The organism is Paenibacillus sp. sgz302164 (assembly GCF_056120505.1).
The window spans coordinates 1-57,671 of record NZ_JBVYOL010000031.1; the positions used below are offsets into that span (position 1 = coordinate 1).

44 protein-coding genes and 1 pseudogene (1 of these 45 running past the window's edge) are annotated in these 57,671 nt (G+C 52.5%); 8 read left to right on the plus strand and 37 right to left on the minus strand.

Features of this window, described 5'->3' with window-relative positions; genetic code table 11:
* The 9 genes from AC0LWT_RS33305 to AC0LWT_RS33345 form a co-directional block, all read right to left on the minus strand.
* Positions 1-1,465 (minus strand): S8 family peptidase (locus AC0LWT_RS33305; RefSeq protein ID WP_474685677.1); only part of this gene is annotated, 1,465 nt, incomplete at its 3' end.
* 497 nt (positions 1,466-1,962) lie between these two features.
* Positions 1,963-3,174 carry a response regulator transcription factor gene (locus AC0LWT_RS33310; protein WP_474685785.1) on the minus strand — a complete coding sequence of 404 codons (1,212 nt, stop codon included), beginning with the start codon at positions 3,172-3,174 and terminating at the stop codon, positions 1,963-1,965.
* A 2-nt stretch (positions 3,175-3,176) separates the two neighbouring features.
* The gene (locus AC0LWT_RS33315) at positions 3,177-5,078 is read right to left on the minus strand and encodes a cache domain-containing sensor histidine kinase (protein WP_474685679.1); all 1,902 of its coding nucleotides are present in this window, start codon (positions 5,076-5,078) and stop codon (positions 3,177-3,179) included.
* Complete coding sequence (locus AC0LWT_RS33320) at positions 5,068-6,084, minus strand: substrate-binding domain-containing protein (RefSeq protein ID WP_474685787.1); 1,017 nt, start codon at positions 6,082-6,084, stop codon at positions 5,068-5,070. The genes AC0LWT_RS33315 and AC0LWT_RS33320 overlap by 11 nt, the downstream gene beginning before the upstream one ends.
* A gap of 81 nt (positions 6,085-6,165) precedes the next feature.
* Positions 6,166-7,329, minus strand: coding sequence for a multiple monosaccharide ABC transporter permease (mmsB, locus tag AC0LWT_RS33325; protein WP_474685681.1), 1,164 nt, complete (start codon positions 7,327-7,329; stop codon positions 6,166-6,168).
* Positions 7,329-8,870, minus strand: a complete 1,542-nt coding sequence (gene mmsA / locus AC0LWT_RS33330; RefSeq protein ID WP_474685683.1) for a multiple monosaccharide ABC transporter ATP-binding protein — start codon at positions 8,868-8,870, stop codon at positions 7,329-7,331. The genes mmsB and mmsA overlap by 1 nt, the downstream gene beginning before the upstream one ends.
* Before the next feature lie 226 nt (positions 8,871-9,096).
* A complete protein-coding gene (chvE, locus tag AC0LWT_RS33335) occupies positions 9,097-10,251 on the minus strand; it encodes a multiple monosaccharide ABC transporter substrate-binding protein (protein WP_474685685.1) in 1,155 nt (384 codons plus the stop codon).
* Between the two features lie 453 nt (positions 10,252-10,704).
* Positions 10,705-13,293, minus strand: a complete 2,589-nt coding sequence (locus AC0LWT_RS33340; RefSeq protein ID WP_474685687.1) for an Ig-like domain-containing protein — start codon at positions 13,291-13,293, stop codon at positions 10,705-10,707.
* A gap of 151 nt (positions 13,294-13,444) precedes the next feature.
* The gene (locus tag AC0LWT_RS33345; protein ID WP_474685689.1) at positions 13,445-14,833 is read right to left on the minus strand and encodes a mandelate racemase/muconate lactonizing enzyme family protein; all 1,389 of its coding nucleotides are present in this window, start codon (positions 14,831-14,833) and stop codon (positions 13,445-13,447) included.
* A 197-nt stretch (positions 14,834-15,030) separates the two neighbouring features.
* On the opposite strand from AC0LWT_RS33345, the gene AC0LWT_RS33350 reads away from it, so the two are divergent.
* Positions 15,031-15,201 (plus strand): hypothetical protein, encoded by a 171-nt coding sequence (locus AC0LWT_RS33350; protein ID WP_474685691.1) that lies wholly within the window; start codon positions 15,031-15,033, stop codon positions 15,199-15,201.
* 104 nt (positions 15,202-15,305) lie between these two features.
* On the opposite strand, the gene AC0LWT_RS33355 is transcribed toward AC0LWT_RS33350, so the two are convergent.
* The 5 genes from AC0LWT_RS33355 to AC0LWT_RS33375 form a co-directional block, all read right to left on the minus strand.
* Positions 15,306-15,776, minus strand: a complete 471-nt coding sequence (locus AC0LWT_RS33355) for a DUF6884 domain-containing protein (protein ID WP_474685693.1) — start codon at positions 15,774-15,776, stop codon at positions 15,306-15,308.
* A 20-nt stretch (positions 15,777-15,796) separates the two neighbouring features.
* Positions 15,797-16,501 carry a response regulator gene (locus AC0LWT_RS33360; protein ID WP_474685695.1) on the minus strand — a complete coding sequence of 235 codons (705 nt, stop codon included), beginning with the start codon at positions 16,499-16,501 and terminating at the stop codon, positions 15,797-15,799.
* Complete coding sequence (locus tag AC0LWT_RS33365) at positions 16,470-18,614, minus strand: sensor histidine kinase (protein WP_474685697.1); 2,145 nt, start codon at positions 18,612-18,614, stop codon at positions 16,470-16,472. Before AC0LWT_RS33365 ends, AC0LWT_RS33360 begins: the two co-directional genes overlap by 32 nt.
* 300 nt (positions 18,615-18,914) lie before the next feature.
* Positions 18,915-19,430, minus strand: coding sequence for a hypothetical protein (locus tag AC0LWT_RS33370; protein WP_474685699.1), 516 nt, complete (start codon positions 19,428-19,430; stop codon positions 18,915-18,917).
* Between the two features lie 26 nt (positions 19,431-19,456).
* Positions 19,457-20,059 (minus strand): hypothetical protein, encoded by a 603-nt coding sequence (locus AC0LWT_RS33375; protein WP_474685701.1) that lies wholly within the window; start codon positions 20,057-20,059, stop codon positions 19,457-19,459.
* A gap of 258 nt (positions 20,060-20,317) precedes the next feature.
* Between AC0LWT_RS33375 and hprK the strand changes: the two genes are divergently transcribed.
* Complete coding sequence (gene hprK, locus AC0LWT_RS33380) at positions 20,318-21,232, plus strand: HPr(Ser) kinase/phosphatase (protein ID WP_474685789.1); 915 nt, start codon at positions 20,318-20,320, stop codon at positions 21,230-21,232.
* A gap of 262 nt (positions 21,233-21,494) precedes the next feature.
* On the opposite strand, the gene AC0LWT_RS33385 is transcribed toward hprK, so the two are convergent.
* Positions 21,495-23,246 carry a methyl-accepting chemotaxis protein gene (locus tag AC0LWT_RS33385; protein ID WP_474685703.1) on the minus strand — a complete coding sequence of 584 codons (1,752 nt, stop codon included), beginning with the start codon at positions 23,244-23,246 and terminating at the stop codon, positions 21,495-21,497.
* A 149-nt stretch (positions 23,247-23,395) separates the two neighbouring features.
* Positions 23,396-23,770: a winged helix-turn-helix transcriptional regulator gene (locus AC0LWT_RS33390; protein ID WP_474685705.1), complete on the minus strand. Its 375-nt coding sequence runs from the start codon at positions 23,768-23,770 to the stop codon at positions 23,396-23,398.
* Between the two features lie 118 nt (positions 23,771-23,888).
* Between AC0LWT_RS33390 and AC0LWT_RS33395 the strand changes: the two genes are divergently transcribed.
* Positions 23,889-24,938 carry a zinc-binding alcohol dehydrogenase family protein gene (locus AC0LWT_RS33395; RefSeq protein ID WP_474685707.1) on the plus strand — a complete coding sequence of 350 codons (1,050 nt, stop codon included), beginning with the start codon at positions 23,889-23,891 and terminating at the stop codon, positions 24,936-24,938.
* A gap of 100 nt (positions 24,939-25,038) precedes the next feature.
* On the opposite strand, the gene AC0LWT_RS33400 is transcribed toward AC0LWT_RS33395, so the two are convergent.
* The 13 genes from AC0LWT_RS33400 to AC0LWT_RS33460 all read right to left on the minus strand — a co-directional run bounded on the left by AC0LWT_RS33400 (position 25,039) and on the right by AC0LWT_RS33460 (position 48,496).
* On the minus strand, positions 25,039-26,541 hold the full coding sequence (locus tag AC0LWT_RS33400) for a response regulator transcription factor (protein WP_474685709.1): 1,503 nt from the start codon (positions 26,539-26,541) through the stop codon (positions 25,039-25,041).
* Positions 26,542-26,580: 39 nt separating this feature from the next.
* On the minus strand, positions 26,581-28,362 hold the full coding sequence (locus AC0LWT_RS33405; RefSeq protein ID WP_474685711.1) for a sensor histidine kinase: 1,782 nt from the start codon (positions 28,360-28,362) through the stop codon (positions 26,581-26,583).
* 4 nt (positions 28,363-28,366) lie between these two features.
* The gene (locus AC0LWT_RS33410) at positions 28,367-29,980 is read right to left on the minus strand and encodes a type 2 periplasmic-binding domain-containing protein (RefSeq protein ID WP_474685713.1); all 1,614 of its coding nucleotides are present in this window, start codon (positions 29,978-29,980) and stop codon (positions 28,367-28,369) included.
* A 1,117-nt stretch (positions 29,981-31,097) separates the two neighbouring features.
* Entirely contained in the window at positions 31,098-34,466 is a 3,369-nt protein-coding gene (locus AC0LWT_RS33415) for a X2-like carbohydrate binding domain-containing protein (protein ID WP_474685715.1), read from the minus strand.
* Between the two features lie 225 nt (positions 34,467-34,691).
* On the minus strand, positions 34,692-36,482 hold the full coding sequence (locus AC0LWT_RS33420) for a type 2 periplasmic-binding domain-containing protein (RefSeq protein ID WP_474685717.1): 1,791 nt from the start codon (positions 36,480-36,482) through the stop codon (positions 34,692-34,694).
* Positions 36,483-36,565: 83 nt separating this feature from the next.
* Entirely contained in the window at positions 36,566-37,465 is a 900-nt protein-coding gene (locus tag AC0LWT_RS33425) for a carbohydrate ABC transporter permease (RefSeq protein WP_474685719.1), read from the minus strand.
* Between the two features lie 18 nt (positions 37,466-37,483).
* Positions 37,484-38,443, minus strand: a complete 960-nt coding sequence (locus tag AC0LWT_RS33430) for an ABC transporter permease (protein ID WP_474685721.1) — start codon at positions 38,441-38,443, stop codon at positions 37,484-37,486.
* Between the two features lie 184 nt (positions 38,444-38,627).
* A complete protein-coding gene (locus AC0LWT_RS33435) occupies positions 38,628-39,833 on the minus strand; it encodes a VWA domain-containing protein (protein WP_474685723.1) in 1,206 nt (401 codons plus the stop codon).
* A gap of 3 nt (positions 39,834-39,836) precedes the next feature.
* Positions 39,837-42,203, minus strand: coding sequence for a DUF5682 family protein (locus AC0LWT_RS33440; RefSeq protein ID WP_474685725.1), 2,367 nt, complete (start codon positions 42,201-42,203; stop codon positions 39,837-39,839).
* On the minus strand, positions 42,161-43,252 hold the full coding sequence (locus tag AC0LWT_RS33445; RefSeq protein ID WP_474685727.1) for an ATP-binding protein: 1,092 nt from the start codon (positions 43,250-43,252) through the stop codon (positions 42,161-42,163). Before AC0LWT_RS33445 ends, AC0LWT_RS33440 begins: the two co-directional genes overlap by 43 nt.
* Positions 43,228-45,057 (minus strand): HEAT repeat domain-containing protein, encoded by a 1,830-nt coding sequence (locus tag AC0LWT_RS33450; RefSeq protein ID WP_474685729.1) that lies wholly within the window; start codon positions 45,055-45,057, stop codon positions 43,228-43,230. The genes AC0LWT_RS33445 and AC0LWT_RS33450 overlap by 25 nt, the downstream gene beginning before the upstream one ends.
* Before the next feature lie 30 nt (positions 45,058-45,087).
* On the minus strand, positions 45,088-46,539 hold the full coding sequence (locus AC0LWT_RS33455; protein ID WP_474685731.1) for an SWIM zinc finger family protein: 1,452 nt from the start codon (positions 46,537-46,539) through the stop codon (positions 45,088-45,090).
* A 106-nt stretch (positions 46,540-46,645) separates the two neighbouring features.
* Positions 46,646-48,496 (minus strand): WG repeat-containing protein, encoded by a 1,851-nt coding sequence (locus AC0LWT_RS33460; protein WP_474685733.1) that lies wholly within the window; start codon positions 48,494-48,496, stop codon positions 46,646-46,648.
* A 579-nt stretch (positions 48,497-49,075) separates the two neighbouring features.
* Between AC0LWT_RS33460 and AC0LWT_RS33465 the strand changes: the two genes are divergently transcribed.
* The 3 genes and pseudogenes from AC0LWT_RS33465 to AC0LWT_RS33475 form a co-directional block, all read left to right on the plus strand.
* The gene (locus AC0LWT_RS33465) at positions 49,076-49,528 is read left to right on the plus strand and encodes a GNAT family N-acetyltransferase (RefSeq protein WP_474685735.1); all 453 of its coding nucleotides are present in this window, start codon (positions 49,076-49,078) and stop codon (positions 49,526-49,528) included.
* 25 nt (positions 49,529-49,553) lie between these two features.
* Complete coding sequence (locus AC0LWT_RS33470; protein WP_474685737.1) at positions 49,554-50,264, plus strand: MOSC domain-containing protein; 711 nt, start codon at positions 49,554-49,556, stop codon at positions 50,262-50,264.
* A gap of 39 nt (positions 50,265-50,303) precedes the next feature.
* A pseudogene (locus AC0LWT_RS33475) lies at positions 50,304-50,497 on the plus strand (IS701 family transposase); the annotation flags it as partial.
* A gap of 284 nt (positions 50,498-50,781) precedes the next feature.
* Here AC0LWT_RS33475 and AC0LWT_RS33480 read toward each other — a convergent pair.
* The 3 genes from AC0LWT_RS33480 to AC0LWT_RS33490 all read right to left on the minus strand — a co-directional run bounded on the left by AC0LWT_RS33480 (position 50,782) and on the right by AC0LWT_RS33490 (position 52,049).
* Positions 50,782-51,177, minus strand: a complete 396-nt coding sequence (locus AC0LWT_RS33480; protein WP_474685739.1) for a type II toxin-antitoxin system VapC family toxin — start codon at positions 51,175-51,177, stop codon at positions 50,782-50,784.
* A complete protein-coding gene (locus AC0LWT_RS33485) occupies positions 51,174-51,407 on the minus strand; it encodes a hypothetical protein (RefSeq protein WP_474685741.1) in 234 nt (77 codons plus the stop codon). The genes AC0LWT_RS33480 and AC0LWT_RS33485 overlap by 4 nt, the downstream gene beginning before the upstream one ends.
* 105 nt (positions 51,408-51,512) lie before the next feature.
* On the minus strand, positions 51,513-52,049 hold the full coding sequence (locus tag AC0LWT_RS33490; protein ID WP_474685743.1) for a hypothetical protein: 537 nt from the start codon (positions 52,047-52,049) through the stop codon (positions 51,513-51,515).
* A gap of 140 nt (positions 52,050-52,189) precedes the next feature.
* Here AC0LWT_RS33490 and AC0LWT_RS33495 point away from each other — a divergent pair, with 140 nt between their 5' ends.
* Complete coding sequence (locus AC0LWT_RS33495; RefSeq protein WP_474685745.1) at positions 52,190-52,954, plus strand: hypothetical protein; 765 nt, start codon at positions 52,190-52,192, stop codon at positions 52,952-52,954.
* 34 nt (positions 52,955-52,988) lie between these two features.
* Here AC0LWT_RS33495 and AC0LWT_RS33500 read toward each other — a convergent pair whose 3' ends face one another.
* The 5 genes from AC0LWT_RS33500 to AC0LWT_RS33520 all read right to left on the minus strand — a co-directional run bounded on the left by AC0LWT_RS33500 (position 52,989) and on the right by AC0LWT_RS33520 (position 57,376).
* Complete coding sequence (locus AC0LWT_RS33500) at positions 52,989-53,651, minus strand: CPBP family intramembrane glutamic endopeptidase (RefSeq protein ID WP_474685747.1); 663 nt, start codon at positions 53,649-53,651, stop codon at positions 52,989-52,991.
* 146 nt (positions 53,652-53,797) lie between these two features.
* Positions 53,798-54,850 carry a rod shape-determining protein gene (mreB, locus tag AC0LWT_RS33505; RefSeq protein ID WP_474685749.1) on the minus strand — a complete coding sequence of 351 codons (1,053 nt, stop codon included), beginning with the start codon at positions 54,848-54,850 and terminating at the stop codon, positions 53,798-53,800.
* Between the two features lie 186 nt (positions 54,851-55,036).
* The gene (locus AC0LWT_RS33510; protein WP_474685751.1) at positions 55,037-56,077 is read right to left on the minus strand and encodes a hypothetical protein; all 1,041 of its coding nucleotides are present in this window, start codon (positions 56,075-56,077) and stop codon (positions 55,037-55,039) included.
* Between the two features lie 109 nt (positions 56,078-56,186).
* A complete protein-coding gene (locus AC0LWT_RS33515) occupies positions 56,187-56,702 on the minus strand; it encodes an SRPBCC domain-containing protein (protein WP_474685753.1) in 516 nt (171 codons plus the stop codon).
* A 104-nt stretch (positions 56,703-56,806) separates the two neighbouring features.
* Positions 56,807-57,376 carry a TetR/AcrR family transcriptional regulator gene (locus tag AC0LWT_RS33520; protein ID WP_474685755.1) on the minus strand — a complete coding sequence of 190 codons (570 nt, stop codon included), beginning with the start codon at positions 57,374-57,376 and terminating at the stop codon, positions 56,807-56,809.
* Between the two features lie 158 nt (positions 57,377-57,534).
* On the opposite strand from AC0LWT_RS33520, the gene AC0LWT_RS33525 reads away from it, so the two are divergent.
* On the plus strand, positions 57,535-57,671 hold the 5' end (the start) of the coding sequence (locus AC0LWT_RS33525; protein WP_474685757.1) for an SDR family NAD(P)-dependent oxidoreductase. Its footprint extends 544 nt past the window's final position; 137 of the gene's 681 nt are visible here — the first part of the coding sequence; its start codon is at positions 57,535-57,537; its stop codon lies off the right edge, out of view.

Here is a 57,671-nt window from a genome sequence, read left to right on the forward strand (position 1 = left end):
CAACTGTTCGAGAGACATTGTTTTCGGTATTATAATCGTAATCAGTATATTTTTTCTTTACTGTATTATCGCTATATAGTACATAATATTCCGGGTATCCTCCTTCGTTTTGATTATAGCTGATAGACTTTGCATTTTGTAAATTTGGCCATACTCCGGTAACATCAACTGTTCGAGAGACATTGTTTTCGGTATTATAATCGTAATCAGTATATTTTTTTACTATTAATGGTGATAGTGATGCATTGTAAAGATATACATTTCCATAGACACTATCGTATACTCCCTTTGTCACAGATGGATTCTGCGTTAAACTTTCTGGAATAGATGAGGTTCCATTGTTTGCTGGATTAACTAAACCATAACCGGTTAAAAAGTCTTTTCCAGAAGGCCCCAAATCAATTGTGTTTTTATCTAGTTTCTCACGTAGTGTAGAACTAACTAGTTTTGGATCATTTTCTTTCAACAACGCCGCTTCCCCCGTCACAAAAGCCGCAGCCATCGACGTACCGCTAAGCGATGTGTATCCATTATTCAGATACGTACTCGTGATTCCGACTCCTGGCGCAACAACTTCCAACTCGCTGCCCGTCGATGAAAACGGCGCACGCTGGTTGTTCTGATCGACGGCCCCGACCGATATTACCGAGCTGTATTTGGCCGGGTACTGAATCGTATCTCCCGATCCTTCCGCATTCCCCGCGTTGCCTGCCGATGCCACCACCAGCAATCCGCTGGAGTATGCTTTATCAACCGCATTGTGTAACGCCGGTGAATCAATGCTTGTCGCAAAGCTGAGATTGACGATATCCATTTTATTGTCAATGGCCCAATCGATACCGGCGATCACATCCGATAAATAACCCGCTCCGCGTGAATTCAGCACCTTTACGGCGTATAGCGATGCATCCGGCGCCATGCCGACGACTCCGACATCGTTGTTTTTCGCGCCGATAATACCCGCTACATGCGTACCATGCCCGAAATCGTCGTCATACGAGGTTGTATAATCAACGAATGACGCCCCGCCTGCAACTGTTAAATCCTCATGATTCAACGAAATGCCGGAATCGAGCACGGCTACCTTAACGCCTTTTCCGGTAAAACCGTTGTTCCACGCATAAGTCGCTTGAGTCGCGGTAATCCCCCAATCCGCGATTTGAGCCGTTGATTGCAGCAAAATATCCGGCTCCACCGATGCGACGGACGGGTCTTTTTTCAGGTTCTCGACCTCTGCCGCATCCAGCGTAACAGCCGCGGTCGGAACGCGTTTATGTTCTCTTTTCAGCTTGCCTTTTGATTTTTGAATGACCTTGGCATCTACTTTACTTTTGAATGTTACGACATAGCGCTTCTCCCCACCGGGTTTTTGTGGCGCAGCCTCAATGCTTCCCATCGGCACCAGAACAACGGATACAATGAGGGCAAGGCAAAACATTGAAAGTTTTTTTAGCACTTTGAACACGATCCCTTCTTCGAATGATTTCCAATTTCCAACCCAGGAACGATTCAGTTCCAGAAAATACTCCTTTCTATGACAAAAATACCCACAGCAACAAGAATACTACTTTCAAGCTGGATTGGCTTTATCGAAAAATGTCGATTAGTAGGAACGTTTGTCGCATTCGATAAAATAAAATCAAAAAAGCACAGCCTATGAGCTGTGCTTTTTCCATGCTGCCTGCGAAAGTCCGGGGTCTCGACTTGGCAGGTCGGGCCGATGGGGAAAACCTGCGAAAGTGCAGGAATTTTCCGCGAAAATGGCTCATTTTGCCGAAAAGCCTGCAAATGTACAGGAATTTTCGGCGAAAGGGGACCTGAGCCCCTTCGCGCAGCGAAAAGCCTGCACAATTGCAGGAATTGCGCAAGGCAGGCGCATGAAGGGGCAAAAGCCTGCACTTTTGCAGGCTTTCTTCGCGCCAAGCCAGGCACGGCCCCTCTGGCGGCTGTGCCTCCCCCATTTTAAACCCCCGCCCCCTCCTTGCGGTATTGATTGGGCGGGAGGCCGACGACTTTTTTGAACGCCGTGCTGAAATAGTGCTGGGACTCGTAGCCGACTTGCTCGGCGATAGCAACGATAGGCTTGTCCGTCGCAGTGAGCAGGTGGATGGCGTGCTTGATGCGCGTCTGAGTGAGCAGGCTGATGAACGAGATCCCGGTCTCCTGCTTGAAGACGCGGCTCAAGTACACCGGCGATACCTTCAAATCGCTCGCCACTCCTTCGAGGGTCAGGTCGGGATTGGCGAACTGCCTGCCGATGATCTCTTTGGCCGAGCGGACGAACGGGGATAGCCGGGTTTCCTTGTAGGCCTCGGCCCTCGCCTGCTGGTAGGCGGCAGCGAGCGAGGTCACATCGCCGGTTACGGGAAGGAAGGCCGAGACGGTGCTTATTTTCAAATATGCGAAAACGGCCTGATCGATTTGCAGCGTGACGCTCTCCGGGGCCTTTTGCCACAGCAGCACGACCGGCATCCCCATGTGATCGCGGAATTTTACCATCCCGTCGTACGGCTGCAAGATCTCCTCGACGATATTTTCAATCGCGAACAGGTACAGCTGGCGGTCCTTTTCGGACAGCAGTTCCTTGCCTCTGGAAACGCCCGGCCAGCGGATGACGCCGATCATCGCCGGAGCGGCCGCCGGCATGTTCAGGAAAGTCAGTTGCTCCACGATTTCGCCCTCGCTGAGCTCGCCTTCGATCCACTCCAGGCAAAACCGCTCGCGGAGCAGCGAAAAGTTGCGCTCAATCTGTTTGGAGGCCATCAGCAGATGTTCCTCGTTTTTGAGCGACGTTTCCAGCCGTTTCGCCGCTTTATCCAGCACTTCGCAGAGCTGCTGCGGGTTGACGGGCTTCAGAATGTAATCGTCGACGTTAAGCCGGATCGCTTCCTGCGCGTAGGCGAATTCGTCGTGCCCGGTGATAATGATGATTTTGCACGCGGGAAGCTGCTCCTTGATATGGCCGATTAAGGTCATGCCGTTCATAATGGGCATATTCAGATCGACCAGCAAAATGTCCGCCCGATGCGCCAAAGCGAGCTCCAGCGCCTCTTCCCCGTCCTCCGCCTCGGCGGCAACCTCCAGGCCCAGCCGCTGCCAGTCGACGCAGTCGCGAATGCCCTCCCGGATGTTCGGTTCGTCGTCCGCAATGAGAACTTTCCATGCTCGCTGCATGCTCACATCGCCTCCCTCCTTCGAATGACGGGATGAATGATCGTCACTTTCGTTCCCTGCCCGCGCTCGCTCGTCATGTGAACGCCGTAGGCTTCACCGTATGCGAGCCGGAGCCGCTCCTGCACGTTGAGCAGCCCGTATCCCTCGCCGGACGCCGATGAAAGCCCAATTCCCCTGGCGGCGTTCGATGGGGACTCAAATCCCCCGGGGGCGCCCGGCGAGGGCTCACCTGTCTCGCTAGCCGAGCTAGCCAGCGATCGGCGCAATCTGACAAGCGTCTCCTCCGGCATGCCGGCGCCGTTGTCGGCAATTTCCATCACCACCCGCTCGTCTTCCAGGTAAGCGCGGATCGCAATGCTGCCGGGGCCCCGCCGCTCCTTGATGCCGTGATAGATGGCGTTCTCCACGATCGGCTGCAAAATCACTTTCAGCACATACAAGTTGTCAAGCCTCGGGTCAATATCGATGCTGTAGTTCAGCTTATCCCGGTATCTCGTCTTTTGAATCGTCAGATAGCTCTGGATGTGCGCGATCTCCTCGGCCAGCGGGATCATTTCATTGCCTTTGCTGAGGCCGATGCGGAAAAGCCGGGACAGCGATTCCACGACTTCCGTCACCTCGTGCGCACCGCTTTTGCGCGAGAGCCACTGGATCGTATCCAGCGTGTTGTACAAAAAATGCGGCTTAATATGCGCCTGCAAGCTGCGCAGCTCAGCCTCCCGCTTTTTCCGCTGTTCCTCTTCCACAATGCCGATGAGCTTCGTAATTTGCAAAAGCATCGCATTAAAGCTGCGGCCCAGCATGCCGACCTCGTCCTGGCGCCCGTCTTTGAAGCGGATCGACAAATTCCCGTCCTCCGCCCTCCGCATGAAAGACATCAGCTGCCAAATCGGCTTCGATATGGTGTACGACAAGTAGGAGGAAGCGGCGATGCCCAGCAGACAGGCGACAAAGATGAAAATGATCAGATACAGCCGGATTTCCCGCACTTCCATAACGGTTTCTTTCGTTGAAAATACGCCGACGGTCGTCCAGTTCGTAAAAGGAGATTTGCGGAAAATAAACTGCACCCGCTGCCCGTCGATCACCTTGGAAAATACACCGGACGGATTGTCCTGCGTCCATTTCAGATCGATCCGGCCGACGATCGGGTGCGGCGGCGTGTAGATGCTGTCGCCCTGATCGTCGATCACCGTCAGGTAACCCGACTTGCCGAGGTGGACGTCCTTGACCGTCTCGGCAATAACGCGCAGCTTCAGGTCGATCAGCACGACGCCCTGGACATTTTGCGTTTCCGGGTCCACGATCGCCCTGACGACTGAGACAACATCTTCGTCTTTGTAGTTGACATGCGTTGTAACGTTCCGGCCGGCCGGATGGCCGAGCAGCTTGAAAATCCCTTTTTCCTCAACGGCTTCCTTGTACCACTGCTCCTCCGTCAAACTGCGGCTTGTACGCGCATACATTTCATTGCTGATGTATTCGCCGTTCGCGTTCACCACCAAAACACCCGCGACTTCGGTATATAACGTCGTAAAGCCCTGCAAAAACTTCCGCATATCGTACATTTCCGATTCGGGCTGCTTGACACTGCTGTACAAAAACCGCTTGATTTGCGGGTTGAACGAAATGAAATAGGTCATATTTTGCAAATTGCCAGCGTAAAACTCCAGCGACTTGTTAACATTACCAATCAGTTGGGAGGTGTGGTCGTTCACCTGCTTTTCGATAATCGTATCGGTCGCCCAGTCGATCAGCACCCCCAGGCAAATGGCGGGCAGCATGCTGATCAGCAAAAAATGCATGATCAATTTATACCGGATCGGCCAGTTATTCAGCTGGAACCAGCGCACCGTTTGCAACCGCTTTACATTGGTTCGGGACTGTCCGCCGTTATTTCGCATAGTAGTTGTCCACGTTCTGCTGCGTAACGATCGAAATGCCGGTGTCGACGTAGGTCGGCACTAGCGGAACGCCCGAATGCTGCCAGTCGGCGATCGGCTGCACGATCTCGTGCTTCAGGTGGAAAAGCTGCATAAGCGACCAGTAGCCCATGTTCCACGTTCCCTGCGCCAGCGTCGCCGAGATGACGCCGTTTTTGACCATATCCAGCGTCCCCTTGTCGGTGTCGAAGCTGATGATTTTCACCTGTGGCAGCCGGTTCGCGCTGCGGACGGCAGCGCCGACGCCTACGCCGCCGTTGGCTTCCGTGGCGAATATCCCGGCCAAATCGGGATATTCGCCGAGCAGTTCCCGGGCCGCGCCGCCGGAAACCAACTGATCGCCTTTGCCGTCCTCCACGGCAACGATCTGCATGCCCGGATACTCGGTACGAATCGTATCCTGAAAACCTCGCGTCCGCTCCTGATGATTGAGCTGGCCGGGCAGCGTGATGACGGCGGCTTTGCCGCTGCCGCCTGTCAACGCCGCCATTTGATGCGCCGCCTTGACGCCCGCGTCATAATTGTCCGTGCCCAAAAAAGAGTAAGCTTTGCTCTTTGGAGCCCCCGAATCGAACAGCACGACCGGAATGCCGGCCTCCACCGCTTTATTGATCGAGACGATGAGCTCGTCGGGATTGATCGCGGATACGGCGATGCCTGCGGGCTTTTTGGCAATCACCTGCTCCAGCACCGTTCTTTCTTCATTGACGTCGTACTGCGTAGCACCACGGTACTCGACGGATACGTTCAGCACGTTCGCCGCGTCCTCAAAGCCCTTCAGACAGCTTTTCCAGTAATCGATGCCGGACTGGAAATTGACCATGACGTATTTTTCCCCGATATCGCCGTGCAGCCCGCTGTACATCGAATCCGCCGACCGCCGCGAAGCCTCGCGAAAATCGTACACATACAAAAACAGCAAAAACGTTGCAATGAGCGCAGCATAGATCATCAAGAGCTTTTTCAACGTATCCACCTCGCTTGATCCTTCTATGCCTCAATTATAGCAAGCGGTACCATCGCCCGCAGGCTAATTTTGCGCAGACGGTCAAGCGGTTTTCGACTTGTTGTAAATATCAAAGCCTACGGCAAGCAAAAGGACGAGCCCTTTGATGCCCTGCTGCCAGTCAATGCCCAGGCCGACAAGCGACATGCCGTTGTTCATGACGCCCATAACCAGGCCGCCGATGATCGCTCCGATGACGCTGCCGATCCCTCCGGTCGCCGAAGCGCCGCCGATGAAGCAGGCCGCAATGGCATCCAGCTCGAAGTTGACGCCCGCTTTTGGCGTGGCCGCATTCAGCCTTGCCGCAAAAACAAGCCCTGACAGCGCCGCCAGCACGCCCATGTTAACGAATACCCAGAACGTGACTTGCTTCGTTTTCACGCCGGACAGCTTCGCCGCCTTCTCGCTGCCTCCCAGCGCATAAATGTGCCGGCCCATCACCATGCGGTTCATCACAAACGTATATATGACGACGAGGACAAAAAGCAGAACAAGAATGTTCGGAATGCCTTCGTACGTAGCCAGCACATAAGTAAACACGTTGATGACGGCGACGATCGCAATCAGTTTCGCAGCGAACAGCCCTCCGTGCATAACTTCAAAGCTGTATTTGATTTGCGTCCGGCGAGCCTTCCATTCCTTCCACACAAAAACAAGCGACAGCACAGCGCCGATGATCAGCGTCAGCACGTGAATTGTGCTCGTGCCGGGAAGATCGGGCAGGAAGCCGGAGCTGATTTTTTGAAAAGCTTGCGGAAACGGCGCAATGGACTGCCCCTTCAGGACGATCATCGTCAAGCCGCGGAACAGCAGCATGCCTGCCAGCGTTACGATGAACGATGGAATTTTCACGTAGGCGACCCAAAAACCTTGCCAGGCCCCCACCAGCGCCCCGATCAAGAGCGAAATGACGAGTGCCAGCACGAACGGCATTTTCATCTCCACCATCATAATGGCCGAAACCGCTCCGACAAAAGCGGCGACCGAGCCTACCGAAAGGTCGATATTGCCCGTTATGATCACGAGCAGCATCCCGATGGCCAGCACCAAAATATAGCTGTTCTGCAAAATCAGATTCGTAACATTTAACGGCTTTAACAAAATGCCGTCCGTTAAAATTTGAAACAATAAGGTGATTAAAAGTAAAGCAAGTATCATCCCGTACTGCCGGATGTTGCTTTTGAACAATTTGCCCAGCGTTTGCATTACGCTTCTCCTCCCGCTCCGGTCATATATCGCATCAATTTCTCCTGTGTCGCCTCTTCCCTGGGCAGTTCGCCGGTCAAACGCCCTTCGCTCATCACATAAATGCGGTCGCACATCCCAAGAATTTCCGGCAGTTCGGAGGAAATGAGCAGAATGCCCTTGCCTTCCATCGCCAGCTGATTGATGATCGTGTAAATTTCATATTTGGCTCCGACGTCGATCCCGCGCGTAGGCTCATCGAGAATGAGCAGATCCGGACCGGCCAAAATCCATTTGCCCAGGACGACCTTCTGCTGGTTCCCGCCGCTCAGATTCACCGTCTTTTGCGTGATGCTTGGCGTCTTGATGTTCATAAGCGAACGGTATTTCTCCGCTTCCACGATTTCCCGGTTTTCGTCCACGACCAGCCTTTTGGACAGCTGCTTCAAGCTGGCGAGCGAAATGTTGCGTTTAATGTCCTCGATCAAAATTAATCCGTAATTTTTCCGGTCTTCCGTCACATAGGCGATTCCGTGCCCGATCGCTTGATTAATGGTGTTAACGGTTATTTTTTGCCCATCCTTGTAAATGTGCCCGCTGATCTTCTTGCCGTACGACTTGCCGAAAATGCTCATCGCCAGCTCCGTGCGCCCTGCGCCCATCAATCCCGCAATGCCGACAATTTCGCCGCGCCGGATATGCAGATTGATGCGGTCAAGCACCTTGCGGTCTTCCTGCGACGGATGATACACATTCCAATCCTTCACTTCAAAAAAAGGCTCTCCGATTCTCGGCTCCCGCACGGGATAACGGTGCGTCAAATCGCGCCCCACCATGCCCTTGATGATGCGGTCCTCCGTCACCTCGCTGCTCCTTGCGTCCAGCGTCTCTATCGTTTGCCCGTCCCGCAAAATGGTGATCGAATCGGCCACCTTGGAGATTTCATTCAGCTTGTGTGAAATGAGTATCGACGCGATGCCCTGCTTCTTGAACTCCAGCAGCAGGTTCAGCAGATTGTCGCTGTCCTCTTCATTGAGCGCAGCCGTCGGCTCATCCAGGATGAGCAGCTTCACTTTTTTCGACAGCGCCTTGGCGATCTCGACCAGTTGCTGCTTGCCCACACCGATGCTCGAAATGAGCGTATTCGGCGATTCGTTCAGACCGACTTTGTCCAGCAGTTCCCGCGTTCGGACGATCGTTTCGTTCCAGTCGACAATGCCGCGCCGGCTCTGCTCATTGCCGAGAAAAATATTTTCCGCTATAGATAAATAGGGAATCAGCGCCAATTCCTGATGAATGATGACAATCCCTAGTTGTTCGCTTTGTTTGATGTCCTTGCATGCCACGAGCTTGCCGTCGAACCGAATATCCCCGCTATAGGAGCTGTGCGGATACACGCCGCTGAGTACTTTCATCAGCGTCGATTTGCCGGCGCCGTTCTCTCCCAGCAGGGCGTGAATTTCACCGTGCCTGACCTGCAAATTGACATTCTCCAGCGCCTTCACGCCGGGAAACGTCTTCGTTATGTTTTGCATCTCCAAAATCGAATCCGTCCTGCTCATGCTTTTCACCAAACTTTCTTCGTGTGACATAGTTCCGCGGGACCGTCTCGGCCCGGGCCAAAAGGGCGCGAAGATCGAGTGCGGGTGACGGGGGCCCGGTCAGAGCGTGTGCCGCCGCAAAGGGCGCGGGGGCGCAGGCTCACGCTGCGGGACGGGCGAGCCCCTTGAACGGACACGACGGCAACCTTTAGCTGGCGGCCGCCGCATCCTGTCAAGACGCTGCCCCTTATTTTTGCAGCTGCTCTTTTTTGTAGTAGCCGCTGCCGACGAGAATGGACTCGTAGTTGGACTTATCCACAGATACTGGCTCCAAAAGGTATGCAGGTACGACTTTCACGCCGTTGTTATACGTTTTGGTATCGTTGACTTCGGCTTCTTTTCCTTGAAGCACAGCATCCGCCATAGCTACCGCTTTTTTCGCGAGCTCGCGCGTATCTTTGAACACGGTTTGTGTTTGCTCGCCGGCGATGATCGATTTCACGGAAGCGAGCTCCGCGTCCTGGCCGGAAATGACCGGCATCGGTTTATCGGCACCGCCGTAGCCGACGCCTTTCAGGGAAGAAATAATGCCGATGCTGATGCCATCGTAAGGGGACAGGACAGCGTGCACTTTTTCGGACGAATAGTTTTTGCTGAGCAGGTTATCCATTCGCGATTGAGCGACGGAACCGTCCCAACGAAGCGTAGCCACCTGCTCCATCGACGTTTGCTTGCTGCGTACAACGAGCTTGCCGCTGTCCATGTATGGCTTCAGCACGGACATCGCCCCGTCGAAAAAGAAGTATGCGTTGTTATCGTCGGGCGATCCCCCGAACAACTCGATGTTGAACGGACCTTTACCGTCTTTGAGGCCGAGCTTTTGCTCAATGTAGGAAGCTTGCAACACTCCTACTTTGAAGTTGTCGAAAGTCGCGTAATAGCTGACGAATTCGCTCTTTTTGATCAGGCGGTCGTATGCGATCACCTTGATTTTGGCGGCGTTCGCTTTTTTCAGCACGTCCGTCAGCGATTCGCCGTCGATCGGCGCGATGACGAGAATGTTCACGCCTTTGGTGATCATGTTCTCGATCTGCGACACCTGGTTTTCCACGATGTCCTCCGCGTACTGCAAATCGGCTTTGTAGCCGAGCTTTTCGACTTCCTTCACCATATTCGCACCGTCGCTCACCCAGCGCTCCGACGATTTCGTCGGCATCGAAATGCCCACCTTGCCCTCCGCTTTAGCCGCGGTCTTCGTTTCGGCCGCCGCCTTCGTGGACTCGGGCGCTGCCGTCGCCTTCCCGGCATCCCCGCTGCCGCCGCTGCTGCCACTTCCATTGCCGCAGGCTGCCATCACAAGCACCACCGCTAACATGATGAATACGGATACAATCTTCTTCACTTCAACTACCCCTCTCCATTTTGGTGTAGTTCGAGTATAAAACGGAAACCCACGGCCGTCTTTTCACGGAAACTACTGTTTTTTATAAAAAATAAACATAAGTTCACGGCAGCGCAAAAAGACGCGCCAGTGAGCATGGCGTGCAGAAAACCTGCAAAAGTACATCTTTTTGCTCGTTGATGCGCCTGCATTGGGGAATTCCTGCAAATGTGCAGGTTTTTTACCGAACACATGGATTCTGATCCATTTTCAGTGAAAATTCCTGCACTTTTGCAGGTTTTTCGCCAAAATGGACCATTTCCACAGAGAAAACCTGCACTTTCGCAGGTTTTTCCTCCAATAAACCACCTCATCCCCCTCGGCTGCGCCGCCCCATAAAACCACCTTCCCCCGACTCGATGCAGCGACAAAAAAAGGCTTCCCAGCCCATTCAGGGCCAAGAAGCCTTATCTTTTATTTCGTGACGGTCACGAGAACCGTCGTTTTCATATTGGAGTAAGTCACGGTAATTTTTGCCGTGCCTTTACCAGTAGCTTTGATCACCCCGTCCTTGACATCGGCGACCATAATGTTGGATGAGGTCCATAAAGCAGGCTTGGTAACATCATCCTCGGAGCTGTCGTTGTACGTAGCCAAGGCGCTTACCTGATAGGTTTTACCTTCCTGAAGCTCGACTTTGACGACATCCGTTTTTAAATATTTCAGCACGTCGTTCTCAACGGGAACCGTGATCGTCCTGCCGCCGAAGGTAGCGGTCAGCAGCGTTTTACCGGAACCGATGGCCGACACCAATCCGTTTTTCACATCGGCAACTTTATAATTTTGCGATTTCCAGCTTGCGGAATTGGTCACATCTTTCTGCGTTCCGTCCGACAGAGTTGCCGTCAGTTTAAGCTGCACCTGCCCGCCGCGTTTTAGGGCAACGAAGCGCTGATCCGCCTCCAAATTTGAAATGACGCCGATTTCGACCGGAATGCTGACGCTTTTGCCCCCGAAGGTAGCTGTAATCGTCACTTTGCCTCTGGCAACGGGCGTTACTTTCCCTTTGGACACTTGCGCGACTGCGCTGTTGCTCGTTTTCCAATCGGCTTCGCTAGTCACATCTCGATCGGCCCCGACCAGATCCGTTGCTGTCAGTACGATCGATCTTGTTTCATTGAGATCCATCACAATGTTCATCGGATTTGCCGCAAGCGCGCTAGCCATATCCACTTGAACCGTAATTGTAACGGTCTTGCTGTCCAGTTGACCCGTGATCGTCGTTTCGCCCGAAGCGATCGCTTTGATGGTACCGGATGAAACGGTAGCTATATTAGCGTTCGAAGTTGACCAGATTGCATCCGAAGTTACGGTTTTTGTTGTTTCGTCCGTGTAGGTGGCAGTCAATTTAACCGAGGCCGTGTTGCCTTTTTTCAAAATCAGTTTCTCTTGGTCGGCCACCAGCGTTTTCAACACTCCGACAGATACTTGAACAGTTGCGGTCCGGCTGCCGTATTTGGCCGTTACCGTGGCCGAGCCTGTAGCAAGCCCCGTGATGTACCCGCCGCTAACTTCCGCAATCGTGTCGGAACTGGAGGTCCAGTCCGCTTTTGAAGTGACGTCTTCTTCTCTTCCGTCTTTGTACACAGCGGTCAAAGTAATTTGTTCGAAACCGCCCGCCTGGAGGTTGACGATTTTTTTGCTCGGCTTGATTTGATTCGGGATGTCCACTTCCACTTTCGTGGTTGTCGTCTTACCGCTGTATGTAGCCGTCACTTTGGCCGATCCGGCTTTGTACGCGGTGATTTTCCCTTTGTTGACATAAGCGACGGAATCGTTGTCCACCGTCCACGCAGCATCGTTCGTTACATCCTTGGTCGTTCCGTCGGCAAAAGTTGCGGTCAAAGTCAACTGCTGCGTTTTGCCCGCCTGCATGGACACCTGATCCTGGTTCACTTCCAGTCTGCGAGGAACTTCGACGTCAACGTTGGCCGTTACACTTTTGTCCCCGTATTTGGCGGTGATCACCGCTTCGCCTATGCTATTTGCGCTAAGAATACCTTTGGTCACATACACGTTGCTGTTGCTCGAAGTCCATTCCGCGATATCCGTTACGTCTTTTATCGTGCCGTCCGCATAAGTTGCGGTCAATTTAAGCTTCCCTGTCGTACCTTTCTTGAGCAGCAAGTCCTGTTTGTCCAAATCCAGCTTCAGCGTAGCATCGACATCGACCTTGATTGTCGTCGACTTCGTGCCGTAGCTGGCCGTAATCGTCGCCGTACCGGCTCCATAGCCGGTAATCGTGCCTTTGAGGGCGTCGGCAACCGATTCTTTGTCGGAGGTCCACTCGGCGTCAGCCGATACGTCGGCAACCGTGCCGTCCGGATAAGTCGCCATCAGCTTGATTTTCTGGGTGCCGTTCAAAAGCAGGGACACGTTCGATTTTTCCGCATCGACGCGCTTTACGATCTCAACGTCAACCGGCAGGGTCAACGTCTGGTTCGCATATTTAATCGTAACCAGCGTCGAGCCCGGGCTTTGCCCTTTCACCAGACCGTTCGTCACGGTGACAATCGAACTTTCGCTAATCGAATAGTCGGCTTTGCTCGTCACATCTTCCGTTGTGCCGTCGTCGTAATACGCCGTAATCAGCAGCTGTTCGCTTTTGCCGAGCCGCAAATCCAGCGATTGCTTGTCTTTGGTGAGCGATTTTACTTTTTTCGTAACCGTAACGTTGACGATTTCCGTTTTGCCCAAATATGTCGCGGTAATGACGGCCTTTCCTTCGCTCTTGGCGGTCACTACGCCGGCGTATACGGTAGCAATGTCCGAAGAGCCGGAATTCCAGTCCGTTTTGACCGTTGCCGTTTCCGTCGTTCCACTGGTATACACCGCAGTCGCTGTGAGAGTCGCAGTATCTCCGACCTGCAGCGTCAGTTCGTTTTTGCTGAGCACCAGTTTGGAAATACTATCCGCGGCTTCTGCAGTCCATGTTAACCACGAATTGCTTGCCACCATGAAAATAAGTGCGATCAATAACCATCTGCTGAGTCTGAGCCTCATCCTACGCGTACCTCCAAGTTAACATCATAAAAATGGTATATCTTTACATGGTATATCGGCATGAGGCTTCCAAAAGTGAATAGCAAAAAAAGGCCGCCTGCAAGACGGCCCGTCTCGTTCCGATTCCTTCGCATCGTCCCCGCGGAGCCCGTCAGCTCCACAAACGGTCGTTCCCCCAGTAGTGGTCCCAATCCGGGGTCGGCTCCCAGAGGCCCGGGATGCGCGGGTGCAGATGCTCGCGGATGACCTCGTCATTGAGCGATTCAATGCCGAGCCCCGGGCTGTCCGGCACGACGATGTAGCCCTGGTTCACTATCGGCTTGGGCATCCCGTTCACAAGGTCGTCCCACCAGGGCACGTCGACGGAGTGATATTCGAGCGCGAGGAAATTTTCCGTCGCCGCTACGCTGTGGACGGCGGCCATGCAGGCGATAGGGCTTTCGGCCATATGCACGGCCATCGCCACGCCGTACTCCTGCGCCATATCGCCGATCTTTTTGTTCTCAAGGATGCCGCCGGACGTAAGCAGGTCGGGATGAATGACGGAAACTCCGCCCGCTTCCAGCAGCGGCCTGAAATTCTCTTTCAAAAAAATATCCTCGCCCGTGCAAATCGGGATGCGGCTCTCGCGCGCCAGCCGCACGTACTGATCCGTATACTGCCACGGAATCATATCCTCGAGCCAGGCGAGATTGTACTTCTCGATCCGGCGGGCGAGCTTGATGCAGTCCTCCACGCCGATGTGGCCGAAATGATCGATCGCCAGCGGCACTTCGTACCCGATAACGGCTCTGACTTCGGCCACGTACTGCTCCAGCAGCTCCAGTCCTTTCTCCGTGACGTGGATGCCCGTAAACGGATGCGCGACGTTGAACGCATCGTAATTCCGGCTGCGCAGCCTGCGGTACTCGTCATCCGCCTCGCCGCCGGCTTTTCTGGCGGCGTAATAAGCCCGCGCCGCTTCCTGCATCTCCTGCAAATAGCCCAGCGGAGCGCTGAGCGTCCCTGGCTCGTGGATGATCTGGCCGATGCCGAGGTCCATTTTCAGGAACGTAAAGCCCCGCTCCATCCGCAGCTTCAGCGCTTGGCCCATTGCCGTTCCGCTGTCTTTGGCGCCTGCGTCCGTGTCGCAGTACATACGGATGCGGTCGCGGAATTTGCCGCCCAGCATCTGGTACACGGGGATGCCGTAAGCTTTGCCGGCGATATCCCACAGCGCAATTTCCAGGCCGCTCACGCCTCCGCCCTGCCGGGCATGGCCGCCGAACTGCTTGATGCGCCGGAACAGCTTGTCGATCTGGCACGGGTTCTCGCCGAGCAGCCTGCTTTTGAGCATCTGGGCATACACTTTGTCCGCGCCGTCGCGCACCTCTCCGAAACCGACAATTCCCTGATTGGTGTACACCTTGATCAGACTGCAGTGCATGGGCGCATCTGTGATATCGGCGAAGCGAATATCGGTAATGCGCAGCTGCGAAGGCGCCGAGTGTGTATTTACATGCGCAAGAGTTTGTTCATAAGTTTCCGTATGCCGCTGCATCGCGTTCCGCTCCTTTGTTAGCGGGTCAGGCCTCCAAAGCCCTTCCCTTTCTCACTAACTACGATAACGGAAAGCGCTCCGCTTTTCAGCGCGGTAAACTTATCATTTTGTTGGATTTTTTCTGCAATTCGTCACATATGCATCCTATCCCGCATATACATAATTTGTTTGAAACTATGCGATTGAGGTGGTTTAACATGTTGGCAACACGGGGAATCGAAGAGAAGCAGGAAGTCATGGACACACTGTGCGAAATGGGTTTGGATCAAATCGCAAGATGGATCAAAGTTTTGCCCGAAGACAAGTGGGAAAACATGTTCGTTTCGACCTGGCCGACGCTGGCAAAAAAATGCGGCGTTCACAAATAGCTTTCTCTACATATCTGGAGAATGCCCAACGCTCTGCGCACCGCGCGGGGCGTTATTTGTGCCGTACGGCCGGGGCGGGGCGCACGGCAAAAACGCAAGACAAGCTACAACTCCCGCCCGGCCGCAATGGCCTGATCGAGCTTTTGCAGCATATGGCCGATACCTTTGCTGCCGAGGAGCGGATAGGTGACCGTTGTGTTCGTTCCGAACACTTCCGGAATGATTTTTGTGAACTTTTTGCCGCCCAGCATCACAATTTCACCACACTGATCTAGCCCCTTCTCCACCGCCTGGGACCGCAGCTCAGCCATAGTAATAAGATCGGGACTTTTCGTGCCGAACGCCGTGTCATAATTGGAGGGAACCCGGTCCTCCGGAAAAAGAAAGCCGTGCTTCGCCGAAAGAATGACCCACTGCGGGAAAAACAGCTTGGCGTACGCCTGGCACTTCTTGTGCAAAGCCCCGATGTACACTTGTTCCGCAGGGTAGGGGCCTGTACCGGCGCCATCCTTATCCCATATTTTTTTGGCTCCGCAAAGCATGATGCATAGCCTCCCGCCAGTCCGGCGCTCCATTCGCCCATCTCCCGTTCCGATTAAGGATTTGCCCATACGAATTTGTAGCCGAAGCCCCGTACGGTCACAATGTACCGGGGATCCGCCGGGTCCCGCTCGATTTTTTTGCGGAGCATCCGAATGTGAACCATGACCGTCCGCAAATCGCTGGCTTTGTCCCAGCCCCAAATCTGCCCGTACAAATGCTCGACGCTGAACACCTGATTGGGCCGGTTGGCCAAAAACAACAGCAGCTGCCGCTCCTTGGCGAACAGGGTGATGCGCTGCCGGTCCACGTAAATGTCGTAATTGTCCGGATCGATCCGCAGCCATTGGTCCTGCCAGGCCAGCCTCGTTCTTTGACCGGATTCCTGCATCCCGGCGCGGAATCGCCGCAGCTGCGCCTTCACGCGGGCGACGACGACATTCGGCTCGAACGGCTTGGTGATGTAGTCGTCGGCTCCGAGCTCAAGCCCGTCCACGACATCCTGCGGATCCTGCTTGCAGCTGATGAAAATGATCGGCAGGCTGGATTGCTTGCGAATGCGCTGCGCCAACTCGGTTCCAAGCAGGTCGGGCAGCAAAATGTCCGTCAGCAGCAGATCGTACGATTTCTCATGAAACAGCCGCAAAGCTGATGCGCCGTCGCCCGCAACATCCACGGCAAGGCCGTTTTTGTGCAAATACATCGTTACGATTTCCCGAATATCGGCGTCATCCTCCACGAACAGAACCTGATCTCCCATCTCCTGCGCCTCCTCTCAACGTGTCAGCCTGCGCTTGATCCATCCACTGCACCGGAAGCGTGAAATAAAAGATGCTCCCGCCTTCCGGCGCATGTGCCAGCCCCATTTGGCCGTTATGATATAAAATAATTTCCTTGCTGATGGAAAGCCCCAGGCCGCTCCCCCGCGATCCCGCCGTCTTCCCTTCGTTCACGCGGTAAAACCGGTCGAATACAAGATCCTGCGCTTCCGCAGGAATACCCGGCCCGGTATCGATCACCCGCACTGTGACCTCCCCTTCCGGCCGGCCGGCATAATGAGCCTCGACTTCAAAAGTGATCCGCCCTCCGGCCGGCGTATACTTGCGCGCGTTGGACAGGAGATTGGCGATCACCTGCTCGATACGGATCGGATCGGCGGCGATGACAGCCGCAAGCCCCTGATCGGCCGCTTCGCCGGATTCCCGGAACTCCCCGTGCACCGCATGATCCGGCAGCTCCGATTCATACAGATGATACAGCTTGCGCAAAAAGGGCACCGCCTCCATCTGCTGGAAATCGAAGCGGACTTGCCGCGTTTCCAGCTTCATCAATTCCGTGACGTTATGGATCAGCCGTTCCATGAGATACGTCCGCTCGTAAATGCGCCGGATATATTTTAAATAATCGTCCGTAATCACACCGTCCAGCATGGCGCTGGAGTACCCCCTGATGGTCGTAAGCGGCGTCCCCAGCTCATGAGAGATGTCAGATAGCAGACGCTGCCTGAATTTGGCCATGCGGGAAAGCTCTTCGTTCGCCTCTTCGAGGTGGCGGTTCGTCAGCTGCAAATCCAATGTCCGCGCTTCCACCGTCCGCTCCAGCGATTCGTTGATCGATTGCAGCTGTACGGTCAACGATTCCGCATGACGGTACGTTCTTGAAAATTTGGACGAAATATTGAGCGATTGCGTAAACAGGAAGAGCGAAATTCCGTACGGTGTAAAATCTCCGATCGCCGTCACCTGATTGAAAAACAAAATATCAAGGCCGGCGGACAGGCCGAATGCGGCAAATCCGACCAAATTATACGCGGAGCCTTCTTTCTTTTGCATAAAAGCCCGCACGTATATGACCAATGTATAAACGAGGATGGGCACCGCCACCAACAAATGATACGGCAGCATCAGCAGCGTATAAACTCGGGCCGGTGTCAACAAAACAAGGGCGATGAACAACCCCTGCACGACATACGAGGCCGTTACCGCAAACGAACGCTTGCCTCTCTCATATTCGTTGTGGATAAATAAGACGAGCATCAGCAGCCCGCAAAATGCGGAAATATATTCGGCTTTCACGGCGGTCTCCCAGCCGATGCCGGGGAACAGGTAAAGCCCCGTCGCTTCGCCCAGCAGCACGATTCTGGCCGATACGGCAAAGCACAGCCCGGCAAAGTAGAGCGGCGACCAATCCTTTTTGCGGAACAAGTATAGGCTGACATGGTAAAGGCCCATCACGAGGAGGCCGCCCACAACGAACAGTTCCGAAGAAAACCGGGTGGTGCGCTCGCGGCCGATAGAGTCCGCATTGCCGAGACGGATCGATTCCCAAATGCCTCCCTTGCGCTGAACAAAGTTGGACACCTGGATCACCAGCTCGTTATCGCCGGGTTTCGGTTGAAAATAGACGACTTTCGGGTAATTGACGGGCACCATCGATTCCCGAGACGTTCCGACGACACCGTTGCCCGTTTCTTCATGCCCGTTGATCCACAGCCGGTAGGCGGTTGCAACGCCGCGCACGTACAGCCCCATCGATGGTTGCTCCCCGGACTCCGGCATTTTGACGATCAGCCTGTAAGTCGCATAGCCTTGATTGGGCAAAACCTTGCCCCCGATCCGGTAAGCCCCCCATTGGGACGGAACATGGGCGTACACGGGCTGCGGGCGGTCGCCGCTTTGCAAATCTTTGGGGCTCAAAAGCCGTTCCCAATAAAACTTCCAGTCGCCTTCAAGCGCCATATTGCTCATGCGAGCGACGTCTGTGCCGGACAGGTCCACCATGCCGGGCGACCGGACGGGCTCATCCTTGGCGCTTGCCGGACACGCAAACAGGAACAGTCCAAGCGCAACCGTCAGCAAAAAGAATCCTCTCATCGTTCAATCTCCACATGCCGTTTCTTTATCTTTTTAGCTTAGCATCCCTCGCGAACCCGAACAAGAAAAAACGACAAAAACCGAGCAAAATTCACAAAAAGAAACCGCGATCTGCGCAAAATCATCGCCCGACCGTTCCCTGATCCGTTTAGCCCGGCCTGCGCGGAAAGCTGCGGAAGTCGGACTGTGGAAAAACTCGCCTGCCGGTATCGGCATACCTGCTTGGCAGCGCGGTAAATACCTGCAAAAGTCTGACCACCCTGAAACCCGCACGCCTGAGCCGAATCCATCACAATTTGCCTACCTGCGCCGTAGAAAACCTGCAAAAGTCTGACCACCCTGAAACCCGCACGCTAGAGCCGAATCCACCACAATTTGCCTGCCTGTACGAAGAAAACCTGCAAAAGTCTGACCACCCTGAAACCCATACGCCAGAGCCGAATCCACCACAATTTGCCTGCCTGTACGAAGAAAACCTGCAAACGTCAGACCACCCAGAATCCCGTACGCCAGAGCCGAATCCACCACAATTTGCCTGCCTGCGCGAAGAAAACCTGCAAACGTCTGACCACCCAGAATCCCGTACGCCAGAGCCGAATCCACCATAATCTGCCTAGCTGCACGAAGAAAACCTGCAAAAATACATGAATTTACGTCCTTGATCGCTGGCCACGAAGAATTCCTGCAAATGTGCAGGTTTTTCAGCGAATACATGGGCTCAGACTCACTTTCAGCGGAAATTCCTGCACTTTTGCAGGCTTTTTGCCAAAACGAGCCCCTTTCACGGAAAATTCCTGCACTTTTGCAGTTTTTCACCCTGCCAAGCCTAGGTATCCTGTACCTTACAATTTGCGGATAACGCCTATCGTAACATAAATCTGAATGTCCCCGTCCCCATCGGATTCCGCATATTGAACAAAGGCGATTCGATCGCGAAGCACCCAATAAGCACTGATGTTCGCATCACTGCTAAAAAAGGATTCCGCTGCATCAAATATAGAATTATCTTGGCTGGTAGGTTCGGGCATACAATCACAAAAAACTTGTCTATCATCCCCTGCAATATATTGAGGTTCGGTAAACTTCAGTTCATCCTTTATCAAATCAACAATATCAACAAAAAACTGAGAATTGCTCTCTTTATGTTGTTTTATCGTCATTTCGTATTGTTCCCGGCGTCTGTCTTCATCCTTAAGCAATTCTTCATCATCTTCGCCAAACCGCTCTGAATCCTCGTAATCGAGGCTGATCATTCTAACTATTTGATTCATATCATCGACAAAAAATTCGGCTCCCCCTAATGAATCGGATCCCCAGTGATCGATGGGCGTCTCTTCATCCGGAAAATCAGTTCCCATTAATTCTTTCATTAATTGAGGCGTATTCTTTATCTTGGTGACAAACTTTTCATTAAATCTGCTGTAAAAATCACTATTTAATTTCATCAATTCTACATCTCCTCAGCTATAAAAAATATGTTCGTCTACATATCTTAAGCTTACCGAAAACTCAACCGGAGCGGAAGACTTCCCCACCCCGAAATTTGTTTCCGGCTGCGCCAACAGAACGTCGCGACGAGTCCCCCGAGCCGGCGAGTCGGGCAGCAGGACCACAAGTAAAGCGGTTTCGAAAAAAAGGATTCGCTCTGCAAATGAGCGAATTATTTAGAAGGTAGAAGTTATCGTCTATAGGAGGAACGAATGTTGAAGCCTGTTACCGTTAAAGATTTGGTCGATCGCTTTTCGCTGGAAATTCTCACCGGGCACTCGGAGCTGCACCGGACGATTGTCAGAACGCGGGCGCACCGCCCCGGTCTGGAGTTTGTCGGCTATTTCGACTTCTTTCCACAGGAGCATGTGCAGCTTCTCGGCAGAAAAGAAATCACCTACTTGCATACATTAAGCGAACAGGAACGCAATTTGCATATCGGCAATATCGTCAAGTACCATCCGCCTTGTTTTGTCGTGACGAGGAATCAGGAAGGTCTCAAATATTTAACCAAATACTGCGAGGAGGAAAAAATCCCTCTGCTGCGGACGGCGGCCCCGACATCCAAATTCCAGGAACTGGTTGACATCTATTTAAGCAAATCGCTCGCGCAGGAAATCGCGATTCACGGCGTTTGCGTCAACGTGTCGGGCATCGGCATTTTGCTGCGCGGCAAATCAGGCGTGGGCAAGAGCGAAACCGCGCATACGCTGATCCGCCGCGGGCACCGGCTTGTCGCCGACGACGTCGTTGTGCTGAAAAAAATCAGCCCGGAGACGATTCTCGGCACCCACAACGGAAAGACGAAGGAATTCCTTGCGCTGCGCAGCATCGGACTGATCAACGTATCCCGCCTTTACGGAAGAAAGGCGTTTCAGGACGAAACCCGCATCGTGCTCGATATCGAGCTGACCAAATGGCAGGACAACACCTTGAACAACGACCTGGAGTTGGAAGAAAAGTTCACGGAATATATGGATATCAAAATCCCCCATATCGAAATTCAGCTCCAGCCCGGCAGGGATGTGGCCGGTCTCGTGGAAGCCGCCGCCAACAACTGGTACCTTCGTCAGCAAGGCTACAGCGCAGCGGAAGACTTCATGAAGCGGCTGCAAAACGACATGGGATAGCGACCCTGGCAGCATGTGGTTGACCTAACCGCCGTCATGCGGCAGCCCCACCGCACGCGGGCAAAAAAAACCAAGCATCAGGCAGAGAGCCCGAGGCTTGGTTTTTTTTGCTTGGGTTTTCGTTTGGGTTTTCGCTTAGATTCCGCTTAGGTTTTCGTTTGGGTTTTCGCTTAGGTTTCGCTTAGGTTTCGCTTAGGTTTCGCTTAGATTCCGCATAGGTTTTCGCTCGGGTTTTCGTTTGGGTTTTCTCTTGGGTGTTCCCTTACGTTTTGAACCGATGCGCCATCATTTGCAATTCGGACGACATGATGCTGAGCGATTCTCCCGAAGAAGTCAGCTCCTCCATCGCCGCCAGCTGCTCTTCCGTGGAAGAGGAAATCACATGCGCCAAATTGTTCGCCTGATTCGCCATCCGCTCGATCTCCTGCAAGGAGGCGGAAATTTCCTGCGAGCTGGCCGACATTTGCTCGGCGGCGGCCGAAGCCTCCTGAACCTGGTTCACGACGCTCCGCGTGGCGTCCAGAATGCGGACGAAAGCCTCGCCCGTATGCCGGATCGCCTGAACGCCGGCCGCCACTTCCTGCTCGCCTTGATCCATCGCCGCACCCGCCTGGCTGACATCTTCGAGAATCGCCTCGATCAGCTCGGCGATCTCTGAGGCCGATGCCGTCGACCGTTCCGCCAGCTTCTTCACCTCGCCGGCAACGACGGCGAACCCTTTGCCTTCCGCTCCGGCGCGTGCCGCTTCAATCGACGCATTCAGAGCGAGCAAATTCGTCTGCGCCGAAATATCCGTAATCACCTTGACGATATCGCCTATGTACTGGGAGCGCTCCGTAAGCTTGGAGACAATCTCCGCTAAATGATTGACCGTCTGGCTGACGGCGTTCATCTGCTCGGAAGACTGGGTAATGAGCAGATTGCCTTGCTCCGCTTCCTTCAGCGTCATTTCGGACGCTTCGTAAGCCGTTGCCGACGTCATCGCGATCCGCTGAATGCCGACGGCCATTTCTTCCATCGCTGTCGAGCTTTCATTCACACTGCGTGCCTGAACCTCGTTGCTGGAAGCCATTTCCTGAACGGATGCCGAAATTTGATTGCTGGCCTTGGACGTCTCTCCGATGGATTGGCTCAGCTCATGGGACGAGTCGGCCAGCTTGTCGGAGTTGGACAAGAGGCCCGCGACCATTTCCCGGAAGTGATTGTACATCCCTTCAAAAGAAGCGGCGAGCTCGCCAATCTCGTCTTTATTTTTGACTTTAAAATCGGCCTGCCTCAAATCCCCATCGGCTATCCGCTCGGCCTGACGCGCCAGACGCGTAAGCGGCCTCGAAATATGAAGCGCGAACAGCGTCATTACGACTCCGCCGACCACCCAGCAGACGATTAACGTAATGAGAATCGAGTTCAGAATGTGCGTTTCTCCCGAAGTGTAGTCCTGCATATAGGAGCCGGCCGAAATGACCCAACCCCAATCCGGACTGACTGCGGAGTAGGCGATTTTCTCCGCTTCCTTGGAAGAATTGGGCAAAGGCCAGTTGTAGATCGTATAACCTCCGCCAGACTGCGCTTTTTGAACCATATCTTTTATGTAATAAAAGCCGTCGGACGTTTGCTTGTTTAAAATATTTTGGCCTTCCAGGGAAGGATGAGCCAGCAAATCGCCCTGCGAATTCAAAACGAAAAAGTAACCGTTCGGACCGAGATTCACCGTGCTGTTAATCGTACGCTTTCCGTCTTTCTTTGCTCCGACCAGCATTTCCTTGACTTTCTCTTGGGCTTCCTCTTTCGAAATCATTCCCGTTTTCGAGGCTTGTTCAAAAGACGTGGTCAGTTCCAGACCCATTTTAACCATGTTTTGCAAGTTGCTGCGAATCAATGCATCCGATTCAGTGGAAGATACTTCGTAGCTGACAAAACCCAAAACGGAAACGGGCAGCAGCAGCATAAACAGCGAAGTAAACAGCAGTTTTTTACGGATCGTCAATCGCCAAAATTCTCCCTTTTTCAACACGTCACTCCCCCTTGGAGACTAAGTCTTTAGTCCGTTGTAATACGATCAATCATACTAAAAATTTGCTTCCATTGTCCTCCTCATGTTACGCGCTTTCATGAATTTTTTGTGACATACGGAGCTGTTCAAGGAACCCGGTGAAACACGGCTCAGGTTAATAAATCAAGTTGTTCAGCCTCATTCCTCTCCGCTTGATGACTTTGATTTACTCTTTGATCGTATTGATCTCCCCACTCTTTCATCAACAAAATAATAGGCTCCAGCGTTTTCCCAAACTCCGTTAACGAATACTCCACCTTCGGGGGCACTTGGTTATAGCTCTTTCGCGTAACGATTCCTTCACGTTCAAGATCCCTCAATTGCAATGTAAGCGTATGATGAGTGACTTGGGGGTAAATCCTTCGAAGCTCATTGAATCGCTTTGTCCCGCTTAACAGGTGATAGATAATAACTCCCTTCCATTTTCCGCCGATAACATCCAAGGTTGTTTCAACCGGACATTGTTTTCTTGAAGGATTTAACATCCAGAACATCCCCTCTAGGTATTTTTTTTGATACTTAATATCAATTATTTGCGTACTTTTTGTATGTTACTAATTTTAATATAATGATGTTGTTAAGAGCAATCCATATTTAGAAGGGATGATAAATTTGAGTACAAAGTCTGAAATGATGAGGGCCGTCGGTTTATATGAGTATCTGCCAATCGAACATCCGGAAAGTCTGTTAGATGTAGAAGTACCGAAGCCTTTCCCAACAGGGCGCGATATTCTGGTCGAGGTAAAAGCTATCTCTGTCAACCCGGCTGATCCAATCGTACGTGCCTACGACAATAAAGTTGGGGAGCCTCCTTATATACTTGGATGGGATGTAGCTGGAGTTGTCGAACAGGTGGGACCGGATTGCACGTTTTTTAAGCCGGGAGATGAGGTATTTTATGCAGGAAGTCTCATTCAGCCAGGGGGCAACAGTGAATTTCATTTAGTGGATGAACGGATCGTCGGTAAAAAGCCTTCGACGCTAGATTTTGCAAATGCTGCATCGTTGCCTTTAACGGCGATTACTGCTTGGGAAAGTCTATTTGATAGGCTCGGCATTTCTTGGACTCCCGAAGCTAACAAAAACAAATCGATTTTGATTATCGGTGCCGCAGGAGGCGTTGGGTCGATAGCTCTGCAACTTGCTAATTTGGCAGGACTAACTGTTATCGGAACGGCATCCAGACCCGAATCGGTTCAATGGGTTAAGGAGTTTGGCGCAGATTTTGCAATCAATCATTACGAGGCATTTTTGCCGCAATTGCAGAAGATCGGCTTCGACCATGCAGATTATATTTTGTGCCTAAATAACACGGATCAACATTGGAACAACATGACGCAAGTTATCGCCCCTCAAGGCAAGATCTGTCTCATCGTGGAAAACGAAAACCCTGTTGCGCTGGGCTTATTGAAGAGTAAAAGCGTTACAATTGTTTGGGAGACGATGTTTACAAGGTCGACTTTTCAAACAGAGGATATCGAAGAGCAGCATCTTTTGCTGAACCGGTTAGCAGAGCTTATAGATGAAGGGAAAATTCGAACTGCCGTTACTGAGCGAATGTCGCCGATAAACGCTGATAACTTAAAACTTGCCCATGCCAGAATCGAATCCGGAAAAACAATCGGCAAAATCGTACTGGAACATTTCCGGTAAGTCGGAATGGCGGCCAATCTTGGCCGCTTTTGTCCGTAAAAGGCAAAAACCATAGTTCCCTTCTACAACGAAAAAAAAGTCCCCTGAAGGGAACTTTTCATTACGGCGAATCCCGGAATTGGCCCGGCGTTACGCCCGTCAGCTTTTTAAAAATTTTAAAGAAATGGCCCGGATTCTCGTATCCGACCATGCCGGCAACTTTGCTGACGGCGATGTCCTTGTCCCGGATCATAATCTCCTTGGCTTTGTTCGTCCGGTACGTGTGCAAATAGCGGATGAACGAAACGCCGGTTTCTTTTTTGAACAAAATGCTTACATAGGTCGGATGCAGGTAGACCAGATCGGCGATGCTTTCGAGCGACATGTCGCTTTTGTAATGGCCGGCGATGTAGTCCAGTATTTTCTCTATGCTTTCGGAGTATTTGGATTTGGCGTTCGCCTGGCGCAAAGCTTGGACCGCGGCGTCAAACAATGCCGACACACGACTTTCGAACTGCCACGCATTCATCGTGGCGGCCGTTGGCGCCGTCCGGGCGGGCAGGACGGACTCCATGGCGATGCCGTGATTTTGCATGTAGACGCTCATCTCGGATGCCAAGACGGCATAAATGCTCCCGAGCAGCCCGGCATCGTCCTTCGCGTCGGAAGCGAGTTTGCCCGTATAAGCTTGAAGCAAGCCGCCGGAGTCGGCGGGGTCGGTAAAGTCGGCGGAACCGCTCGCGCCGGTCAGCGCATCCATCACATGATGCAGGTCGGCCGCATCGAATTGCAGCCTGTCGCCAGGCAGCCGGCCGGGTGCGCCCGAAGGCGCGTGCATGCTGTAAAACAAGCTCCTCTCCGCCTGCGCGTATAAAGGATACAAATGAGGAAAACACGATTCAGCTTGAACCATGCCGATATCAAAGCGGCCGCCCTCTTGCGATTGCTCCGACAATGTCCGGCCGAGCGCCGCCAATTCTTGCTCCTGCAGTCCGGAGGCCATGTTGCACAGAAGAATGAATTGATTTTTGTAAGCGGAAACGAACTCGTATCTGATCCCGTTGTCCGGCAGCGTTTCATGAACGGCTCCAAGGCAAACGTCAGGGTCCGCAACATCCTTGAACTGCAGCACAAGCATGAAAAAATAAGGATGCGGAAACCATTCGTCCGCCGCGAAGCCCTGGAGCGCAACCTCTTCCAGCGGAACGTTGTACAAAATCATTTCCCGTATTTTGGACAGCTCCCGGTTTCGCTGCCTGAGCTTCTCCTCGTGGATGTCCCTGAATACTTTTTCCAAAATCGTCATCAGCTCGGTCTTATTGACCGGCTTTAATAAATAGTCGATCGTCTGCAGGCGAATCGCCTTGCGCGCCAATTCGAAATCGTCGTATCCGGTCAAAATGACGAACCTTTTGCACGTTCCTTTGTTCAAAATGCTTTCGATCAGCTCAAAACCGTTCATCTCGGGCATATAAATATCGGTGATGACAAGATCGGGCTGCAGCGCATCCATTTGCTCAAGCGCTTCAAGCCCATCCATCGCAGTTCCGATTTCGCCCACAAATCCGCAGCCTTGCTTGATGATGTTCGTCAATCCTTTGACAATCAGCGGTTCATCGTCCACTATCAGAATGTTCAGCGTATTCGCTCCCTTTCATTCGCTTTACGACGCCTGGCGTTCCCGCATCTTCAGTTTGACGGTGCACGTCGTTCCTTCGCCTTCGCGGCTTTCCAAAAACAGCCCCGAACCCGCGCCGTAGTAAGCCTTGATCCGCTCATGCACATTGCAAATGCCGAATCCGCCTTCGTTCGTTTGCAAGCTTTTCGGATCGGTTTTATTGTTCAGCAAGTCTTGGATCTGCTTCAGCCGCGCTTCATTCATCCCCAGGCCATTGTCTGCAATCATGATCAGCAAATAGCCCGCTTCCTCGAACATCGTCACTTTTAAAAAGCTGCCCTTGCGGCTTTTGGACATACCGTGCATAATACTGTTCTCGACGAGCGGCTGCAAAATGAACTTCGGACACATCACCTGATCGATATTCGCACGGATTTCAAATTCGTAGTTGAGCCTGTCGCCCATGCGGATTTTGCAAATTTTCAAATAGTTGTCCAGGTTGACCATTTCATGCTGCAGCAGGGTATGCTCATTGTCCGTGGACAAGCAGTAGCGGATCAGCCTGCCGAATGCGTAGCACATATCCGCGACTTCCATATCCTGGTTCAGCTCCGCCATCATGCGCAGCGACTCCAGCGTGTTGTAGAGAAAATGCGGCTTGATCTGCGCCTGCAGGGCCGCGTAAGCCGCCTCCTTGCGGAGAATTTCCGAGCGGTGCACGGTGTTCACCAACTCGTCGATACGGCGGATCATCGAATTGTACGAGAAGACGAGCACGCCGATTTCATCGCCGCCCGCCCGGTCATCATACGGGGAAAAGTTGTTGTCCCCCACTTTCCGCATATGCTTCGCCAATTTCAAAATCCGCCGCGTAATGGAAGTTGCCGTAAAATAATAAACCGCCGACAGCACGAACAGCAGAAAAACGATGATAACGACCGTGTAGGTCAGCTCGTTTTTGATCCGCCCGAACTCTTCCCTGGCATTGCTCAGTACCAGCACTTTCATGCCCAATTCCTCAATGACCAACGTGTTGACAACCCGGCTGTTGTCCGACACGTTGTAATAATTGGCGCCATTGCGCGCGATTTCTTCCGAAATCGCTTTCATTTCGCTCGCGCTTACATGGTTTTGAAAGTCGTCGCTGCAGTAGACCGCACCGTTATCTTTGCCCAGCAAGCACTGGTAGTTGGAGCTGCCCGCCTTCACGCTTTCGAGGAATTGAGCGATCATGCTGTCCTTCATCGTAATTTCTAAAATTCCGAGCACATTTACATATTCGTGATCATAAATTTTTTGATAAAATTTCAGCCTTGGCACTTGAACGCCGTCCGACTTTTCGTAGACCCATTGGCCTGTGAATGCGAGCTTGGGCAAAATTTGCGATTCCTCCTGCATTTCGCTGATGTTCATAATGTCAGGTTTAAAGGAGATGAACTTGATGTCGCTTTTGTATATTTTGATCGAATCGACCGAAGGATTGCTGTTGCGGATATAAGTAAGCAGCGGTCCGATGTTGTTGACATAATTGTAAATTCGCTCCGAGTCCGAATCGTAAAATCCGCTCAAATATTGAATCATGTTCTGATCGTATTCGATCACATTGTACAGCCCTTCGATTTGCGTCATGCTGACCCGTAGGTTCGTATATGCATGCTGCAGCATTTGCTGGCGCCCGACCACGTAATCTTTCAGAACCTCCGCGTTGAACAAATGGTAAATGACCGCCCCGAATACGCAGATCGGAACGAAAACGATGCATATGTAGCCGATAATGACCTTTTTTAATATCCCGACGTTGGAAAACCCGCGAAATTTACGCTTCATATGTTCATTCCTTCAACTTGGATAATGCCAGTTGGTACTGCTTGTTGGCCCAAAACTCGTATTTTTGCACGCCGATTTCGTTCGCTTTTTTCAGCATGTCATGATACGCGTCCTGTACCCCTTGCTCCGACTTGGCCAGGTAAATTTTCAACTGTTCGCCCGCAACCATGCTGTTCAGCTTCGTCTGCAGCGTTCGCTCATCCGAGTATACCGTAGGCTTCAACATGCCCATTGCCGGGTCGTAAACCGTGTATTTCCTGAACACCGCCTTCAAAGGAGCGGCCGCGAGCTGCGGCGAACCGTTTCTGAGCCCCTCGGTTACGGCGCTGCCGGCCATTTTGCCCCACCAATATAAACCGTCCCGCGCCAAAAGATCCTCATCCCATATATTGTAGTTGAACTGCGGGTATCCGGCCGGACCCGGTTTCCAATCTCTTCCCTCCAGCCCCCACCCCGCCAGCTTCTGCCCTTCCTCGGAAAAAAGAAACTTCATGAGTCGAATCGACTCCTGCAGATGGCTGTTCTTCTGCGTGATAAATACCCCCGCCCAGCCAGGCGAATAGGCATAATACCGCACTTTGCTGCTGAGCGGGCCCGTCACCATCGTCAATTCGTAACGTTTCTTTTGTCCGGCCAAACGATCGTTGATCGTGTCGGCGAGAAGCGCATTGCCGATGATCGCGAAGGCCCTGCCGTCTTCCACCAAATTCAAAGCCTTGCCGCTGCGCTCCCCGAACGTAAAATTATCCGCGCTGAGCAGCCCTTCCCGGTAAAGCTTATTGATGTAGGTATAGTAGTCGAGCCTGCCGGGCTGTTTGATGTAGTAATTGACGCTTCCGTTCTCATCTTTATAAAATTCGTCATCGGCGCTCACCTGCCCGAACTGGGCGTTGAAATAGCCGAATGTCCGTACATCGTCCGACACCAGCGGAATCATGTCCGGCCAAGTCTGCTTGACGAGAGCGAGCACGCGCTCCAAATCGTCCAGCGTCTCCAACGGAGGCGAACCCAACGCCGCCCATAAATCTTTGCGGATCGCCAGCCCCGGCCCGTCGGGCAGCGCCGCCTCGTTCGCCTCCATGTCCTGCTGAAACGAATGGCCGCTTAGCAGCGTATAAAACCGTCCGTTAGCTTGCGTGTAAAGCGCACTTTGCCGTTTATCTATCGTAAAGTCCGGCGCATATTGCGCAATCAGACTGTTCCAGTCATAGCTCATTTTATTGTTGGACAGCCGCGACAATTCCTTATCCGTAAACACCAGCTCGGGCAAATTGTCCGAAGCGATCAGGAACGGCAGCTCCCGGTCATCCGAGGCGACGGAAATTTTCAGCTTCACGCCCGTTCTGCGGGTAATTTCCTCGGGAATCGGACCGCTCCAATCCTTGAAGGGCCACCATGGGAAATCAACGAACATGCTGATTTCGACAGGCTCGGCAGCGCGAACCGCCGCCTGCTTGGACGCGGCCAAAGCTTCCTGGCCCGCATCTTTCGGATCCGCGCTTCTGCACGCCGATGAAAATAGAGCGACCAGCAGCAAAATCATCAAACAAGCTGGCGCATTCCTTAAACGTCGACCGTTCATCATGCTGATCATCGCGCCGATCATCGCGCCGATCACCCCGCCTCTTTTTCAAAATTATGTAAGCGCTACCCATTTAGTATAGCACAAACACGCCGCTATCCCATAAGGGAATCGGCCAAAGAAAGCCGCCTGCGAAACCGGCGTCGTGCTGCGGCTAGGGAGTCTGATGTAGGAGATGCGGAATGGCGGAAATATGCTGCGTGAGCGGCCAGGGCGCCGCTAATCGCGGAAGCCTCCGGTGGTCACGATTGCCACCGGTAGGCATGGAAACCCCCAGTAGTTTCGGAAACCCCCGGTAGTCCCTCTCTCGTATAAGCGAGAGCATACACGAAAAGGCTGCGAGCCCACTAGTTTGCTGAATTTCAGCAGAACTGGGGGGCGCACGACTGCTATAAAGATGTTTTCGAGGCCGTCAAATCACTCAGCAACAACTTTCGTTCCTCCACCATCGTTGGCCTTGCAGGTCATGGCTAACTCTCCACAAGGTGAGCCGCCCCCAAAGTCGATGCAACCGCTGGTGAAGCAGCTGAACAGCCCGCAAAAACTGCAAAAGTGCAGGCTTTTTCCGAGGTAACGGCCCATGTGGAGGAAAAGCCTGCAAATGTGCAGGAATTTCCGCTCGGGACAGGCCTAAACCCCAAATTCCTGCGAAAAAACTGCAGATTTGCAGGAATTATTAAAATCCGGCTCATCCAGGAGCAAAAAGATGCACTTTTGCAGGCTTTCTGCGTGTAGCCAGCACTTCCAGACAAGTTTGCGCCTACGGGCACAAGCGCTAGCGATGTTTTACAGCGTTACGGGCGGGAAGCAGCGGAGGGTCTTGCTTCCGGGCCCACTGCAACGGTGTTTCTCTGCGTCACGGCGGTGAGCCACGGGAGGCCTTGCCTCCGCACCCACTGTAACGATGTGTCACAGCGTTACGGGCAGAGAACCGAGGGAGGCCTTGCCTCCAGGCCCGCTGGTACAATTCTCCACAGCGTCCCGGGCAGAGGCCACGGGGCCTTGCCCCCGGGCTCACGGCTCCGGGCCCGGGCCAGCGCTCTGCAAAGCGCGAGGGGCTGGCCCTCGGCAGCTTATGCTGCACGTGGGCCAGCCCCTTATCTCCGCGCCATGCTTGCAGCTATGGCTCTGTCGCTCCGCGCCATGCTTGCAGTTACGGCTCGATGCCCCACTGCAGGCTGCCCGCTACGTATCCTGTCACTTTGTTCCAGTCCGCATATGCGGTGGCCGCCGAGTTCAAGGAATAGTCGTCGGTTTGCGTGTAATTGCTCCAATCGGTCTTGGAAAATCTCGCCTGGATTTCGATGCTCTGCCCGGCTGCGAGGCTTCCCGCTCCGCTTGTAAAGCCTACTTCCAAGTAGTAGTCGGCGGTAGCTTTGGCTGATGCGAGCTTAACAAAAGTTCCCGTAACGTTGGAGCCCCCGACCGTCGACCAGTCGCAGAAAAAGTTTTGCGCGATATCCCCGTTAATCGTGTAGTAGTACCTGATTTTGACGTCGGCCAGATTGACCGCCGTCGTGCCTGTGTTGACGAGCTTCAATCGTGGATTGATTGAAACGGTTGAGGCGCCCAAGGTTCCGTTAAACGTCTGAACCTTGATCGACCCCGATGCTGCGCCCGTCGTATCGACGACCGTTACCGCCAAAGATTGCGCTGCCCCCGCGCTGAACTGGAACGTTAAATTCGTCGTGCCTACAGGCTGCGCAGCCAAATACGTCTTCGAGATCGTAACCGTCGATCCGGATACGGTATAGTCGGTTCCCGCGACAAGAGCCGTCGTTCCGTTCTTGATCGCGGACAACGTGTTACCGTTTAAGGTCAGCGTCACCGGAATGTCCGCCTGGTTGGCGGTCTTTTTGTCAAACGTCGCCGTCGTCGGCGATATCGTGGAACCGGCGGTCGTCGTCGTATCGACTACCGTTACCGCCAAAGTTTGCGTAGCCCCCGCACTGAACTGAAACGTCAAGTTCGTCGTGCCTACAGGCTGCGCAGCCAAATACGTCTTCGAGATCGTAACCGTCGATCCGGATACGGTATAGTCGGTTCCCGCGACAAGAGCCGTCGTTCCGTTTTTGATCGCGGACAGCGAATTGCCGTTTAAGGTCATCGTCACCTGAATGTTCGCCTGGTTGGCGGTCTTTTTGTCAAACGTCGCCGTCGTCGGCGATATCGTGGAATTGTTATTGCTCGTGCCGATCGGATCGGCGACCAGAATTCCCCGGCCGTTCGTGCCTAAATACACGCGTCCGTACACCCTCGGATCCCCGGTAATGCACATATTGATCCGCGCATACTGGTGCTGGTCATCGTTAATCCGCACCCAGGTCGTTCCAGCATCGTCCGAGCGGAACACGCCGCGTACACCGTCGATTTTGGCTACCGCGTACAAAGCCATGTAGCTTTGCCCGGCCGCCGCTTTGCCGAAACCGATGACATCCGCTTCCTGCACATTCGTCAGCTTGGTAAAGCTGGCGCCGGAGTCGGTCGAGTGCCACATGCCGTACTTGCCTTCAGTGTTGTTGCCGCCGACAAACCAGATGTCTCCTTCGCGCCCCGGAACCGCTTTGAAGTTAATCGAGGCTTCGTTCGGCTGCATGCCCGCCACATTGTTGGTCGGCAGCACCGTCGTCGCCGTCTGCGTGAAGGTCGCTCCGCCATCCGTACTGATATAAAACTTGCCGACGGAGAAAGCATAAAACTTATTCTTGTTCACACGATCGGAAATCACGATGGATTTGGCTGGAACACCGCTGCTGGCCGTCCAGGAATTGCCGCCGTTTTTCGAAACAAACACGCCGGCATCCGATGTGCTCCACACGATGGAGCCGCCGTCCGCCGCCAAAGCTACGGTACCGCCGCCGAGCGTCGTGGCCGGCTCCGAATTCACCGTATACCAGTTCGAGCCGCCGTCCTGCGAAATGCCAAGCGCCTTAGCCGCCGTCTCTTTCACCCTGTCGATATTGCCGGCCCTCACCATGATGTTCGGGCTCAGCTCCGCATAGTCGATGCTGGTCGAGGTCGCATACGTCGGGCTCGTAAAGATCGTCGACGGCGCCGCGGTCAGGTCATTGTGGCGGAAGCCGGACACATCGCCGATCGCGCTGACCAGATTGGCCCCCGACGGCGGACTGATCAATCCAAGCACGGCCATCTCTTCGATGCCTTTGGCCATGACCGATATATTCACCGTGCCGCCGCTGTCCCACGTCGTCAAATTGTTCGTGCCGTAAATCGTCGCGCCGGTGCCGTACATCATGCGGTCGGAGTTAAACGGATCGATCTCCAGATCGCCGATCATCCAGCCGAGCTTCGGAGAAGGAATCGGCGGATTAGGCGCGAGGCCAAAAGTCAGCCAAGGCGCTGCGGTAATATCCTGGGTATAGCGCAGCGTACGGCTCGGGTAGCCGTTCCAATCCCAAATCCGGGTCCAGTTGGAGCCGCCGTTCGTGCTGCGGTAAATGATCGCATCCGGCCACCACGAATTCAGGGTCGCCACCATGAGCGTATCCGGATGCTGAGCATCCACGGCAAGGCCGCCGTAGCCGTAGTAATCGTCGCTGCTGCTGCTGGCAACAGGGCTGATATTCGTCCACGTGCTTGTCGCCGTGTCGAACTTCCATACCTCGCCCTTCGCGCCGTCGTACGGACCGACGCCGTCGCTGTAAGTAATGTACAGCTTGCCTGTGGAGGAAAGCACGCCGTGATGCGGCAAATACCCTGTCGGCTGTCCGGCAAGCGCCGTCCACGTAGCGCCTCCGTCCGTACTGCGGTAAACGCTGTTCGCTTTATCCGCCACGCCAACGTAAATCGTCTGGGTAGCATTGCCGGAAGAACCCGTTCTCGGGTCGAAGGTGATCCAGGACAATCCGACGATATCGCTGCCGTATTCCTGGCCCGGGTTCTGAATATAAGTACCGGGGTTAGTGAAGCTCGTCACTTTGGACCAGGTGACCCCGTAGTCCGTACTTTTCCAAAGACCGTTCCCGCTTCTGGCCCCGAAGAAAAGAATGCTGTTCTTGTTAGGGTCGATCACAAGCCGTTCGCCCATGGAGCGCCCGGGCATGTTGCCGCCGACCTTGAAAGGCAGCGCCGTAGACTGCCAGGTGTTCCCCTGATCGGTAGAACGCATAATTTGGCCGTTCGTGTCCCAGGCATTCGTATAAGTGCCCGTAGCCATATACACGCGGTTCGGATCGACCGGATCCGTCGCCAGCGCGTCCACGCCGTTCTTGTTCCAATCGTCCCAGCCTACCGAGTCGGAAATCGATACCCAACTGCTTGTCGCCGCATTCCAGCGGTAAGCCCCGCCAATGTCCGTGCGGGCATAAATCAAATCTTTTTGCTTCGCATTAAAAATAATACCCGGAACAAATCCGCCTCCGGCGCCGGTAACGACATTGCGCCATTGATACGGCTCGCTGCCCGCAGCCTCGGCCTTGGACGGCGCGCTCACAAGCGCCGCACCCAAACATGCAATCAGCGACATGACAACCAGACCTGCACTTGCATACTTTTTCACCATTAATTTAAGCCTCCTTCAAAATAGATTTACTGGATCGGGCTTACCCGCACTCGCTTGAATGCCATTCACCTCCTTTCATATCATGTACGCGCTTTCAAAAAAACTTCCCTTGATGCGGCCGACCGGCCGCCGTCATGCAGCGAAGCACCGCACGCCGGGGCTGCGCGGTACAAACATTATTCTGGCAGATGAGTCTTGTCGATCCCATCTGCCAGTCATTGCAAGCTATTTTGCCGTCTTCCTCGCCTCAAACAGTTCCTGCGCCTTCTTGATCGAGAACGCCGTCACTTCGTCGTAACCGAGGCCCTTGACCTTGCTGATCATTTCCTGCTTCAGCCTGCTGTACTCCGCCTCATCCTTGGCGAATACCATCTTCCAGGAATACTGCTGGATGACGGTACCGATTTGCGTATTTTTTTGCTCCAGCGTTTTGTCCATGACAAGCGGCGGTTTGCCGGTAAAGCCTTGCGGCGCAACGGCGATCATATTGTTTTTAAGCAAATATTCCTTCGCCGTGAGCGCACCCATCTTGGCTCTCCAGTCGCTGTCCAGCTTGCTCGGATTCCTGCTCAGCGTAGTCGACCACAGACCGTGGTCGTAAGGCTCGTTGAACTCCGGATTGATCAATGTCGGAGCCACCGCAGCGAAGTTGATCTGATTCATGCCGTCTTTGAACGTGCCGCCGCCATATTCGGCGGGAACTTGCGTCGAGGGGTCCTGGTAAGCTTTCCAGCCGAAATCGGTGACAAAAGGCTTGCCGTCTTTGACATCCCAAGTAAGCCCTTTCGGTCCGTTAGGCACAGATGTGCCGCCGCCCGCAGACAGCATCGCGCCCTCCGGCGTGTACATCCAGTTGATGAACTCCATGATGCGCTCAGGGTATTTGGCTTTGGCCCCGATCGACATCACCCAGCTATTCCCGTACTGATTGAAGCCGTAGGAGTAAACCTTCTCGCCCTTGAAAGGCACCAGCGCGAAGCCTTTGCCTTGATCGATCCGCTCTTGCGTGTTGTAGTTGGCGGCGCCTAACCAAGGGAACCAGGAGAACAAAACGCGGCCGTCCTTGTACTTGCCTGCGACATCGTCGAATTTTTGCGACAGCGAGTCAGGATCGACCAGCCCCATCTGATTGGCGTCAAAATACAATTTAAGCGATTTCATATACCAGCTGTCTTCAGAGAGCATGTCATAGTATTTGTCTTCGTCGGCAGCGATCAAAATATTCGTATTCACGATCTCGTCATAGCCGTTCATCGCCGCAAACTGCTTGGCCAGCGTCATTTTGTAGTTGGTGTCCCAATCCGCCCACAAAGAGAAGCCGTACGTCGGCTTGCCCTTTTCGTTTTTCGGTTCAAGCTCCTGCATTTTTTTCAGCACGGGGAGATAATCCTGCGGCGAATTGATCGGAGGCGCGCCGATTTTTTGATACAAATCCCAGCGCAAATCGGGCCCCCATGTCAGTTCCTTGCCTTCGGACGGTCCGGCCTGCTTCACGGCCGCCTGGTTCCCGATGCCGTAAACGGCTTTGCCGCCGCCGAAGGAAACCTTGTTCTTCTCAATCGCCTTCGGATAGCCGGCCACGATATCTTTGCCGTATTTGTCCAGCAAACCGTCTTTAGTCCAGTCATACACCAGACCCGCTTTAATCGCATTGGGGAAATCCCCCTTGTCATCGCCGAAAATGATCAGGTCTCCCAAATTGCCGGACGCCATCAGCGTGGCAAATTTGTTGCTTCCGCCGTCCAGGTTCGAGGCGATAATGTTAAGCTCGATATTGAATTTGTCCTTCACCACCTTGGCAAACCATCCGGTCTGCTGCCCTGCGAAATTCGCCGTCTCCGAGAAAACGTCGATCTTGTACAACTCCTTTTGAGCCGACGAACCGGACGAGGCGCCGGAGCTTGCCGAGCTGGACGGCGCTAGACTCGCCGTATCCGAACTGCAGGCAGCCATGCTGAAGACGCATACGTTCGCAAGTGTGAACAGCGCTGCCTTTTTCAACGACTTGATCTTCATTTCTTTCCTCCCTATGATCGTTAATCATCTAAATAAACTCCGGTTTTCCACGGAGGAGAACCCTGCCCCAGGTTTTATCGCCATTAACCTTTAACGGCGCCGATCAAAATACCTTTCACGAAAAACCGCTGGAAATACGGGTACACGAACAAAATCGGCAAAACCACAATCATCGTAACGGTCGTTCTGACCGATGTCGTCGTCTGCATATTTTGCAAGTTGATGCTGGACAAATCCTGGGTGCTCTTGAGCAGCGCGACCAGCGAGGCCGATTCGTTCAAGTAGCGGTACAGGATGAATTGCAGCGTATACAGCTTCGAATCGGTAACGAGAAAAGCCGTGTCGACAAACGCATTCCACTGCGCCACCGCGGAAAAAATCGTAATCGTCGCGATAATCGGCGTAATAAGCGGAAATACGATGCTGCGGAACAATCGCAGATAGCCCGCCCCGTCGATCGACGCGGACTCCTCCAGCGAAGGCGGGAGCGACTCGATGAACGTTTTTACCAAAATGATGTTAAACGGTGAAATGATCGTCGGCAGCACGTATCCGAGAAAGTTGTTGGTCAAGTGCAAATTATTCATCGTAATAAACCACGGGATGAGGCCTGCGTTGAAATACATGGTGATCACGACCAAACGGTAGGAAACCCGCCTCCCCCACATTTCCTTCTTCGTAAACAGGTAGCCCAAAAATGCCGAAGCCCCTACGGTCAAAATAGTTCCAATCACCGTTCTGGCGACGGAAACAAGCGCAGCGCGTCCTAATCCCTTGATTTTCAAAACCTGAACATAATTGTCGAAATGAATCTGCTGCGGATAAAATGTAATGTAGCCCATAGCGCTCAAATCATTGCCGCTGATCGTATTGATAAACAAGTAATAAAACGGAAACACGCAAAGCAGCGTAAAAATGCCCAGCAGCGCATAATTGATCACATGGAACGAAATGTGCCCCGCCGTCTTTCTTTTGATTGCCATATGCTCATCCCTCGTCAACTAAATAATAGATTCGTCGCGGAACAGTTTGGATAACCCGTTTGCCAAGAACAGCAAAATGACGCTGATGATCGATTTCAACATACTGACAGCGGTTGCAAAAGGGAAATTGTTGCTGAACGCGATGTTGTACACGTATAAATCCAGCACTTCAATCGAATTTTTATTGATCGGATTCTGGAAAGCGAAGTACTGCTCGATGCCATTATTGATAAAATTGCCGATGGAAAGCAGCAGGAGCACAAAAAAAGTCGGCAATATGCCCGGTACCGTAATGTTCCAAATCTTCTGAAAGCGGCTGGCGCCATCCACTTCCGCGGCTTCGTAAAGCTCCTGGTCGATGCCCATGATCGCCGCCAAATACAGGATCGCCCCCCAGCCGAGACTTTTCCACAAATACCAGAGAATCATAGGAAACCAAACGTTCTCGTTGGAGGCGAGGAAATTAATGCCTTTATCCGTAATGCCGAGCTCGATCAGGAGATGATTGACCAACCCGTTATCGACCGACAACAGCGCGAACGCCAGGGAATAGACGAGAATCCAGCTGATAAAATTGGGGATCGTCGTGAGCGTCTGAACGAGCTTCCGGTATCCGGGCGACTTCACTTCTGACAGCATAATCGCAAACACAGCCGGCAAAAACGAAACCGCCATGCCGAGCGTGCTCATCGCCATCGTATTTTTCATGACGCGCATCACTTCTCCCGCCTGCGTAGGATTGGACACGATGGATTGGAACCATTTCAACCCCACAAACGGCGTCTTCGACAAAGGTATGCCGGGGAAATAATCATAGAACGCATAAATCCAGCCGGTCAAAGGCAAATAGCTAAACAGAAAAGTCAACACAAGAAAAGGTAGCGCCATGAAAAATAATTTGTACTTGTTCGGGAACCTCACGCCCAGCCCCGTCCTGTAGCTCTCTTTTTTGACGAGCGTTTTTGAGCTTACTGCCATTCCAGCTTCTCCTTCCAAATAAAGCGATTACAAAATCAAGTTTGTGCTATAATCATAATTTGTTTTCGGAGCTTGCGTAATGTCAATTTTTAAGATCATTTGTGTTCATTTTTTATGTTCTTCCGTCTTAGGTAAAAAAAGGATACTTCCGCATGCGGCGGTGCCGCTTGGAAGTACCCTGGTGTTAGACTGACGTCTGTGCCTTGACCCTGTCCGCCAAAGTGTTCAAATCGTGCCCTTTCAAAGCGCCTTCGATCAGTTCCGGAAGCCTGTCGGGGGAACAGCCGAAGCAAGGAATGCCGAGTTGGGACAGCTTCTTCGCTACCGCATCGTCATAAGAAGGTACGCCTTGATCGGATAATGCAAGCAAACAAATGACCTTCACACCGGCCTGGTGCATATCTGCGAGACGCGCCAGCATTTCGCTGCGATTGCCGCCTTCATACAGATCGGATACGAGAATGAACAGCGTTTTCTTCGGCTCAGCCACAAATTGTTCGCAATACGCGATCGATTTGTTGATATCCGTTCCTCCGCCGAGCTGAATGCCGAACAGCATGTCGACGGGGTCCTCCGCGCATTGCTCGCTCAAATCGACAACCTCGGTGTCAAAAGCGACCACCCGCGTATCCAAAGCCGGCATGCTCGCGAAGATCGAGCCTATAATAGAGGCGTAAATGACCGAGCCCGCCATCGAGCCGCTTTGGTCGATATCCAGAATGACCGTCCATTCCTTGCTTCTGCGGGCACGGTCGTAGAAATACACTTTTTCCGGCAGCAGCAGATTGCGCTCTCTGTCGTAGTGCTTCAGATTTTTGCGGATCGTCGTATTCCAGTCAAGCCCCGTAACCGAAGGCAGCGGGCTATGCTGTCTGCGGTTCAGCGCCCCCGTCACCGCCCGCCGCAAATCCTGGGACAGCCGTTTGACGATCTCGTCCACGACCGCCTTGACCAGTTGCCTGGCCGTTTCCTTCGTCTTCTCGGGGATTTTCCCTTTGAGCGCCATAAGCGTAGCGACCATTTGAATGTCCGGCTTGACCTGGGACAGCAGCTCCGGCTCGAACAGCAGCTGCTTCAGCCCTTTGCGTTCAATCGCGTCGGATTGGATGATCGAGACGATGTCCGAGGGGAAAAAGGTGCGGATATCGCCCAGCCATTTCGCCAGCCTGGGCGATGACGGCCCCAATCCCGCCGCTCGCGATCCTCCGCTTCCGGCAGCGTCAGCGGCGAAAGATCCCGCCGTATCGTCGTAAATGGCGGCAAGCGCCTCATCCATCATCGCCGCCTCGTCGTCAAGCCTGCAGCCGCCGTACGACTGCAGCTTCTCTTCGGAAGCGGCGCCCAGAATCAGCCGCCACCGTTTCAATTGTTCTTCGTCTGCTTTTTTCATAGGCTACAAGTCTCCAAAATCGAAATCGTTGAGCTCATCCAGCGTCTCCTTTTCTTCCTCGCTCAGCGGACGCTGCAGCACAGCGCCCGTCTCGTCCGGGCTGACGCCCCAAATGTCGCCCATCATTTCGGCGACGGCCGCTTTCTCCCTCGGCTCAAACGCGCCGAAAGCCCGGCGGAGAAACACGAGGGAACGCTGGAAAGGCTCCTTCTCCAGCGATGCGATGTAGGTGTCGAGCTGCTGCCACAGCGAGACCCGGGACAACAGCGCATACCGGTTGCGCATCGACAGCCCCTCGAACCAGCCCGCTCCCAGATCGACCGGGATGCCGGGCGACAGCCTGCGCGAAACTTCCTGCGCGCACTTTTCATCGGAAATCACGTTCCGCTCCAGCAGGATGGCAAAAGCGAACCCCGACAGCTTCGCATTGCGGTCGTCCCGTGAGGAAAGCTCCAGCAGCTTTTTCAGCCAAAGCTCATCGTCGACCGCTTCATAATGGTCTTGGGAAATGCCGTGCAGCGCCTGAATCGCTTTGACCATGCCATGGGCCGCGTCATCGTTGCATGCCGCAGCATCGACCAGCAGCAGCGTTCCCCGCAAAAACAACTGCTGAAGCAGCGGAACCAGCGTCTCCGTCTCAATGCGCCGCACCGATCCGTAGCGGATCAATACGGACAGCTCGTAGGCCGCGGAAGCGATCTGCTCGAAGCTTCCGGCATCCACGGCGAGCCGCTGCAGCGCGGCTTTGGCCTGCTCCATCAGCTCCGTCAAACCGCAATCGCAGGCCAGACGGATCATGCGGGAAGCCTCCGCGATATCGCCGCAGCCTTCGAGGCGCTCCTTCAGCACGAACGCGGCCGCAAGCTCGATCGTTTCACCTTTCAACGTGGATTCCACCGCTTGAATTTCCGCTTCCGGCGTCCAATGCAGCACCCAGTGCTCGGCCCAGGACGCCGAGTCCTGGTTGACCTTCTGTTTCCGGGCAAAGCTGATGCCCAGCAGCTCCAGGCGGTGCAGCAGAACCGAGCGGTGTAAATCGAGATACGCCGCCTCCCCGGACTGCACTCTGCGGTTTTCGCGCAAATCCAGCTCCAGCGCCGCTGCTACCGCCGATTTGTACTTCTCCAGCTTGAGCCGCTTCAGTTCCCGGTTCAAATCATCCTGAACCGGCGTTTGGCTGACTCCTTCCGGCAAGCTTCCGATTGCCGTGCCGACGTCCGTCCTGGCCAGAGCCTCCGCGATGGCGGAGAACTCTCCGTAGCCAAGCGTGACGGTCGCCGCATCGCGCAAGTCTTTCCAGGTCGGCAAACTGCCGTCATGCAGAGCGGCAAGCGCCTCGGCCAGCCGCACGCCTTCGATCAGCGAAGCCGTCGACCGGAAAGTTCCGTGCTCCCGAAGGTGCGCCGCTACCTGGGAAAAGTACAAGGAGGGCAGCCTGTTCAAATCCCCCTGCCGCAAGCACTGCCAAAACAGCTCAAAATAAGCGGGGGCCTGATTCCCGGCTCCATAACCGGAGTGTGTGGACAACTTATAGTACGAGTAAGGCATCAAGGTCAGCTTGGTTGAAGCTTTGGGCAGGCTTGCCATCTCTTCATCGCTCATGCACGGGAAGCGGAAATCCATCGCCGAAGCGTGATGAGCGCCCGTAATGACGACAATGTTCTCGGGCTTGTGCCCGGACTCGATGGCATCCTTTATTTTGCGCCTCATATAAGCTTCGCGAATCTCGTTGTAGGCGGCATCGGCCGGTGCGGACCGCCATTCCTCCCGTTCGGTCAAGCCGCGCATCTGCGCCGAAAATTGGTACACCGCTTTGCGGTACGCATCCTTGTTCGCGTTATGCTCAAAATGCCGCTCCCAGAACGACTCGTAATCCGGTTCATCCTCCAGTTCGGCAAGCTGCCGGTAGAGCCCGTTCTGGTACCGGGCAAAGCTGAAATCACCGCCGCTCTCATCCGCCGCTGCATCGTCCCCTGCCGAACGCCTTTTTCTTTGCTCATAAAGCGCCAGTGAAGTCTCCGACGGCAGATCGATGAAAGCCGCGTGCGCCTTGTTTCGCACCGCCCACTGAAAAGCCTGATATTCCGGCGAATAATCGGCAAAAGGATACAGCAGCGTCCGTACCGGCAGTTGGTCCGTATAAGCCAAAATGGCCACCGGCGGCACGACGCCCCGCGCTGTCAGTTGACCGATGTACCCGCTCGCATCGGCGGGCCCTTCAACGAGGACGGCCGTCGGCTTCACTTCGTCCAGAAAGGCGAGCAAATGATAAGCGCCCGCAGGAGATAAATGCCGTATACCGAATACGTGGAACCCCTGCCCGCGGCTTAATTGTTCATCTCCGAGCACGCGTAGTACAGATTTCTCCATGTCGATCCCCGCTTTTTCATTACATTTTCCAAATATTCCTTCCAGACGAGGCGGTCCTTCTCTTCATCCTTCACAATAGCCCCTTGCAGCCCGGCGGCAATATCCTCCTCGCTGATCTGCCCGCTGCCGAAGCTGCCCGCAAGCGCCATGCTGCCGGTTAACAGCGAAATGGCTTCCGCTGTCGAAATAACCCCGCTCGGCCCTTTCACCTTCTCCTTGCCGTCCAAAGTCATCCCGCTCCGCAGCTCGCGGAAAACCGTAACCACCTTGCGCACGGCTTCCTCGTCCGGCAGTGCGGCCCGGAGCTCGTAGCTCGCGGAAATTTCGCCGACGCGCTTGCGGACGATCTCCACCTCCGTATCGATATCCGAAGGCGAGGGCAGTACGATGATGTTGAAGCGCCGTTTGAGCGCCGCCGACATCTCGTTCACACCGCGGTCGCGCGTATTCGCCGTAGCAATAACGGAAAAGCCGCGCGCTGCCGACACTTCTCTGCCCAGCTCAGGAATCGAGATCGTCTTCTCCGACAAGATCGAGATTAACGCATCCTGCACCTCCGAGGCGCAGCGCGAAATTTCTTCGAACCGGGCAATGCCGCCGGTCTCCATAGCGCGGAAAATCGGGCTTTTGATCAGCGCCTGATCCGACGGTCCTTGAGCGAGCAGCATCGCGTAGTTCCAGGAGTAGCGGATTTGCTCCTCGCTCGTCCCAGCCGTGCCCTGAATGACCTTGGAAGATTCTCCGTGGATGGCGGCCGTGAGATTTTCGGAAAGCCACGATTTCGCCGTTCCGGGCTCCCCGATGAGCAGCAGCGCCCGGTCGGTCAGCAAAGTGGCGATCGCCATCTCCACCAGCCGCCTGTTGCCGATATATTTCGGCGTAATAGCCACGCCCTTGACATTTCCGCCGGTCAAAAAAGTAAGCACCGCTTTCGGAGAAAGCTGCCAGCCGGCGGGCTTGGCATCCTGATCGAATTTTTTCAACGCTTCAAGCTCCTCCGCGTACAGCTTTTCGGAAGGCAATCTTACGACATTTTGTTTTTGATCCATCCCCATATTCCCAATCCTTTCTCCTCTTGTTCCGATGGCCCCGCTTGTTCCGATTCCTCCGGCTTGGCGGCTGCCGCTTCCGCGATGTCCAGCAGTTGCTGTTTCATTCCTTCATAGGAAAGGCTTTCTGCGAATGCCCGCAATCTCTCCGCGTAGTTTCGGGGCAGCGAGGCAAGCAGCGCGAGCTGCGTGCGGTCTAAATAATAGAACTGCTTGGCGCCTCCGCCTTCGAGAACGCTCATCAACATTTCCGCAGCGTCCCGGTATCCGATCCGGAAAAGCGCCAGCAGCATATTCACTGTTCGCGACCGGTTGAAATTCGGGGTCTGTTGGCATTTTTTGATCAAATAATCCGCGACTTTGTCATCTGCATCCGTGGCAAGCCTGCAAACCAGCTCTTCCTCATCCAGCTTCACGAACAACCGCACCCATCTCGGATCCCATCCCTGCATCTGACTGCCGACGGCTCCGCGTGCGGGATTGCCCCGCAATTGCTGCTCCAAGGTTGGCGTGATTTCATGAAAAGAACGAATCAGCTCCTTGGCCGCAGGCTGCCGCTTATCCTTGAGATCATGGCAAAAGCGTTCATAGACGTCCTCTGCGGGCAGGATCTTCACCGCCGCTTTGAAGCTGTAGGCGATGAACTTGCGGTTATGCGCTTCATGCAGCGTAACCGCAAAGCGGTCGGCTTCCGGCAAATCCAGCCGCAGCAGCAGCTCCGCTGCGGCCTCCTGGGCGGCTTCCGTCTCCGGTACGATAAACGCCGGGGCTGCCAGCAGCTTTTTCAATAATTCAACAACTTCCGGCACTCTCTTTCCACGCAAGCTGTGAATAGCCGCGAGCAGTTCGTCCGCTGCGCTTTGCACGTCCGTTTTCCGGACTATTCGTTCCAATGCGCTCTCCGCGCTGCCAATGACCGAAAGCGTCAGATCGTTGGCTTTGCACAGCTGCACGGGTTCGATCGCGATGTCCCGGTCCCTGGAATGGAGCGCCCGGTACAGGCGGGCGATCGCTTGCTCTGTCCCAAGCCGGGACAACGCGAACAAGGCCGCTCTGCGGATTTCCTTTTTCCTGTCATCCGCTTGCTCCAATATAAACTCTTCCTGCTCGGGATACTCGCCGAGAAGCTCGATGGCGGCGGAGCGCACTTCCGCCGAGCCTTCCTTGGCTGCCTGCAGGAGAAGCTCCAGGCTCGCTTGTTGAAGCAGATCGTGGATCATCTCAAGCCTGCGGGCGTCGCCCTTGCCTCCATCGATCCTGAACTGCCGCTGCAGCGCCGGAAGAGCTTCCTTCCCGTAGGCCGGCAGCACATTGCGCTGCAGATACTCAGGAATCTCGGCGTAACTGTCGTCCAGGGCGCTTACCGCAGCGGATACGAGGCGAAAATCTTCGAACAGCCCTTCCTCGTAAGCCTGGCGGATCTGCTCCCATCTGCCTTGCCCCTTCGTCGTCAGCGCTTCGATGACAGGCTGCAGCTTCCTGTACGGAACGCGGGTGGAAAGCCTGGCATCCGTGCCTTCGACCGGGACAAGCTCGCCCTCCGTATCCGTCTTGCCTTGCGTGTACAGGACGGAGTTCAGCAGCGTTCCCAGCTCAAGCAGCCTGGCCGCCGAACTGCCCGCCTCCGCTTCAAGCACCCCGCCGACAGCTTGCGCCAGCCTGTTGAATACGGGTGCGGATTCGCCGAGCTTCTGCAAGGAGGGAAGCATTTTTTGCAGGCGCAAATCCCCCGCCGCCATCCCGCTTCCCGCTATAAACAAGCGCCGCACCTCATGCTGCAGCTCGAATAAAATGTCTATACTCATGGATTCGTCTCCCAGCTTCAGTTCTTGTCGTCAGTACAGCAATCGAATGACCTCGTTCGGAGTGATAATGCTAAGAGGCTGCGCCTCCAACCGGTTGTTCCGCATGTTATGCTCGAACATAACCAGAACCGCCTGCCGCTTGGTCCATTCCCTATTCAGCATAGGCAGCAGCGATACGGCCGGCTGGTCCAAATAGGCGATATCCGCAAGAGGGAGCCGCTTGCCCTGTTCATCTATGAGGACATACGTATCTGCGGTCCGCTGGATTTGGTCCGCATACAGCAGCATGACCGGATGCTTATCGGAAAGCGGATTTTTAATCTGGTTTTTCACCTGCTTGATCGTTTCCGGCCATGACTTCCGGGCATGGGCGCGAATCGCCGCATAATCCGCCGCTCCGGCTTCGCGAATCGTCGCTTCCTCCCAGCGCACTCTGGCATTCAGCTCCCCGGGGTATTGAAACAACTCCTGGGCGCACGCCACCTGAAAAAAGGAATCGTCCTCGCGTATGTACTTCGCTGCGCGAAAAGGCCGGTACGTCCGCGTGGTATGAATTTGGCCGGTCTCCAGATCGCACCAGAACCCCTCATCGACGTACTCGCCCCGCGCCTGATCGGTATAAGAGCGAAAAGCCAGCTGGACCAGCTCGGCGTCCTTGCGGACACGCCCATGTTCCCGAAGTTCGGCAAGCTGCCAGGCATGGCCGATTCCTTCCTCCAACGTCGTCTCCGTATCCATGGGCGCATCCGGGTTCTCCAGCCTGTTCTGCAGATGCTCTCTGCCCTTCCTGATCAGCGTCTGCAAAACCGTCAGGCGCTCCATCGCATTCGAGTACACGGATTCCCTGTCATCCTCGGACCGGAACTGAAACGCCAGGCCGCGAAGCTCCGTCTGGATGCCCGGGATGTAGTAGTTGCCGAGCTGCTTCGCCTGATCCTCGACAGTTTGCAGCGCCTTCCGGTCCACGCTGCCCAGTCCCGACTGCACCAACTGCAGCACCAGCTTCTCCGCGATGGCGATGCCTTCCAACTGGGCGGCTATTTTTTTCGCCAGCGCCGACTTATTTGTCTTGCGCTTGGGAGCCGGGCTATCCGGACTGTCCGGGCTATCCGGGCTTGCAGCCGCGCTCTTCTTTTCCTCCCGCTTCTCGGCCTTCTCCCGTTTTTCCAATATATCCGCAGGAATGGGAGCCGTTTCGAATGGTTTCCCAGCCGCGTAAGCGTACATCAAACCCAAATTATGCTTGCAAGGAAACTGCCGGCTCGGACAAGTGCAGCGAAACACCGGGCTTCCTTCTTTGATCCAATCGACCGAGCAGCGATACGGCTCTTTCCCGCTGCCCTTGCACTCTCCAAAAATGAGCGTCCCGTCCTCCGACCGGCCAAGCAGCGGAAAACTGTTTTTCTTGACCAAATCTTTGCCGTTCTTAATCGCGCTGCTGTTCAGCGCCAGACTGTCCACATACGCTTCCGTTACATTCATGATCGCATACCTCTCATAACTTGGTTATACAAACAGTTTCCACACAGTTCATGGATTTCCTTTATGAAGAATATGAATTTCACGTGACCGCTAGAATGCAGGAAGCCTACTCGTGAAAAGACTTCCAGAACGCTCCCTGCTTATCGATGTACGCATCCAGGTCCGCCAGCGGAATGCGGAAGGTGATAAACCCCGCCGAATAAGGACCCATATCGTAAGGGTAGAAATAAATGTTCAGCACTTCACTATCGATATAAAACCTTTGATCCTCCGCGATGCCCTTGAAATCCCGCACGGCTTCCGGGAACATGCCCATCTCGTCCGCATCGCGCTCCATCTGGACCCGCATCAGGCTGCTGATTTGGCCAAGGTAATCTTTGCCCGGCTGGAACAAATCCGGAAGCCGGTAGACGTCGCCTGTGCGAATATTGACGTGAGTATATTCCTGATAAGGCATACCGTGCGCAGCGCCGTAGTTGTAAGAATCACCGCTAGAATCTACAACAAGCAGATCCTTCTTGAACATTTGGACCGAGAAATCGCCTTCCGTATGGGTCCATATCTCATCGACGATGGTCGCATCCGCCGAAGATTTTGGTTTAAACTCATCATTGATCCGCTTTTGCACGGCGGCATCCTGTAGCCCCTCGATAACCGGATAGTAAAACAGGTCATTGCGGTGCGGTCTTACTTTGGCTTCCTTCAAAACGGCGCCGCCGCCCAGCTCTTTACGATACTCGGCCTTCCAGACGACTTGGCCGTCCTTGGTTACGTATTGCAGTCGGTTGTCCACATCGGCATAAATCAGACTTTGATTCAGCTTGATTGACCCTATTCCGCGGATGACCGGCAGCGTCTGCACCTTTTGCCCCTTTTCGTCGATGAAATAGGAATCCAGCCCATCGCTTACGCCGCTGTAACCGTCCTGAAATTCGGACACCTCGTCGAACTTGTATTCCGTCACCTGCTTGCCGTCTTGGTCGAACAAGGCGAATTTGTATAATGCCTTATCTTCGATTTCAGGATGGAGGTAGTCCTGCCGGGCGACCTTCCACAGCGATTTGCCGATGTATTCGATGGCGCCGTATTGGGGCGGCAGCACGTATTTGCCCTTCGCATCGATAAGCCCGGTTTCCGCACCGTAGTTCACTTTGACGACGGCCCGATCTTCATGGAAAGCATCCGCATCCTCGAATGTATCGGCAATAGCCAGACTGCCGCTCTCATCGAAATAGCCCCATTTGGAATGATCCGTCTTTCTGACCGGAGCCATCCCGTTGGAAAACGGGAGCAAGCTTTTGGCCTGATACGCACCCAACTGCTCTCCTTTTTCATTAATTAACAAATCCTTGCCGTCCGATGTTTGCACAAGCGCCTTGCCCTCTTGAAAAGCGGTCGCATACTTGTACTGCGGCTGAATCAGGAATGCCCCGGTTTTGTCGATATATCCGAACTTCCCGTCTACCTTGACGGCCGCTTTGCCCTCGGCTATGGAGTACAGGTCGCCCTCCAATTCCTTGACCTTTTGACCGCGTTCATCGAGAAGTACGATTTGTTTCGACTCGGTCTCGGCCGCAAAGCCGCCTTCAAACTCCTTGATACTTGTGTAAACCAGATTCAGCAAATAATTGCCGGACCGGTCGATCATCCCGTACCTATAACCGTGCTCTTTCCCAAGGATTCCTACCACTGCAACGCCTTGCTTCAAAAAAAATTCCGCGGTATCGAAAGCCGGCTCTATAACCGGTTTCCCCTCCTGATTCATGTACCCCCATCTTCTTTTATCGTCCAAAACATAATAAGGATATAGCTCCTCCGCCGCTTTTGGCGCTGCTGTTGCCTGCACGGGCGCGGGCGTTTCGCCGGATACCGCTTTTTCCGATGACAAGCATCCGGGTAACAAAATCAAACTTGCCATTGCAAAACATACGGACCACTGCTGCACGAATGTTTTCAAACAAATCCTCCTGACATTGGCTATGTTGCGGGAATCGGCGGGAGCGCCGGAACCGGGCCGCCTTGTCTGTTTTATCGGACAAGGACCCAGCAAAATACCGCCATACTCTCTGCCATTGTACCATAACATGGAACGATGGCAGAAAGTAACCAGCATCATTGCTCATTGCGGCATTTGATTTTATACTCCAGCCTCCCCTTTTCCAGCCTTAAATGAAGCAATTCCGTATCCAAGTCTTGGCTTATTGCATGTATCGAAGAAACAATCTCCTCCACTGTAAGGATATGAATGGAATCCGCGTTGATTGAGATATAGTCTAGTAGAATACCTATACAATCCCGGCATGTAGCGATCCTCTGATTCAGCGTCCTCTCTTCCAAGGCATTTTTTTCGTACTTTGCAATGGCTTGTTCCATATCCCCACCTCAGCTTGTAAAGATAACATCACCAATTATAGTACCAGCTTCGATTTTATTATGTGGTACGCCAATACGTATAGGCATGAAATACCTGTTATAATAAGTTGATGAGCCATTTAGTTGTCACGGGTATACAATATCAATTCAAGGAGAAACCGAGATGGAAATTTTAAAATTACATCCCAATGAACAGCCTCCAATGGAGCTGCTTTTATTAGCCGATCCTTCCCAAAAACTAGTTGGCGAATATATACAACGCGGCGAATGTTTCGTCGCCAAAATGGACGGCGGCATCGTAGGCGTATATGTCCTGCTGCCAACAAGGCCTGAGACAGTGGAAATCGTCAATATTGCGGTTGATGAGAACCATCAAGGCAAGGGCATTGGGAAACAGCTGGTGAACCATGCCATTCAACGTGCAAAGTCGCTCGGTTATAAAACGATTGAGATCGGCACCGGCAATTCGGGTGTGGGACAGTTGGCTCTTTATCAAAAATGCGGCTTTCGAATAACCGGAGTCGACAGAGATTTTTTTATCAGACATTACAATGAACAAATATTTGAAAACGGGATCCAAGTTGTAGATATGGTACGCCTGTCGCAAGATATATAAATTTCGATAATGGAGGGTCACAGGGTTGACTTTAGAGATTGGGAAGATTCAGGAAATATACCGGTACCCAGTAAAATCATTTGCAGGAGAGCGTTTGGAAGCTTGCAAAATCGATTCGTACGGATTATACGGCGACCGTTTTTGCGCTTTTTACGATGAGACGCGGAAGGGATGGGAGAGCTTTATTACCGCCAGAAAAATCCCCAAAATGCTCGCCTACAAGGCAAAGCTCGTCGATGAGGAAATACGTGTTACATCTCCTGACGGGCAGTCCTTCGGCTGGAATGAAGAGCTGCTGAACGAAATCCAGACATACTCCAGAACAAAAATGTCCATGACGGCCTACAGGGCCCAGAACCCGGAGAACCCCGACCTTATGTCGGTCGATTCGGCCAGTGTCCTGATCATTACGGACTCCACATTGCGCAAGCTGGAAACGATTTGGGGAAAGAGCCTCGATCATCGCCGGTTTAGAGCAAACTTGGTCATCTCCGCCCGCGACAATACATTGTCCGAAAGCGACTGGATCGGCAAAAGATTGTCGGTGGGCGGTGCGGAATTGCAGGTCGATCAGTTTTGCGAACGTTGCTCCATGATTACCATTGACCCGGATACGCTGGAACGCGACCCCTCTCTGCTAAAAAAAGTAAACGAAGAGATGAATTTGACGTTCGGCGTATATGCTTCGGTTACCAGGACAGGCCAAATTCGAGTCGGTGATAAGGTATTTTTGTAAATTCAAAAGAATAGAGATAAAGCGCGCTCCGCTTTTGGGGCGCTGCGTGCTTTCCTGCGCACGGACATTTACCTGGAGACGGAAACCATTTCGGCCTTTTACGCCAAATGGTGGCCCATTGAAATCTTTTTCCGTCCGTCCAAAAAGAACCTTGGGTTTAACACGTATCAAGTTCGTTCCGCCATCGCCTTTATCCGTCTTTATCCACCTATGGGCTAAGTAAACCTATTCTGACTTAAAGTATCCACTTGCCCCTTATACGTATCCTCCTGCACAAACAGCCTCATACTCGGATCATACCAGCGAGCCCTTAAATATTGTTGGTACGAGTTCAGTTTCGTTTTCCAGTACTATCCATATAGCTTACCACATCACCGTGTCCGTTTTATCTGTGGTACCTTTAAGAAAAATAAACGGCAGTAATTAAAATCATTACTACCGTGGGGTGTCTGTATTTAATTTTAATGCTGCTGTTCCTTTAGCTTCTCAATATCATACTTGGCGAGGAGGCATTAAGTTATATTTTAAAAAGCGGAATTTCTAATTCGCTCTGAACAAAACTCATATCAGAGTCTCTAGATACTAATATGAGATCATTAACCAGGGCTGTAGCAATAATAAGGGCATCAGGGGTTTTCAACTTTCGTCCCTTGCTCTTCTGATCCCTGCGAATAGAGCCGGCCAGTCTTGCAATGTCAGAGGTGACATCTATACATCTTCTGGTTGTAAACAACTTCTCTGCACGAAGTTGTTCCTCAGGTTTTAACCCGGCAAATACTTCACATTCTGTAATTGTAGAAAAGTAAATCTGCATTTTATCACGAGAGGCTTGCTGAGCAAAATCGATAACATTACCTTCATTCATAAGAATGGCAATCGCAACATTCGTATCCAACAAATAACCCTGGCTCATGAATTCCATTCCTCGCGTGATCTGTTCACTTCATCAAGAAGTTCCTTGCCTCGTTCAGGAGATAATGCCCCGGCTGCTTCCAAAAGATCATCAATTGAGTAATCGTCCTCTTGAGCTTCCACTGTCTGTTTCTCGAGGTCAATCAAAATACGCGAATTATTTATATTGAGTTTTTGAAGGATGGATTTAATTACACTGACTGTTTGTTGATCCATTTTTTTGGGGATCATTTTTATCCCTCCATTAACGTGTTTATTAAATTCATTATAACATATCTGCTGCTGGTTCAATAATTATGCCGCTTGTGACCCGCGATTGCTTTATTCAATCCCACCTTATTGAATAACTACCCGAAATGCTCCTGCGATTGTGAGTTGTGAATTGGCTCGCACCAAATTCTCCAAATAGCCTAAAAAATAGATGTACTCTTCCATTATAATTTTTCCTTCAAGGAAAAATACGAACAGCGACAGCGTTAACCGAATCCGGTCCCAAGGCCCGGCTTCAATATGCTCGTAGATATCGCTGCTTTGAAAATATCGCAATGCCTTCCCCTCTGCCAGTTCCACAATTTCTTGCATGGACTGCATGTTTGATATTTTCATTAAAGTGGAATTAAATTGTTCTTGATCTTCTTTGGCAGGATACATGGAAAACTGGCCTTGAAGAAAGTCATACAACTGTTCCAGCACTACGGATTCTTTTAGCATAAACTGAATTTTCTCTTCATGCTCATGGCATGTAAACAAAGACATATCCATCTTCTCACTTAGCTTCGCAGCTACATCATTTTCTGTTAAACCAAACTTCTGCAATCGTTCCTTACCTACGGTTATACGATGGCAAATGCCCAATTGAAGATATTGTCCCATACACGTTTGCCTCCCAAGCTCGACTATTTACTAAACCCGTCACCAATCGGATTGTTCCTTTAGTTAACAGGACAGGATTGTAAAACATATTTCAATTATGTAGAATTATTGTAACAAATAAAAGAATGGAATTTCTCCCCATGTATAAAGCCATTTTGGATAACAAAATACTGATTATATATCTCGTCTGCTACTTTTTGTTTGAATTGATCAGGACGATACACGCGCTGAACTCCTTGAACGCTCCTCCGTTGAAAGCGCACCTGCGCAAGCTGAGGACGAAACAGAGTTTCTTTTCGTATCTCGCTTTTCCTAACTCCAGACAAAATGTGATCAGACGCTACCACGCTTACACGTATTTGACTACCGACCAGTTGAAAGTGATTCAAATTTACCTGAAAGGGAAAGATTCGGATAAAGGCGTCATCTATTCATTTATCGATATTTTGATCAAATCCGTCTTTCCTTTGCTCGTTTTCTTTATCGGTCTTGTCCTGACTGCAACACTTAACGGCATTAATTTGCTCACCAATAATAATCCCGCTCCCGCGAACTCCACCGTATTGATGGGCATCATTTTGGCAATCGCCGCTTTTATTAATCTGATTTGGTACCGGCTCCGCAAAAAGAGCATCAAAAACAATATCCATATCATCGAGCAGGTGCTGAAAGACAGGGAAAAAGGCGGCAGCAGCCCTCTGTTTGCAAAAGGGCAAATCCTCCGCTCCTCCGCCGATTTTGAAAATGCGATGTTTTTCGCCGTCCCCGTCTCCGTCTGGCAAAACAACGAAATGACCGGTTACGGCGGCACCATCGACAGGCACATGAGCGATGCCGTGTTCATCAACCGCGAATACTTCCCAAAAAGCGGATTCGAGTTCCGCATCAGGGGTTATAAGCGCTAAGTTGCAGGCAGACTGCCCGCCCCTCCTATGCGAATTACTGCAAAAACAAAACATACACAGCCATAATTCCCGAATCGGCGAGCACATGACACACGATCGAGCCGAGCAGCGATTTATTGGACAAACGCAGTAAGCCCCAGAAAACACCCGCGGCAAAAACCGGAATAACCGTCAACAAGTTGTACGGCCAGTTAAACAAAGGAATGACAGAAAGCAAATGATACGCGCTATACCACAGCGAAGTTGCTAAAAGGCTCTTCGCTCTGCCATATTTCCCCTCCAACTTGTGAAGCAAATAACCGCGCCAGTACAGCTCCTCCAGAATCGGATTCAAAATGATGAGCACCAGGATCAACCATACCGTCTGGCTGCCCGTAAAGTTCCATTTCAGAAGCAATTCCTGCAGCCTTGCGGCATCGAACAGACGATCATGAAAGAAATATCCTCCGGTTACAATCGCCAAAAAACAAGCTGCCCCGGAACCGGCACCCAGAAGCAAATTGGTGCGGTTAAAACAAATCCCCCACTGTCGAAACGTCGCTGCTAACGCTTGTTTTCTGCTCAATAAGGTCTCTATGAATGGGACGCCGAAAAGCCAGCCATAGAAAAGAGCAAATGTCACAGGCACGCTGCTCATGGCCTGCAAGCCGATTGCGATCATAAAAGTCGGGCCTAGCAACAGGATGATTACATTCATCGTCTCTCCTCCACGGCAGCTTTGTCATAACATCGATAGGCTCATTGTATCCGGTAAGATGAGACGATTGTAGTACTATTTTTCGTTAGTACCGCGCAATTACGCAAAAACGGCCATCCTCCCGCATCGGAGAATGGCCGTTCTTTTTATTCGCCCTCGTCCTCGGGCGTTTCTTCCGGGGCTGCCTTCCGCCAAGCCGGCTCATGCTTGCTGACGTTTCTGCCCAGCATCATGCCTGTGCCGAGCGCGGTACAGGCAAGCGGCTGCTCGGCGATATGTACGGGAACCCCTGTCTCCTCCCGGATGCGCGCATCGATTCCTTCCAGCAAGGCGCCGCCGCCGCACAGAAGGATCCCTTGCTCCAGCACATCCCCGGCTAGCTCGGGCGGGCATTGTTCCAGCGTCGTGCGGATCGCTTCGATCAGCATGAACAGGAAATCGTCCACAACTGCGTAGATTTCCTTGGAGGACAGCCGGATCGAACGGGGCAGCCCGTCGAGCAGATCGCGCCCGCGTACCTCCAATGTTCGTTCCGGGGCGTAAGGGTTGGCCGTGCCGATCTCTTTTTTGATCGTCTCGGCAGTCCGCTCTCCGATCTCCATATTGTACTGCCGCTTCACATAATCCATGATGTCCTGGTCGATAGACATGCCCGCCCGCTGCACTTTGTGGCTAGTCACAATGCCGCCGAGGGACAGCACGGCCAGTTGGCAGCTGCCCCCGCCGATATCGAGCACCAGATGCCCGAGCGGCTCTTCAATCGGGATTCCGGCGCCGAGCGCGGCCGCCAGCGGTTCCTCGACGGCGATTGCTTTATTGGCTCCTTTATGGACAATTGTCTGTTCAACCGCCCGCTTCTGGACGTTCGTAATGCCGCAAGGGACTGAAATGTATACTTGAGAACTCCGCAGGAAAAACGAGCGGCCCTGAATTTTTTTTATAAAACGCTGAATCATGCTGCTTGTCATGTCAATGTTGGCAATGACGCCATTTCTCAAAGGATACGTGATGTCCACATGTGCGGGAGCCCGTCCGATCATCGCCTGCGCTTCCGCGCCTACGGCCAGCAACTCGCCTGTGCTTTGGTGAAAAGCGACAACAGACGGCTCGCTGAGCACGATGCCCTTCCCCTTTTCGTAGATGACCGTATTGGACGTTCCCAAATCGATCCCGTACAACTTATCAAATCGCTTCAACAAATGAAACTTCCCCCTTCGTTTCGGATATCTATGCTGTTATGGAGGGTAGATCAAACGGAGATACTATAGTATTCTGCGCAGACCGCAAATTTGTGGGGCAAACCGCTGAAATAGCCAGCAAACAAGCGATAAACGCCGAAAAAAGAAAGCTCGGGACTGCTTTCCCAAGCTCTTATTCGGCAGGAATTATTCATAAATAAACTTCGACCAATCCGATAAAACTTTATTAAATTCTTTTTTTAGTTCCTCAAACCTCTTATCTTTTTTATCGCTGCCAAACCAGCATGATACTCGTTTAAGAGAAGTATTTTTCAAGACAGCAATATAATCCTCCGGTTGCATGTTGTTCGCAGCTATATGGGAGAATTCCTCTAATGCAGGCGCCGATTCCAAGCTGCTAACATCCTTAAGACCTTTCATACTTTCCAGGCGTATCCTTCTCAGCTTTGTCAGATTCTCGAACGAAGGCAACTTTTCAACATTAGGCAAAGATTGTAAAAAGAGGTTTTGCAAACCGTTCAATGCGGAAATAAATCCAACATCGGATAACCCTCTAATCAGCCACAATTCCAGATATTTAATATTCGTTAAACCTTCTATTGCTGAAAAGTTATTAATCCCCCCGAGCTTTATATCCAACGACCACATCTTCTTTAACGGGACTAAGTAGTTCAAATCCGGTGTTGTTATCGACCTCAATGTGACATCTTCCAAATTTGTTAGGCCACTGAGAACTTCAATATTTTTACGTTGTCCTTCTATATAAATTTCCCTTAACTTTGCGAACCTTGATAACGGAGCCAAGTCTGGTTTCTTTGATTTTGTTGCTCCAAGAACCAATCGTTCCAAAGTATCTGGAACTTCATTTAGAAAGTCGAAGTTTGCAAGTTTAAATATACCTATCCCTAACTCCTTCAAATTTCTCAAACGGGCTAAATGATGCATCCCTTGTGCGTCCATTAAACAGTCTGCCGTAAATCGCTTGAGATTCGGTAATGAAGAAACAAAGCTTAAATCGCAGGTAGAACTGTAAAACCCATATGCTCGAAGACAAATGTCATCTCTAACGGAAAACAATAAATCGTTAAGTAACCGGAAAGTTGCAGGGTCAACTTCATTGGAGAATTGAACAACTTTTATAGAGCTGTCAGCTGCCAGAGATTGTACTTCTTCTTGATTTAACGACTGACGAATATCAACTCTATCTTTAGAAATTTGAGTGAACATATGGCACCTCTTGTGCTTAATTATCGCAACCCATTGTACCCTATACCGGTATTCGCCAAAATAAAACGGCCGCCGGCTCTCAAAGCCAAGCGGCCATTCCCATATTCCTTTACTTGAGCTCGTTCAGGCGCTCTTCCAGACGGTCCCAAGTTTCGGTGATGCCTTGGAGCATGCCCATGTCCATGACGGTCTTGAGAGCCTCCGCCGACACGTATTCGCCACGGTTGACCAGCTTCGTCTTGCCTCCCAAATCGATGAATTCCAGCGTGACCTCAGTCGACGGCATGGAATCATTCGAATTGCCTTCGGCATCCGAGAAATAATCCCTGTAGGCGATTTTCTCCGGCTCGGCAATCTCTTTATAAACCGCTTTGCCCCAAGATTCCATTCCGAAAAATTCACCCTGGTTCTGATCGACGCACTTCATGCAGTAGTGCCAAACGCCGCCGGGACGGAAATCGACGGTGCAGACCGGAACCTCCCAGCCTCTGGGCCCCCACCAGTGTTTCAGATGCTCCGGCTCTTTAAACATCTTGAACACGAGATCGCGCGGCGCATCGAAAATGCGCTCCAGCACCAGCACCCGCTCGTTCTCTACTCTCGAAATCATTGCGTTGTCTGACATTGTAATTCCTCCTCATGGTTATGAATGATTTTAAGATTTTCCCTTGTTCTGCGTTTCTTGCTGATAAGAATATACCACACAAGGAATATTCCTGTAAAGGAATACTAATGCCCAGTTGATTCGAATCCGCCTATTACTAATAATGCAACCCTTTTGGCGACTTCCTCTTTGTTCATCATGGTGTTCCCAGTCGCCCATTGTATGGCGCCTTCATGGATAACTTGTGCATAAATAGGCACATAAATCTTCATTTCTTCATCTGTATACATGTGTTCGAGACTTTTCGACAAATACACTTTCAACTCATTTACTGCTTTTTCTTTCAATTGCGGTACGACCAAGCCTACATAGCTGCTGCGACATTGGATGTTCGGTTGATCATAAAAATCACATAATGCTAAAACGAGTTGATGTATGCTGTCTTGATCGAATTTCACTGCACCTTTAGTACGGTTTGCGATCGCAGCTGATGCGGAGTCCCCCATAATAAAGTCCAATAATTCGAATTTGTCTTCAAAGTGTGCATAAAATGTAGCTCGATTAACTTGTGCGGCCTTTGTTATATCCGCTATCGTTATTTTTTCAAAATCCTTTTTTGAAACTAAATGGATAAATGCGTGAATCAAAGACTGCTTCGTTCGTGTCGTTCTTACATTCATTACTTTTGTCGCCACATTTCTCCCCCCTTAAACCCGACAATTGATCAACCTTGTTCCTATAGCAACATTCCTGCACGGTTTGTTGGTTGCTGCATGATTGGATTGGTTGTAAATTATTCATTAAAGCAACACATGTTACTTTAATATATCACAGAAAATGGAGTGAATAAAAAATGAAAACTGTTGCAATAGTTGGTGCAGGACCCGGATTGGGTTTGTCTCTAGCCAAAAAATTCGGAAAGAACGGGTTTAAAGTAGCTGCCATTTCGCGTAACCCTGACAAATTATCCGCTATAGTGAACGAACTTAG

Excerpts from the sequence above, each read along its gene's own strand:
- AC0LWT_RS33485 (WP_474685741.1), bottom strand. The coding sequence starts at position 51,407 with ATGATCCCCAAAAAAATGGATCAACAAACAGTCAGTGTAATTAAATCC.
- mmsB (WP_474685681.1), bottom strand. The coding sequence starts at position 7,329 with ATGCAAACGCTGGGCAAATTGTTCAAAAGCAACATCCGGCAGTACGGG.
- AC0LWT_RS33405 (WP_474685711.1), bottom strand. The coding sequence starts at position 28,362 with ATGAAGCGTAAATTTCGCGGGTTTTCCAACGTCGGGATATTAAAAAAG.
- AC0LWT_RS33430 (WP_474685721.1), bottom strand. The coding sequence starts at position 38,443 with ATGGCAGTAAGCTCAAAAACGCTCGTCAAAAAAGAGAGCTACAGGACG.
- AC0LWT_RS33425 (WP_474685719.1), bottom strand. The coding sequence starts at position 37,465 with ATGGCAATCAAAAGAAAGACGGCGGGGCACATTTCGTTCCATGTGATC.
- AC0LWT_RS33490 (WP_474685743.1), bottom strand. The coding sequence starts at position 52,049 with ATGGGACAATATCTTCAATTGGGCATTTGCCATCGTATAACCGTAGGT.
- mmsA (WP_474685683.1), bottom strand. The coding sequence starts at position 8,870 with ATGAGCAGGACGGATTCGATTTTGGAGATGCAAAACATAACGAAGACG.
- AC0LWT_RS33515 (WP_474685753.1), bottom strand. The coding sequence starts at position 56,702 with ATGTCAGACAACGCAATGATTTCGAGAGTAGAGAACGAGCGGGTGCTG.
- AC0LWT_RS33365 (WP_474685697.1), bottom strand. The coding sequence starts at position 18,614 with ATGAGAGGATTCTTTTTGCTGACGGTTGCGCTTGGACTGTTCCTGTTT.
- AC0LWT_RS33420 (WP_474685717.1), bottom strand. The coding sequence starts at position 36,482 with ATGAAGATCAAGTCGTTGAAAAAGGCAGCGCTGTTCACACTTGCGAAC.
- AC0LWT_RS33340 (WP_474685687.1), bottom strand. The coding sequence starts at position 13,293 with ATGAGGCTCAGACTCAGCAGATGGTTATTGATCGCACTTATTTTCATG.
- AC0LWT_RS33435 (WP_474685723.1), bottom strand. The coding sequence starts at position 39,833 with ATGAAAAAAGCAGACGAAGAACAATTGAAACGGTGGCGGCTGATTCTG.
- AC0LWT_RS33480 (WP_474685739.1), bottom strand. The coding sequence starts at position 51,177 with ATGAGCCAGGGTTATTTGTTGGATACGAATGTTGCGATTGCCATTCTT.
- AC0LWT_RS33390 (WP_474685705.1), bottom strand. The coding sequence starts at position 23,770 with ATGTTAAATCCTTCAAGAAAACAATGTCCGGTTGAAACAACCTTGGAT.
- AC0LWT_RS33310 (WP_474685785.1), bottom strand. The coding sequence starts at position 3,174 with ATGCAGCGAGCATGGAAAGTTCTCATTGCGGACGACGAACCGAACATC.
- AC0LWT_RS33440 (WP_474685725.1), bottom strand. The coding sequence starts at position 42,203 with ATGGAGAAATCTGTACTACGCGTGCTCGGAGATGAACAATTAAGCCGC.
- AC0LWT_RS33375 (WP_474685701.1), bottom strand. The coding sequence starts at position 20,059 with ATGAAATTAAATAGTGATTTTTACAGCAGATTTAATGAAAAGTTTGTC.
- AC0LWT_RS33345 (WP_474685689.1), bottom strand. The coding sequence starts at position 14,833 with ATGCAGCGGCATACGGAAACTTATGAACAAACTCTTGCGCATGTAAAT.
- AC0LWT_RS33395 (WP_474685707.1), top strand. The coding sequence starts at position 23,889 with ATGATAAATTTGAGTACAAAGTCTGAAATGATGAGGGCCGTCGGTTTA.
- AC0LWT_RS33350 (WP_474685691.1), top strand. The coding sequence starts at position 15,031 with ATGTTGGCAACACGGGGAATCGAAGAGAAGCAGGAAGTCATGGACACA.
- AC0LWT_RS33415 (WP_474685715.1), bottom strand. The coding sequence starts at position 34,466 with ATGGTGAAAAAGTATGCAAGTGCAGGTCTGGTTGTCATGTCGCTGATT.
- AC0LWT_RS33465 (WP_474685735.1), top strand. The coding sequence starts at position 49,076 with ATGGAAATTTTAAAATTACATCCCAATGAACAGCCTCCAATGGAGCTG.
- AC0LWT_RS33450 (WP_474685729.1), bottom strand. The coding sequence starts at position 45,057 with ATGAGTATAGACATTTTATTCGAGCTGCAGCATGAGGTGCGGCGCTTG.
- AC0LWT_RS33500 (WP_474685747.1), bottom strand. The coding sequence starts at position 53,651 with ATGAATGTAATCATCCTGTTGCTAGGCCCGACTTTTATGATCGCAATC.
- AC0LWT_RS33360 (WP_474685695.1), bottom strand. The coding sequence starts at position 16,501 with ATGGGAGATCAGGTTCTGTTCGTGGAGGATGACGCCGATATTCGGGAA.
- AC0LWT_RS33495 (WP_474685745.1), top strand. The coding sequence starts at position 52,190 with ATGTATAAAGCCATTTTGGATAACAAAATACTGATTATATATCTCGTC.
- AC0LWT_RS33510 (WP_474685751.1), bottom strand. The coding sequence starts at position 56,077 with ATGTTCACTCAAATTTCTAAAGATAGAGTTGATATTCGTCAGTCGTTA.
- AC0LWT_RS33445 (WP_474685727.1), bottom strand. The coding sequence starts at position 43,252 with ATGGATCAAAAACAAAATGTCGTAAGATTGCCTTCCGAAAAGCTGTAC.
- AC0LWT_RS33455 (WP_474685731.1), bottom strand. The coding sequence starts at position 46,539 with ATGAATGTAACGGAAGCGTATGTGGACAGTCTGGCGCTGAACAGCAGC.
- AC0LWT_RS33355 (WP_474685693.1), bottom strand. The coding sequence starts at position 15,776 with ATGGAGCGCCGGACTGGCGGGAGGCTATGCATCATGCTTTGCGGAGCC.
- AC0LWT_RS33315 (WP_474685679.1), bottom strand. The coding sequence starts at position 5,078 with ATGCGAAATAACGGCGGACAGTCCCGAACCAATGTAAAGCGGTTGCAA.